The organism is Luteibacter flocculans, from assembly GCF_023612255.1.
In the GTDB taxonomy this organism is placed as follows: Bacteria; Pseudomonadota; Gammaproteobacteria; order Xanthomonadales; family Rhodanobacteraceae; genus Luteibacter; species Luteibacter flocculans.
On sequence record NZ_CP063231.1, the window covers coordinates 1826448 to 1883036 of the forward strand.

Below are 56589 nucleotides of genomic sequence, written 5' to 3' on the forward strand. Positions count from 1 at the left end.
GCAATCCGCTGGCCCGCGCACGCGGCCTGGGTTCGGCGAAGGAAGGCGTCAGCCACTGGATGCTTCAGCGCATCACGGCGCTCGCCCTCGTGTTCCTTACCGTCTGGTTTGTCGCCACGATCCTGCGGCTGACCCACGCGGACTACGCCACGGCGCGCGCCACGCTCGCGCAGCCCTGGAACGCCGTGCTGCTCATCGCGCTCATCGTCACGATGTTCCGCCATGCCGTGCTCGGCATGCAGGTGGTGATCGAAGACTACGTCCACACCCGCTGGCTCGAAGTGGCCTCGCTGGTGCTCATCAAGTTCATCGCCGTACTCGCCGCGCTTGCGGGCGTACTGGCCGTGCTGCGCATCGCGCTCGGAAGCTGATCGATGGAAGCCTACAAGGTTCAACAACACAAGTACGACGTGATCGTGGTCGGTGCGGGCGGTGCGGGTCTCCGCGCCACCTTCGGCCTTGCCGAGAAGGGCCTCAAGGCCGCGTGCATCACCAAGGTCTTCCCGACCCGCTCGCACACGGTGGCGGCGCAGGGCGGCATTTCCGCCGCGCTCGGCAACATGGGCGAAGACGATTGGCGTTTCCACTTCTACGACACGATCAAGGGCTCCGACTGGCTCGGTGACCAAGACGCGATCGAGTACATGTGCCGCGAGGCCATTCCCGCGATCATCGAGCTGGAACACTACGGCGTGCCGTTCTCGCGTACCGAGGAAGGCAAGATCTATCAGCGTCCGTTCGGTGGCATGACCACGCACTACGGTCAGGGCACCGCGCAGCGTACCTGCGCTGCGGCCGACCGTACGGGCCATGCGATCCTGCACACGCTCTACCAGCAGGCGCTTGCGCACGACGCCACCTTCTTCATCGAATACTTCGCCATCGACCTCGTGTTCGAGGACGGCGTCTGCGTGGGTGTGCTCGCGCTGGACATGAACGAAGGCACGTTGCATCTGTTCCGCGGCCACGCCGTGGTGATGGCGACCGGCGGCTACGGCCGCGCCTACTTCAGCGCCACTTCCGCGCACACCTGCACGGGCGACGGCGGCGGCATGGTCCTGCGCGCCGGCCTGCCGTTGCAGGATATGGAATTCGTGCAGTTCCATCCGACCGGCATCTACGGCGCCGGCTGCCTCATCACCGAGGGCGTCCGCGGCGAGGGTGGTTACCTCACCAACTCCGATGGCGAGCGCTTCATGGAGCGCTACGCGCCGAATGCGAAGGATCTCGCGTCGCGTGACGTGGTCAGCCGCGCCATGACCATCGAGATCCGCGAAGGCCGCGGCGTGGGCCCCAACAAGGACCACATCCACCTGAACCTGATGCACCTCGGTCCCGAGGTCATCCACGAGCGCCTGCCGGGTATCGCCGAGTCCGCGCGCATCTTCGCGGGTGTCGACGTCACCAAGGAGCCGATCCCGGTCCTGCCGACGGTCCACTACAACATGGGCGGCATCCCGACCAACTACCACGGCGAAGTCGTCACCAAGCGCGACGACAACCCGGACTCGGTCGTCCCGGGCCTGTTCGCCATCGGTGAGGCAGCGTGCGTGTCGGTCCACGGCGCGAACCGCCTCGGCTCCAACTCGTTGCTCGACCTGGTGGTGTTCGGTCGTGCCGTCGCGCACCGCTGTGCCGAGCTGATCAAGCCGGGCACGCCGCACCGCGATCTGCCTGCCAATGCGCTGGACAAGGCCCTCGGCCGTTTCGACGCGCTGCGTTACGCCGATGGCGGCACGCCGACCGCGCAGATCCGCGCCGACATGCAGAAGACCATGCAGTCGGACGCCGCCGTGTTCCGCACGGGCGAGACGCTGAAGGAAGGCTCGCAGAAGATCTCCGAGGTCTTCACCAAGTTCCAGGACGTGAAGGTGAGCGATCGCTCGCTGGTCTGGAACTCCGACCTCATCGAGACCCTTGAACTCTCGAACCTGCTCGCGCAGGCCGTGGCGACCATGCATTCTGCCGAGCAGCGCCCGGAGAGCCGCGGTGCCCACGCTCGCGAGGACTTCCCGGACCGCGACGACCACGACTGGCAGAAGCACACGCTGGTCTGGGTCGACGAGGCAGGAAAATCCCGTTTCGACTTCCGCCCGGTGCACATGTACACCTTGACGAACGACGTCGAAGTGGTGCCGCCGAAGAAGCGCGTTTACTGATACCGGACCGGAGAGGCAATCGTGGCAGAGTTCACGCTACCCAAGAATTCCAAGATCCAGGCCGGCAAGCATTTCCCGGCGAAGGGCGCGAAGAATGTGCGCACCTTCAAGGTCTACCGCTGGACGCCGGATGACGGCCAGAACCCGCGTACCGACACCTACGAGGTCGACCTCGATACGTGCGGGCCGATGGTTCTCGACGCCCTGCTGAAGATCAAGAACGAAATCGACTCGACGCTTTCGCTGCGTCGTTCCTGTCGCGAAGGCATCTGCGGTTCGTGCGCGATGAACATCGACGGCACGAACACGCTGGCATGTACGAAGGCCATCGAGGACTGCGGCAGTGGCACGGTCAACATCTATCCGTTGCCGCACATGCCGGTGGTCAAGGATCTCGTGCCCGACCTCACGCACTTCTACGCGCAGTTCGCGTCGATCAAGCCGTGGATGCGCACGCAGAGCCCGGCGCCGGCCGACAAGGAGCGCCTGCAGTCGCCGGAAGACCGCAAGAAGCTCGACGGTCTCTACGAGTGCATCCTCTGCGCCTGCTGTTCTACGTCCTGCCCGAGCTACTGGTGGAACGGCGACCGCTACCTCGGTCCGGCCATCCTCCTGCAGGCCTATCGCTGGATCGTGGACAGCCGCGACGAGGACACGGGCAATCGCCTCGACGACCTCGAAGACCCGTTCAAGCTGTATCGCTGCCACACGATCATGAACTGCGCGCGCACCTGCCCGAAGGGTCTCAACCCGGCGAAGGCGATCGCGGAGATCAAGAAGCTGATCGTGCAGCGCCGCTCGGCCTGACGGTCCACAGCATCGCGTTGTAGGAGCCGCCATGGCGGCGAGAGCATTCATGCGACGGTTTCGCACGAATCCCTCGCCGCCATGGCGGCTCCTACAATGACCATTGAGCCTTCCTACGATGGATGAAGCCCGCCTCAAGCGCCTGCGCTGGCGTACCCGCCGGGGAACGCGTGAGCTCGATCGCCTGTTCGGTGGCTGGCTGGATGAGCGCTTCGCCGACGCCGATGAAGCGACACGACTGGCTTTCGATGAACTGCTCGACGTGCAGGATCCCGATCTTTGGGATTGGGTAATGGGCCATGCCCGCGCCCCGCGCGACGACTGGCAGGCCATCATCGATGACATCCGCGCACGCCATCAGCTTTGACGTTCGTCCCTCGCCAACACTGATCCTGCTGGCGGTGGTCGTGGTGGTCCTCGCGACCGCCGCACCGCTGTTCGCCGGCTTGCCCTGGTCCTCTCGTCTTGGCCTTGCGCTCGTCATAGCGGGCGTCGGTGCGTGGCGTCTCCGGGCGTTTCATCGTCCGGCCGTGGTGGCCTTGAGCTGGTCCGCCGCCGACGTATGGCATGTGACGCTCGCCGATGGCTCCGGTACGACGGCGGAGTTGCGCGATTCGCGGATCGTTGCGGGTGCCGTGTTCCTTCACCTGCGTTGGCTAGGCGGTGCAGTTCACGTGGCGCTATTGGCGGACAACGCGCCCGCAGACGAGCTTAGGCGCCTCCGGGCGCGCCTGCATACGGCCCGCAGCGTAGGCACGCCAGCCACGAAAGCGGCCGACTCGCGGGCGAGGCGCGAAGGCGCGTAGTCTGTCCGGTGGCTGAGCCTCGTAACTCGCAGCGGCCCGGTCGGCTTGCCCCCGCTGTCCGCATCGGGCACTCTGCCGCGCGGCGCATGCCTTTCGTGGCGGGCCCCCTCATCAAAGGCTGTTGTCGACAGGTATGTTCAGACCCCTAGAGCTCTTCATCGGACTGCGCTACACGCGCGCGAAGCGCCGCAATCAGTTCATTTCCTTCATTTCAACCGTCTCGATCATCTGCATCGGGATCAGCGTCACCGCACTCATCACGGTGATGTCGGTGATGAACGGCTTCGACAGCGAGCTGCGCAATCGCATTCTCGGGGCGGTGTCGCACGTCACGGTGTCCGGCATCGACGAAACCGTGCAGAACTGGCAGGCGGCCGTGAAGACGGCGGAGGCGACCAAGCACGTGCGTGGCGCCGCGCCGTACGTGGAGATCCAGGCGTTTCTGCAGGCCCGGCGACCCAGCGGTGCGCTGATCCGCGGCATCGTGCCTTCGATGGAGCCGAACGTGTCGGACATCGATCAGCACATGGTCGAGGGCAAGATGAGCGATCTGACCGACCGTAGCTGGAAGATCGTGCTCGGTCGCGAGCTTGCCGTGACGCTGGGCGTGCAGGTCGGCGACAAGGTGACCGTGGTCGTGCCGCAGTTCACCGCCACGCCGATGGGCGCCGTGCCCAAGCTGCGCAGCTTCACCGTCAGCGGCATCTTCGAGCTTGGCATGCAGGAATACGACGCCAACCTCGCGCTCATTTCCATGCAGGACGCCGAGCGCCTGAATGGTTTCGACGGTCCTACCGGCATTCGCTTGAAGCTGGACGACATGCGTGAAGCGTGGCCGGTGGCGCAGGATCTGGCGAACAAGCTCGGTCAGACCTATCGCATCGAAACCTGGATGGATACCCACGCCAACTTCTTCCGTGCGATCGACATGGAGAAGAAGGTGATGTTCATCATCCTTTCGCTGATCATCCTCGTGGCAGTCATCAACCTTATTTCCATGCTGATGATGCTGGTGACCGACAAGCAGGCCGACATCGCGATCTTGCGCACCCTGGGTTCCACGCCGCGCAGCATCATGGGCATGTTCATGGTGCAGGGCGTGCTCGTGGGTATCGTCGGTATCGGTTTCGGCGTGCTTCTCGGCGCGCTGCTGTCGCTCAACCTGCCGGCGATCGTGAAGTGGATCGAGCACGTCACCGGCCAGACGTTCCTGTCGCCGGACGTCTACTACATCAGCGAATTGCCGAGCCAGTTGCTCTGGTCCGACGTGGGCTGGGTGGTGCTGGTGACCTTTGCCTTCTCCCTGCTGGCCACGCTTTATCCGGCCTGGCGCGCCTCGCGCACGCAGCCTGCTCAGGCGCTCCGCTATGAATAAGCCCAATGACGACATCGTCCTGCGCGCCACTGGCGTCGCCAAGGTCTACGAAGAGGGCGACCTGCGTACCGGGGTTCTCTCCAACGTGAACTTTGCGCTGCGTCGTGGCGAGACACTCGCCATCGTCGGCGCCTCCGGCTCCGGCAAGTCCACGCTGCTGCACATCATCGGCGGCCTCGACACGCTCAGCGGTGGCAAGGTCGAAGTGAACGGCCGCGTGCTGTCCGAGCTTTCGGATGCCGAGCGTGGCCGCGAGCGCAACCGGTCGCTCGGTTTCATCTACCAGTTCCACCATCTGCTTCCCGAGTTCACCGCGCTGGAGAACGTCTGCATGCCGCTGCTCATTCGCGGCGTGTCCATCGCGCAGGCGCAGAAGGACGCGACGGCGTTGCTCGAACGCGTCGGCCTTGGCGCTCGCCTGCGGCATCGGCCTGCGGAGATGTCCGGCGGCGAACGCCAGCGTTGTGCCGTGGCACGCGCACTGGTCACGCGCCCCGCGTGCGTGCTCGGCGACGAGCCCACGGGCAATCTCGACGAAGCCAACGCGGCGCATGTCTACGAGTTGATGCTCGAGTTGAATCGCGAGATCGGCACCAGCTTCGTGCTCGTGACGCATGACTCGCGACTCGCGGCACGCATGGATCGCACGCTGGAACTGCACGCAGGCGAGCTGCGCGAGCGCTGAGCCGCCGCAGCCGCCTGGCTGTTGCCTTTGTCTAAGGACCTCTCTGCCGAGCCTGCTAAGCAGGCCTGGCTGCGGCGGCACAGTGCGTGTCAGATCGCCTTGCCGACCACGCGCTCGGCCGCACTGCGGCCCGCGCGATCGGCCATCGCCACCACGGCGTAATTGTGGCCGCCCGACGACCAATAATTGGCCAGCAGCCCACCTTCCTCCCGTTCGCCGGGCGAGAGCATGTGGCGCGCCGGGCCGGGCGGTCGCACGTAGAAACTCACCGTGTGGCCGTTGCCGTCGTCGTAGAGCACCATGGCCGCCGGACCCTGGTCCGTGGCGAACAGTCGGCCGCCCATGGGACGGAAGCCGGCGTCGGCGAGGTCGGGGAGACGAACATCGGAACCCACGCGCCCGGTGAGCCAGGCGCGCAGGTCGCTCTCGTTGCCGGTGGTGATGTCCAGCCCGACGCCATGATCCAGTGCGAGCAGGCGATAGGCCTGCATGGCGTCGGCCATGGGCGCGCGCCCGCTGCCCATGCCGCGCGCGGCCCAACCGCCGATGCCGCCCAGGGTCAGGCACAGAAACAGGCTCGCCGCCATGGCCCAGCGCGTCCTGCGGCGCTGGCGCGCCCTGGCGCGCACCAGGGCCGGGTCGAGCGCCGGGGCAGGGGCAAGGTCGCCCGCGAGCAGGGCACGCAACTGCTGCGCATCCTGGCGCCAGCCCTGGACTTCGTCGGCTTGCTCGGGATGCCGTGCGAGGTATCGCTCCACCTCGCTGCGGTGCGGCCCGTCGAGGTGGCCGTCGACGTAGGCGTGAATGTCGTGTTCGCTCGGGGGCGTGGTGGTCATTTCAGCAATCGCAGGGAAGGAGCGCGCGTTTCGCCTTCGCCCAACTGGCGCAGGGCGCGGCGTGCGCGGGACAGGCGGGACATGACCGTCCCGATGGGTACCTGGAGGATGTCCGCCACCTCCTGGTAACTGAGCCCCTCGACGGAGACCCAGAGCAGCAGGCTGCGTTGTTCCACCGGCAGCGCGGCGAACGCGGATAAGGTGGCATTCGCCTCGGTCACGCGCTCGGCGGAAGGCCAGGTCGCCTCCTCGTCGTGAAGCGAACCGAGCAAGGCGGCATAACGCGTCGCGCGTCGTTTGCCGTCGAGGAACAAGCGGTACAAGATCGCGAAGAGCCAACTGCGCAAGCTTTCCTCGTCGCGGCGGGTATGCCACCGCGACAGGGCGCGCTCGACGGCGGACTGGACCAGGTCGTCGGCCGCGTGGACATCACGGGCGAGCCAAAGCGCGAAGCGCCGCAGGCGGGGCAGCATCGTGCGCAGGGCTTCGTCGATTCGCGGGTCGGGCATGCCGGGCCTCGTGCCAGGGCGTTCTTCGGACATATGACGCCCGGATCGACGAATTATTCCCCTCGAGGGAATAAAAGTCCCTGACGCACGTCCCACCCTGGAACGCCACCCGAACGAGGACGTAGACACCGATGACCGGACCTTCCGCACATCCCCCCACCCGCACCGTCTGGCGCTGGGCCTTGATAGGCCTGATCGTCGCCGCGGTTGCCGCTGCCTTTGCCTACGTGGGAGGCTGGCTCGCCCCGAAGCGGGTGACCCCGGCGCGGGTCATCGACGCCATGCAGGCCAACGCCGGGGTTTACCCCGGATTCCGGCGCAACCACGCCAAGGGCATCTGTGTCACGGGCCGCTTCGAATCGAGCGGGGCCCTCGCCGACGCGACCACCGCCGACCTGTTCGCGACCGGTCGCAGCACGCCGGTGGTCGGCCGGCTGGCGATTCCCGGTGGCAATCCCTACGCTCCCGACAACTCCATTCCGATTCGCAGCTTCGCTCTGCGTTTCGATCTCGCCGACGGCGAGCAATGGCGTACCGGCATGAACGCGATGCCGGTCTTTCCCGTGTCGACGCCGCTGGCCTTCTTCGAGCAGCAGCTCGCGACGCATCCCGATCCCGCCACCGGCAAGCCCGATCCTGCCAAGGTCAAGACGTTCTTCGCCGGTCACCCGGAAACGGCGGCGTTTCTTGCCTGGTTCAAGTCGGCGAAGCCGTCGGCCAGCTACGTTACCGAGACGTATCGAAGCATCAATGCGTTCTACCTGCGCGACGCGGCGGGTCAGCGGCATGCGGTGCGCTGGCAGGTCGTGCCGGAGCAGCCGCCGGCCGGTGACGGCGGCACGGCGGCCGGCGATCCCGACCTGCTCGCCGCCGATCTCGCAAAGCGTCTCGGCGAAGGTCCGTTGCGCTGGCACCTGCAGATGATCTTCGCCGCGCCTGACGATCCCGTGGACGACGCCACGAAGGCATGGCCGTCGGATCGCCGGACCGTCGACGCCGGCACGATCGTGATCGATCGCATGGAGGCGCAAGCCGAAGGCCCCTGCCGTGACGTGAACTACGACCCCACCATCCTGCCGCGCGGCATGGAAGTCTCGAACGATCCGCTGCTGGCCGCGCGTTCCGCGGCCTATGCCATCTCCTACCTGCGCCGCACCAGCGAGGAAGGTCACTTGCCAGGCACCCAGCGTGCGAAGGAGCCGCAGCGATGAGCCGCGAAGACACGTTCCACCCGTTCGCCCGCGTGCTGCACTGGCTGATGGCGATCGCCATTCTCGCTATGCTCTTCATCGGCGCGGGCATGGTCAGCACGCTGTCGACGAAACACACGTGGTTGCTGGCGATCCACAAGCCGCTTGGGATTACCATCTTCGTGCTCGCGCTGATTCGCCTCGGTTTCCGCCTGACCCATCCGGCGCCGCCGCTGCCTGCCGATCTTCCCGTATGGCAGAAACTGGCCGCGCATGGGTCGCACGTGATGTTGTACGCGCTGATGATCGCCATGCCGTTGATCGGCTGGGGCATGTTGTCCGCAGGCGATTACCCGGTGACGCTGGGCGCAGGCATTCGCCTGCCGCAGATTCTGCCGGCGAATCCCGCGTTGTTCGCGTGGCTTCGCGAAGCGCATCGCTACCTGGCGTGGCTGTTCTTTCTCACCTTCCTCGCGCACATGGGCGCCGCGCTGATGCACGGCCTGATCCGCAGGGATGGCGTGCTGCGTTCGATGACCGGAGGCAGGCAGCTCGATTGACACGGGCCGCTTGCGACACAATCGGCGAATGCGCCTCGCCTTCGCCGTCTGTCTCGTACTCATCGCCGGTTGCCGCTCGATCGGCTACTACGCCCATGTCACCCATGGTCAGGTCGCTTTGCTTAGAGCGCGGCGACCCATCGACACGGTGCTGACCGATCCGGCCACACCGGAGCGGACCCGTCAACGGCTCGAACAGGCCCGCGAAGCGCGTCGTTTCGCTTCGCGGGCGCTCGATCTGCCGGACAACCGCAGCTACACCTATTACGTAGCCCTGGATCGGTCCTGGGTGGCGTGGAACGTGTTCGCCACGCCCGAGTTGTCGGTATCGCCGATCACCCACTGTTTTCCCATCGCGGGCTGCGTCGCCTATCGCGGGTATTTCCGCAAGGATCTCGCCGACCGGGAGGCGGCACGTGAGGCAATACTCGGTCGTGACGTCTCCATCGGCGAGGTGCCGGCGTATTCGACGCTGGGCTGGTTTGCCGATCCCATCCTGAGCAGCATGCTGCGCTGGGACGACGACGATCTCGCTGGCACGATCTTCCACGAACTGGCGCACCAGAAGATCTACGTGAAGGACGATACGTCGTTCAACGAATCGTTCGCGAGCTTCGTGGAACGCGAGGGCCTGCGCGAGTGGCGGCAATCGCGCCATCAGCCGCCGCCCGACGAGCGGAGCGACGCACTGGAGCGCTCCTTCACGCAGCAGGTGCTAGCCCTGCGCGAACAGCTGACGGCGATCTATGCGACCAGCCAACCGGATGACGCCAAGCGCGTCGCCAAGGCAGAAGCATTCGAGGATTTCCGTGGACGTTATCTGGCCTGGCGCGACAGCGATGCCGCTGGCGACCATCGCTACGACCGCTGGATGGCGCGGCCGCTGAACAACGCGACCCTGCTGCCATTCGGGCTGTACGACACGTGGGTGCCGTCGTTCGCAGCGATCTTTGACGAGTCGGGTCGCTCATGGCCTGCGTTTTTCGCGCGGGTGAAGACCCTTTCCCGGCTTTCGCCAGCGGAGCGGACGCGCGAGCTGACGCGTCTCGGACCACCCGCCACGTCGGCTAACACGACGCCATAGCGATGCTCGCCATGCCTTGGCGTGTGACGGCGCATGTCTGCGCCGCGAGTACATTCAGGGCTTGGGTGGGGTTGCAGGAGCCGGTGCCGCCTTCCGTCCCGCCATGTGCGTCAGGTACGCGATAAGGTCGTCGAGATCCGCATCCGACAGCGTAGCGCGGTCGAAGCCGGGCATTTTCGCCAGCGGCCAATGGCGCAGATCCTGGGGATTGCGGATGAGCGTGCGGAGCATGTCCGTGCGCAGATATTCGGTCGGGCTGTGCGGGATGTTGAGATCCGGCCCCAGCTTCGCGTCACCCTGACCATTGAGGGTGTGGCAGGTGATGCAGTTGCGCTGGAATACCGCGAAGCCGCGCCGTGCCGGCGCATTGGCCGGCAGGTCGGGCGCAGGCCGCATGGCAGGAAAGCGCGCGGCGGGGTCGGCGCGCACCTGGATGGACGCCACCTGGTACGGCCATTGTTCCGGGCCGACATGGCCGTCGGCAGGACGCTGCCACACGACATAGAACGGCCCGGCAGTCGGTTTGCCTTTGGCCAGCGGCGGCCAGGGCTTGCCTGGCGGCTCGATTGCCAGCCAGGCTTCCGCGCCGTGGCCCTCGAAGACCAGCGAGGCCGGTATCTCCGCCGAGAAACCATCCAGAGCGACGAACTGCAGGTGCGCGTCCGGCGCTACGCCCGTCAACAGTGCCTTCAACGGGACGGCGCGATAGCGCATGGCCCGATGGTAGGCCACGTCGTCCGGTATGAGGATGTCCTGCGCGTCGGCGCGGCCGAGCAGTGCCTCCGTGGTCAGGGTGCGCGGCCCGCCGCCCGTGTCGAGGGTGAGCGTGGCAGCCGGAGCGATGCGGGCAAGGGCGAAGAGAACGATGCCGAGGAGAGGGGGAAGGGAGCGCACAGGATGTCCTTGGGCTTCGAGGCTTGGCGCGGTGGCGGAATGTCGCGCTACCCTCGAATTATGGCGGCAACGCCCCCACCTCGTGCCTTCGACCCGATCACGGATTCGCTCCCATGGCCGATACCAGCGTGCCCGAGTTCTTCCAGCGCTTCCCGATGCAACGCATCGTGGACCAGGCGCTCGATGCCGATCTTGCGATGGACGACAACCGCATCGTCATCCTGTTCCTGTGGGGGCGCGATTGCCCGAATTGTGACATCGCGAAACGGCAGATGCTGCTCACGCCGGAACGCTTCGCCTGGCCGGAAGTGCGCTGGCTGCACGACAACGTCTACGACGATCCCACCATGGCGACGCGCTTCGGCCTGCATGGCATTCCTGCGTTTTTTCTGTTCCACCGCGGCAGGAAGCTTGGTCGCATCACCTCATGGCCGGGTACCGAACCCTTCGTCGACGCTGTGGCTCGCCAGATCGCCGCCACCGGCGCCAGCGCATGATCATCCGCTCGCTGCTCGATACCGACCTGTACAAGTTCACGATGATGCAGGTCGTGCTGCATCAGTATCCCGCCGCACAGGTGGAATACCGCTTCCGCTGCCGCACGCCTGGCATCGATCTCGTGCCGCTCATCGATTCGATCCGCGACGAGCTGGCCGCGTTGTGTAGCCTCCGTTTCACCGAGGAGGAACTGGCGTATCTGGGTAGCCTGCGTTTCATCCACAGCGATTTCGTGGATTTTCTCGGCCTGTTCCAGCTCAACGCGAAGTACGTGAGCATCGAGCCCTCAGCGACGGCGCCCGGCGAGATCGAGATCGTGATCTCCGGGCCGTGGCTGCACACGATCATGTTCGAGGTGCCACTGCTCGCGATCGTCAACGAGCTGTATTTCCGCGCCAACCATCCCGGCGCGTCGCTCGACGAGGGCAGGGCGCGGCTGCGCGCGAAGATCGCGATGCTTCGCGACACGCCCGGGTACGAACAGGTACGCATCGCCGACTACGGCACGCGTCGCCGCTTCTCCCAGGCATGGCATGGCGAAGTGCTGTCGGTATTGAAAGACGAGCTAGGGCCCCAACTGGCGGGCACCAGCAACGTGTGGTTTGCCATGCGCAACGGTCTCGTGCCTATCGGCAGCATGGCGCATGAATACCTGCAGGCCTTCCAGTCGCTGGGGCCGCGCCTGCGCGATTCGCAGACCGCCGCTTTGGAAGCGTGGGCGCGCGAATACCGTGGCGATCTCGGCATCGCCTTGTCGGATGTCTACGGCCTGGATGCGTTCCTGCGCGATTTCGACATGTATTTCTGCAAGCTGTTCGACGGTGCGCGCCACGACTCCGGCGATCCGATCCGCTGGGGCGACCGTGTGCTCGCGCACTACGAGAACAACCGCGTCGATCCGCGCACGAAGACGCTGGTGTTCAGCGACAGTCTCGACATCCCGCGCGTAATGGAGCTCTACCGACACTTCGCCGGACGCTGCCTGCTTTCGTTCGGCGTGGGAACCAACCTCACCAACGACGTGGGGCCGCAAGCGTTGAACATCGTCATCAAGATGACCCGCTGCAACGGCCAGCCCGTGGCGAAGCTGTCCGACTCGCCAGGCAAGAGCATGGGCGTCGAAGACCCCGACTACATGGCCTACCTGCGGCGGGTGTTCGAACTGCCGCCGCCGTGATGCGCTCGCGAGAGGATCAGAACGCGGGCAGTACCGCGCCGCCGTAGGTCTTCTCGATGAACGCCTTCACCTCCGGCGAGGTCAGCGCGGCCGCGAGTTTCTGCACGCGCGGGTCGTCCTTGTTGTCGGGGCGCGCGACGAGGAAGTTCACGTACGGTGAATCCTTGTCTTCTATCAGCAGGGCATCCTTCACCGGATTGAGCTTGGCGGCCAGCGCGTAGTTGGTGTTGATGAGGGCGAGATCGACCTCACCGAGCACGCGCGGCAACATGGCGGCTTCGAGTTCGCGGAACTTGAGCTTCTTCGGATTCGCCACGACGTCCTTCAACGTGGCGAGGCGATCGTCGGGATGCTTGAGCGTGATGAGGCCGTGCCGGGCCAGAAGCAGCAGGGCGCGACTGTTGTTGCTCGGATCGTTCGGGATCACCACGTCGGCGCCATCGGGAAGCTGATCGATGGACGTGTACTTGCGCGAGTAGGCACCGAACGGTTCGATGTGCACGCCGACGACCTTCACCAGATTGGTGCCGCGCTCGCGGTTGAAGGCGTCGAGGTAGGGCTCGGTCTGGAAGAAGTTGACGTCCAGTTGTTTCTGCGCGACCTGCATGTTCGGCTGCACATAGTCCGTGAACACGCGGATCTCAAGATCGACGCCTTGCTTCGCCAGCAATGGCTTGATCTCCTTGAGGATTTCCGCATGAGGCACCGGCGTAGCGGCGACGGTCAGCTTGGCGCTGGCAGCACCGCCGTCCTTGTCGCCACCACCGTTCGAACAGCCCGCCACGAGCATGGCGAGGGCGGCGGCGAAGGGAAGCAGGTACTTCTTCATGGTGGCGTCCATCGCTGTGTTGCGGTGCGACAGCATAGACGTCCATACCGCCCGATGCAAAGACGGGCGCGCGGAATCAGCGACGGCTGTAGCGCGTCACCAGACGGTCGCCAATGGACTGCAACACCTGCACCAGTACTACCAGCAGGGCGACGGTCACCAGCATGTAATCGGGTTTGTATCCGTTGTAACCATATTGATAGGCGAGGGCGCCGAGACCGCCTGCGCCCACGATGCCGCCCATGGCCGTGTAGCCGACTAGGGCGACTGCCGTGACGGTGGTGCTCGCGATAAGGCCGGCGCGCGCCTCGGGGAGCAGCACGCGCGTGACGATCTGCGCTGTGGTGGCACCCATGGCCTGGCTTGCTTCGATGACACCGCGATCGACCTCGCGCAACGCCGTCTCGACGAGACGGGCAAAGAACGGTGCGGCGCCGATCACCAGCGGCACGATGGCGCCACGGATGCCGATGCTGACGCCTGTGATCGCCTGCGTCAGCGGAATCAGCAGAATCATGAGGATGATAAACGGAATGGAGCGGAGCACGTTAACCACCAGTGACAACGCTGCGTAGAGCTTCGGTCGCGCATGCAGTTGACCGCGCGCGGTAAGGAACAGCCACACGCCGAGCGGAAGGCCGAGCACGAGGGTAAAGAGCAGCGAACCGCCGAGCATCAGCAGCGTGTCGACGCATGCCTGCGCGATTTCCGCCCAGTCGATGTTGGGAAACAAATTCTGCATGGGACTCATCGGTTCACTTCCTCGATGTCGACGCCGGCTGCGCGGATCTGCGCCAATGCGTCGTCCAGGCGTTCGCCGTGCATGGCGAGGGTCAGCTGTCCGTAGGGCTCGTCCTTGATGCGATCCACGCGGCCCGACAGCAGGTTGTATTCGACGCCCGTGTCGCGGACCACGCGCGACAGCAGCGGCGAATACGTGGCGTCACCGCGGAACGACAGGCGGAACAACCGCCCTGAGACGCCGGGGAATTCCGGGCCGCGGCCTTCGCGATGGTCGGCTTCGGCCACGAAGCGACGCGTCGTCGGATGGTGCGGATGCAGGAAGACGTCGGCGACCGAGCCCATCTCCACGACATGTCCGGCATCGAGCACGGCCACGCGATCGCAGACACGGCGGATCACGTCCATCTCGTGCGTGATGAGCACGATGGTGAGGCCGAGGCGACGGTTGATGTCGGCCAGCAGTTCCAGCACCGAAGCCGTGGTCTGCGGATCGAGCGCGCTGGTGGCTTCGTCGCAGAGCAGGATGGACGGCCGCGTGGCGAGCGCACGCGCGATACCGACGCGCTGCTTCTGGCCGCCCGAAAGCTGCGCGGGATATTTATCCGCATGCGCCGACAAGCCGACCAGGCCCAGCAACTCGGCGACGCGTTCGGCCACGGCAGACTCGGCCATACCGCCTTGCAGACGCAGCGGGAAAGCCACGTTGTCGGCGACGCTGCGCGACGACAGCAGGTTGAAGTGCTGGAAGATCATGCCGATGCCGGCGCGCAGACGGCGCAGCTCGGCGCCTTGCGCATCGGTCACGTCACGTCCGTCGACGAACACGCGGCCCGCGGTCGGGCGTTCGAGGAGATTGATGAGCCGCAGCAGCGTGGATTTGCCTGCACCGGAATGACCGATGATGCCGAACACCTCGCCCGCCTCGATCGTGAGATCGACCGGATGCAGCGCGGGAACGGTAGACCCGTTCACGCGATAGGACTTGGAGGCGGCGGAGAAACGAATCACGGGCAGAGGCTCTTGGCCGGAAAGACGGCCATGGTAGCCGAACCCGGCGGTGCCCGGCGCCTCGTTTCCCGGCGTCGCGGCGTAGACTGTGCGACACCCTTCAGCAGGAATCCGCTCATGTCCAGCATCTACGATTTTTCAGCGCGCGATATCGACGGCAAGGAGCGCTCGCTCGCCGAGTTTCGTGGCAAGGCGTTGCTGGTGGTGAATGTGGCCTCCAAGTGCGGATTCACGCCGCAGTACAAGGGGCTGGAAGAGCTCTACCGCACGTGGCACGACCGCGGCTTCGAGGTGCTGGGCTTTCCCTGCGACCAGTTCGGTCACCAGGAGCCTGGCGACGAGGACGAGATTCGCCGGTTCTGCTCGTTGACCTACGAGGTGAGCTTCCCGATGTTCGCCAAGGTCGACGTCAACGGCGAGCATGCGCATCCGCTGTATCGCTGGCTCAAGGCAGAGAAGAAAGGCTTGCTCGGCACCGAGGCGATCAAGTGGAACTTCACCAAGTTCCTCGTCGATCGCGAAGGTCAGGTCGTGGATCGCTACGCGCCCACCGACACGCCGGAAAAGATCGGCAAGGATCTCCCGGCGGTCCTGGGCTGACGCAGATTCAAGGCAACCAGGATGGTCGCGACTTCGCCAGGAAGGCGGAGAGGCCGTCCTGGCCCTCCGGCGAGACGCGCAGGCGGGCGATGAGCGCGGCGTTGGTCGCATCCGTGTGCTCCATGGTCTCCGGCGCCATGCCGCCCGTGGAGAGTGCGAGGCGCTTCGCTTCGCGCTGAGCCACCGGGCCGCCCTTGGCGAGCAGATCCAGTACGCGGTCCACGGCGTCGTCGAGGGCATCGGTCGCCACGGTCTCGTGCACGAGGCCCATGCCAAGCGCGGCGGCGGCGTCGAAGACCTCGCCAGTGAGGAACAGGCGGCGCGCCTGACGCAGGCCCACCGCCGCCACGACGTAGGGCGAGATCACCGCCGGCACCAGGCCCAGTTTCACTTCCGACAGCGCAAACTTCGCTCCTTCGGCCGCGATGGCGATGTCGCAGCAGGCTACCAGGCCCACGCCACCGCCGAACGCTGCGCCGTTGACGCGGGCGATGGTGGGCTTCGACAGAAACTGCAGGGTGCGCATCAGCGCCGCGAGGCGCAGCGAGTCCTCGATGTTCTCGGCTTCGCTGGCGTGCGCCATGCCGCGCATCCAGCGCATGTCGGCGCCCGCGGAAAAGCTCGCGCCCGCGCCGGTAAGCACTACGGCCCGTACGCTTTCATCGGCATCCACCGCCACGAGTGCCGCGGTGAGGTCGGCGATCAAGCCGTCGTCGAAGGCGTTGTGAACCTCCGGACGGTTCATGACCAGATGGACGACGGCATCCCGGCGGATCGTTTCGACAGCGGACATGGCGGCACTCCTGTTTTCAGCCCGCCATCATAAGGGGGCGGTACCGGCGGTGGGAGCCGGCTTTGGGACGGTACCTGCGGTGGACCCAGCCTTAGGGACGGTACCCGCGGTGGACCCAGCCTTGGGGACGGTGCCCGCGGTGGACCCAGCCTTGGGGACGGTACCCGCGGTGGGAGCCAGCCTGCTGGCGATGGGTGCTTGCGGCGAGCACCCATCGCCAGCAGGCCAGCTCCCACCAGAGCACAACTGGCTCCCACCAGAGCACAACCGGTGTTGGGGGCGTTGTGGGAGACGCTACAGCGGCGAGGGAGTTGCGTCACGGCTTCATCGCTCTGTTGGCTTCTCGCCGCCATGGCGGCTCCCACAGTTGCTTCGTCCGGTCGCCCCACGGGATTGGATGCAGCCCTCCCTGTAAAGGCATATAATGCGAACAGTTCTTATTTGAGTATCCGCTGTGCGCCTCTCAGACGCGCCGAAAGGTGCCAACGCCGTGGTCCAGTCCGTTACCGATGCCCATCCTTCCGATCCGATCGCCCAGCGACTGCGCGATCTGGGTTTCGTTGCGGGTGAGCCGGTGCGCCTGGTGGCTCGCGGCCCGCTCGGGGGCGATCCGCTGCTGATCCAGATCGGTTCCACACGTTTCGCACTGCGCAAGGCGGAGGCGGCGCGCGTCGACGTATCCGTAGGAGACGCCGCATGAGCGCCACAGCGATGCGCATCGCCCTGGTGGGCAACCCGAACTGCGGCAAGACGGCGCTATTCAACCAGCTCACCGGCGGGCGGCAGAAGGTCGCCAATTACGCGGGTGTCACGGTCGAGCGCAAGGAAGGCCGCTTCGTGGCCCCCTCCGGACGCACGCTGCATGTGCTCGATCTGCCGGGCGCGTACAGCTTCGAAGCGACGAGTCCCGACGAAGCGATCACCCGCGACGTCTGCTATGGCCGTTACCCGGGCGAAGCCGCACCGGACCTCATCGTCTGCGTGGCGGATGCGACGAATCTCCGTCTGCACCTGCGTTTCGTGCTCGAAGTGCGCCGCCTGGGTCGCCCGGTGGTGCTTGCGCTCAACATGATGGATGCCGCGCGCCGTCGTGGCATCGTCATCGACGTCGACGCTTTGTCGCGCCGTCTCGGCGTGCCGGTGGTCGAGACAATCGCGGTCAAGCGCGGCGGCGCGCAGGCGCTGATCGAACGCATCGACGCCAGTGTGCCCAAGGTCACGCCCGCGCCAATCGACGAGGCCACCGTCGAACAACTGCATGCCGAGGTGCGTTCGATCCTGGCCGACACGGTGACGCTGCCGCGCGACACGGTTGCGCTCGACGACGCCATCGATCGCTGGGTGCTGCATCCCGTCTTCGGCCTGGCGATTCTCGCTACGCTGATGTTCCTCGTCTTCCAGGCGGTGTTCTCCTGGGCCCAGCCCGTGATGGACGCCATCCAGGCAGGCATTGCCGCACTGGGCACCACGGTCACCGGGTTCCTTCCGGAAGGCAGCGCCTTGCACAGTCTGCTCAACGACGGCCTGTTCGCGGGCCTGGGCGCGGTGCTCGTGTTCCTGCCGCAGATTCTCATCCTGTTCCTCTTCATCCTCGTGCTCGAGGAGTCGGGTTATCTGCCGCGCGCCGCCTTCCTGCTCGATCGCATGATGTTCCGCGTGGGCCTGACGGGCAGGGCGTTCATTCCGCTGCTGTCGAGCTTCGCCTGCGCCATTCCCGGCATCATGGCCACGCGCAGCATCCAGGACCCGCGCGACCGTCTCACCACGATCCTGGTCGCGCCGCTGATGACCTGTTCGGCGCGCCTGCCGGTCTATACCTTGCTGATCGCCGCATTCATTCCCAGTCGCACCGTGGCTGGCGTGTTCAACCTGCAGGGCATCGTGCTGTTCACGCTGTACTTCGCGGGCATTTTCAGTGCGCTGGGCGTGGCGTTCGTCATCAAACGGCTGCGCAAGGACAAGAGCGAGCACGCGCTCATCATGGAGCTGCCGTCGTATCGTCTGCCCAACGTGCGCGACATCGCGCTCGGGCTGTGGGAACGCGCCGTGATCTTCCTGAAGCGCGTGGGCGGCATCATCCTCGCGCTCACCGTGCTGCTGTGGTTCCTTTCCAGTTTTCCTGGGCCGCCGGAAGGCGCGACGCAGCCCGCCATCGACTACAGCATCGCCGGACGCCTCGGTCGGCTGCTGGAGTACGTGTTCGCGCCGATCGGCTTCAACTGGCAGATCTGCATCGCGCTCGTGCCGGGTCTGGCCGCGCGCGAAGTCGCCGTCGCGGCGCTCGGAACGGTGTATGCCATGTCCGGCAGCGACGATGCGCTGGCATCGCAGCTGGGTCCGGTGATCTCGCATCAGTGGTCGCTGGCTACGGCGCTGTCGTTGCTCGCCTGGTACGTGTTCGCGCCGCAGTGCATGTCCACGCTGGCGGTGATCCGCCGCGAAACGAACTCCTGGCGTAACGTGGCCGTCGCGGCCGGGTATCTCTTCGGCCTGGCGTACCTCGCCTCGCTGGCCACTTATCAGATCGCGAGGGCGCTGACATGACCACGTTCGAGTGGGTCCAGGGCGTGGTCATCGGCGTGGTCGTTGCGGCGAGCGCCTGGATGGCCTTCCGCAAGCTGCTGCCGAAGACCTCGACGCGTGTGCTGGCGCATGTGTCCGCCAGTCTCAATCGCGACGGACGCGCGCCGTCGCTGCGTTCCCTCGGTCGACGTCTGCAACCGGCTGCGGCGACGGGAAGCTGCGGCGATGGCTGCGGTTCGTGCAACAGCTGCGGCCCTGCCGTCGCGCCGACGGAAGCTCAGCCGCTGCAGTTCAAGCCACGCCGGCCGTCCTAGCGCGGCGCATCCTGCGTCGTTGGCGCCTCGGCAGCACGCTGCCGACGCCGTCGGCGGAGGGTCCACCAACTCACCGACAGGTTCACGGCGAACCAGGCGCCGATCAACGCCAGCGGCCAGGCAATCGCTGCCGGCCAGAGCACGCCGATCACGGTGAGCACCACCGCCGTTACCGCGCCAGCGAGCAACGGCCCCGTCTCGGTATCGCCAAGCACACGGTGCTGCGTGATCGCGGCACCCACGGTGTTGGCGATGCGCAACGAGGCGGCGGCTGCGCGGCTGGAACTGCCGCCCGCGCGGTGTGGCCGGGGCGGTCTCGGCGAGCGGTAGCGCATGCGCTCATTGCGCGAGCGCCGACGCCGGCCACCGAGAAGAATTTCCGTCGCGTTTTCCAGATCCTTTTCGTACTGAGCGGCCAACTGCCCGGCGAAACCGGCATCCTCGATCGCCACGTCGATCTCGCGGTTGCCGAGCCAACTGGCGATGTTGAGGTTGGACGAACCCACGCGTGCCCAGCGGCCGTCCGCCACGGCGGTCTTCGCATGAAGCATCGATCCGTTCCACTCGAACACACGAATGCCCGCCTGCAGCAGCGGCCGGTAACCGGAGCGCGACATGCTCGCCACCATCGGGATGTCGCTACTGCCGGGTACCAGCAGGCGCACGTCCACGCCATCCCGCGCGGCCGCGGACAAGGCCTGCACGTACGGCGCCACACCGACGAAATAGGCATCGGTCAGCCACAGCGTCTGCCGGGCCATCGCGGCCACCATCTGGTCGAGCCGGTACATGCCTGCGGTACTCGGCTGCGTCGCGATCACGCGCAGCGAGACGTCGCCGGGCATCGGCATGTCCGGAAGTGCCGCCAGCCGTTCGTCGTTCGGCAGCGGCTCGCCCGCCTGCGCCCAGCTATCCGCGAAGGCGTGTTCGATCTCTGCCACGGCCGGCCCACGCAGCGCCACGCCCGTATCACGCCAGGGCGGCACGTCGCGGTCGGGATCGCCCAACCATTTCTCGCTGATGCATACACCCGAGAGAAACCCCACCGTGCCGTCCACCACCAACACCTTGCGGTGGTCGCGGCTCACCCAGCCGAACGAGCTGCCCAGCCGCGGCGGGTTGTAGATGCGGACCTGCCCACCCGCCTCGCGCAGCGGGTTCCAGAACGAGGCACGCGACTGCCCGAGACAGCCGCCCCAGTCCGCGATGACCGCCACGAACACGCCCGCATGCGCCCGTTCGACCAGCGCGTCACGGAACGCGCGACCCACCGCGTCGTCGCGAATGATGTAGTTCTCGAGAAACACGTGGCGACGCGCCCCAGAGATGGCGGCGAGCCAGGCGTCGAAGTGCGCGCGCGCGTCGATCAGCAACTCCACGGCATTGCCGCCGATCAGCGGCGCGCCGGCGCTGCGGCTCAGCGCCTGTTCGGCGAACAGGCGGCTGGTGAACCCGGTACTTTGCTGGAAGACGTTCATGCCGGAAGTGTATCGGGATACGGGGTCGCCGCCTTGTGCAGGCGGGCGGTCCGGGCGGCCGTCACGCGCGTGCGGCGGTCCGTCATGCCGATGCGCTAAAATCGCGGCCTATGACCGAAGACCTCTCCAGCCGCCCGCGTCCCGCGGAAGCCGGCGCACGCCGCCCCAGCGTGGGTGTCACGATCGACCGCGTTCAGGTCGGTGGTGGTGCGCCCATCGTCGTCCAGTCGATGACCAACACCGATACGGAAGACCCCGTCTCCACCGCGAAGCAGGTGGCCGAATTGGCCCGTGCCGGTTCGGAAATGGTCCGGATTACCGTGAATACGCCGGCCGCCGCCGCCGCGGTGCCGCGCATTCGCGATCGCCTGGAGATGATGGGCGTTTCGGTGCCGCTGATCGGCGATTTCCACTACAACGGCCATCAGCTGCTGGAAGGCGAGCCGGCCTGCGCCGAAGCGCTGGCCAAGTACCGGATCAACCCCGGCAACGTGGGCTTCGGCAAGAAGAAGGACGCCCAGTTCGCGTCGATCATCGAGATGGCGATCCGCTACGACAAGCCGGTTCGCATCGGCGCCAATTGGGGCTCGCTCGACCAGTCCATGGTCGCCCTGCTGATGGATGAGAACGCCGGTCGTGCGGTGCCGTGGGATGCCGGCCACGTGGCCCGTGAGGCGCTGATCCGTTCCGCGCTCGACTCCGCGGCACGGGCGGAGGATCTCGGCCTGCCACGTGAGCGGATCATCCTGTCCTGCAAGGTCTCGGGCGTTCAGGAACTCATCGCGGTCTACCGCGATCTGGCGCGTCGTGGTGACTACGCTTTGCACCTCGGTCTGACCGAAGCGGGCATGGGCTCCAAGGGCATCACCGCATCGGCGGCTGCGCTGGCCGTGCTGCTGCAGGAAGGCATCGGCGACACCATCCGCATCTCGCTCACGCCGGAACCTGGCCAGTCGCGAACCGCGGAGGTCATCGTCGCGCAGGAACTCCTGCAGACCATGGGCCTGCGTGCCTTCACGCCATTGGTCACGGCATGCCCCGGGTGCGGACGCACCACCAGCGAGTTTTTCCAGGAGCTCGCGAAGACCGTCCAGGGCCATGTGCGCGAACAGATGCCCGTGTGGCGCGTGAAGTACGACGGCGTAGAGAATCTCACGCTCGCCGTCATGGGTTGCGTCGTGAATGGCCCGGGTGAGTCGCGCCACGCCAACATCGGCATTTCGCTGCCCGGCAATGGCGAAGCCCCGTCCGCACCCGTGTTCATCGACGGCGAGAAGGCGATGACCCTGCGCGGCGACCGCATTGCCGAGGAGTTCGTGGCGATCCTCGACGAGTACGTAGAAACCCACTACGCGGCGCGCGGCGACTGAACCATCACGCCATGCATGCGGGACTATCGGTCATCATGATGGGTGGTCCTAGCAATGGAGATCATGCATGACAGGCAACGTTCCGCTTCTCACGCTCAATGATGGCAACAAGGCGCCGCAGCTCGGCTTCGGCGTCTTCCAGATTCCCGATGGCGAGACCGCCGATGCGGTCGCAGCCGCGCTGGCCGCGGGCTATCGCTCCATCGACACGGCATCGATCTACGGCAACGAGCGCGGCGTGCGCGACGGTATGCAGCGCTCCGGCGTGGCGCGTGGCGACATCTTCCTTACGACCAAGCTGTGGAACGCACACCAAGGCTTCGACGAGACGCTGCGCGCGTTCGATGAAAGCATGCAGCGGCTCGGCACCGACTATCTCGACATGTACCTCATCCATTGGCCGACGCCCAAGCGCGATCGCTACATGGATACGTGGAAGGCCTTTGTCCGGTTGCAGAAGGAAGGCCGTATCCGCTCGATCGGCGTGTCGAATTTCCAGCCGGATCACCTCCAACGCCTGATCGACGAAAGCGGCGTGGTGCCGGTGGTGAATCAGATCGAGCTGCATCCGTATTTCGCCCAGCGCGAACTCGTGAAAGCACATGCCCGCTGGGGTATCGTCACCGAGGCATGGAGTCCGCTCGGTCAGGGCGGTGACCTGCTGAAGGACGCCGTGCTGGAGCGCATCGCCAAGCGTCTCGGCAAGAGCACGGCGCAGGTGGTGTTGCGCTGGCATGTGCAGTGGGGGCACATGGTCATCCCCAAATCGGCGACCCCGGCACGTATCGCCGCCAACATCGACGTGTTCGATTTCGAACTCACGGCCGACGACATGAAGGCGATCGACGAGTTGGATGCGGGCAAGCGCATGGGCCCCGACCCCGACCAGTTCAACTGAGCGCAGACGCACCGGCTTCACGAAGGCGACGCTCGTCACCCTTCCACGATTTCGAGTTCCTCGGGTGACGACGCCGCGAGCTGCGCCCAGTCCAGTTCGCTTTCGATCACGTGGAAGACGTCGTCTTCCACTTCGCCCGCACGCCGCATCTTGTGAAGCTTTTCGCGTCGTGCATCGATGCCGCGCCGCTTCAAGGTCACGATGCGCTTTGCGCCTGGCAGCGGTTCGCCGACTTCGGCGGCGCGTCGGGCGTCGTCATAGACATGCCGCATGTGCTCCGCCGCGTCGTCGTTCTCGTCTTTCAGCGTCGCTTCGGCGGCATCGAGCAGGGTGAGGCGCACGCGGCTCACTTCTTCGTCCAGGGAGCGATCGGGCGGGAAACGCAGCCAGCGCACAAGGAACGCAAGGGTGGTGCCCTGGAACACGAGGGTCCCGAGCACTACCGCGAAGGCCGTGAGCACGATGAGGTCGCGCGAGGGGAAGTCCGCCGGCAATGCAAGCGCCGTCGCCAGTGTGACCAGCCCACGCATGCCGCACCATGACGCGACCACGCCCTGCTTGAGCGTGGGATTGGCCTCCCGGCGCGGCCATAGCCAGTGGAGCGAGCGGTTGTAGAGCATCACCCAGACCACGCGCACCGCGATCGTCACCGCCAGTGCGGTACCCGCGAAGGCGAGCGCGTCGGTCAAGGCCGCGCCGTGCATGCCGCTCAGGATGGTGCGGGCCTGCAGACCCACCAGCAGAAATGCGATGACGTTGGAGAAGAAGACCATCGCGGCCCACACCGAGTACGAGTGGACGCGGTCGCGTGGCGGTTGCCGGGCGGGCAAGAAATGCGCGATGACCATGGCATAGGACACCACGCAGAGGATCGGCGATAGATCCAGTTCCTCGGCGAGCACCCACACGCCAAAGGTCGCCACGAATTCGAGCAGCGTGGCGCCGAGCGTTCCGTGCAGGCGTGGCGCCACGACGACGTACAGCCGTCCGATCACGATGCCGAGCACGACACCGCCAGGTGCCGCCAGCGCCAGTGACGGCAACGTACGTGCGAAGCCGTCGCCCGAGGTGACCGTGGCGACGGCCGCGCCGAAGATCAGCAGCGCCACGGCGTCGTTGAGCAGGCTTTCCGCGGTGAGCACCTGCACGGTCCGACGTGGCAGGGTGAGGCGCGACAGCATGGCGGCAGCGGCGGCCGCGTCGGGCGGCGCGACGATCGCCCCCAGGGCCAGCGCCACCGCCCAGGGCATGCCCGCCCAGGCGACACCGAGCCAGGCGACGGCCAGCGCGGTGAGGATCACCGCCACGGCGGCCAATGCCACGGTCGGTACCCAGAAACGCCGCAAGGTGCGCGGCGGCATGTCGTAGGCCGCATCCAGCAGAGCCGGCGCGATGAACAGCGCCAGGGCGAGCTGGGGATCCATCTCGATCTTCGGTGCCCATGGCAGCGCCGCGACCGCCAGGCCTGCCGCCGCCAGTACCGTCGGGTAGGGTAGCGACAGCTTGCGCGACAGCGGCAGCAGCACGATCGCGAGCAGGGACAGCAGAAGCATGCTCTCGAACAACGCCACGACGGTCTCCCCGGTCCAAAAACGATGTCATACCGCAGGCGGCGTCAGTTTGCCGGCAAGGTCGCGCGCTTTTGCGACGGTGCGCTACCATCCTGCGAATGTCGTACCGCTGGGGATGAGGATGAAGCGAGCGATCGTGGTGGTTGCCCTCGCGGCCGGGGTTGCCGGGTGTCAGGGCATGGGGGCCAAGATCGCCCGGCTCGACGTCGGTACGGGGCGCGACGAGGTCATCGACCGCCTGGGCCGGCCCGATTCCGATCGCAGCATCGTCGGCTACGAGGTGCTCAACTGGTTCGATCGCCGCCCGGGCCGTTTCTCCTTCTCCCATAAGGACTACACCGTCGTGCTGAAGGACGGCAAAGTGGTCCAGTTCGGCCCGGGTCTGATCCGCCGGGACGGCAAGACCTCGCTGCAGATCGAGTCCGACGATCCCTAGGCTCCCACACGCCCTTCGTTGGCTTCTCTCGCCGCCATGGCGGCTCCCATACGCGCTTTTTTTTTAGCTTTTCGCCGCGCCGTCAGAGCCAGCCCCGCTGTCCGTACGTCCAGAGCGCCACGTACTCGCGCAGGCAGCGTGCTGTGAGGGTCAGTGCGCCGCGGGTCGGTACCCAGCGCGGCGCACCGAACAGGCTCACGTCCATCTCCGTGACGGGCACCGGCGATACCCGAAGACCTTCATGGCGAAAAGCCCCCGCGGCGCGGCGCATATGGATGGATGAGGTCACCAGCAGTACGTTCGTATCCCCGGTCTCGCGAAGCAGGGCCGCCGAATAGATCGCGTTTTCATGCGTGTTCGTGCTGGCGGCTTCCACGCGCAAGGCGCGTTCGGGAACGCCGGACGACGTATACCCCTCCGCCAGCTGTCGCGCCTGATCGCTGCCTGACACGAGCAGGCGCGGCGCGAATCCGGCGCGCCACAGGGCCAGCCCCGTCCCCGCGCGCGTCGTCGACGCCGACCAGTCGATCACGGGAAGCTTGCCGCCGCCGAGCACCACGATCGCATCGGCGCCCGTTCGTATCGCGGACGCAGGCGTCGCCAGCGGGCGCCTTAGCGAAAGCGCGAAGGCAGGCGTAGACGCCAGCCACAGCCAGCCGACCGCCACGAAAGCCGATGCGAGCGCGGCGAGCGGCCTGCGTCTCAACACGAACGCCATCGACACCCCGCCGAGCAGCAGGGCCTGCACGGCGGGATGCAAAAGGCGGGAGACGATGTCCACGAAGATGGCCACGCGCGGAGCATGGGCCAAAGCGCGTGTTCGTACCGTCGGTCGAATGGCATAGGCGGGCTGTCGAATGGACGCCGCGGTGCATAGAAATGACGATACCGCTCGACGAAGTCACAGGGGTGGATGGTCATTATGAACCGTTGGAATCGTATCGCCACGTTGGCCGCCGCCGTGCTCCTGGGCGCTTGCGCCACGGGTGGAAGCACGCTGCCCCCGCCCAAGCCGGATGCTGGCAGTCAGGCCGTGGACGCCTACCTCATCGGCGTCGACGACCAGTTGCAGGTCACCGTCTGGCACAACCCGGACCTGAGCGTCAGCGTGCCCGTGCGGCCCGACGGCAAGGTCACCGTGCCGCTGGTCGGTGATGTGCCCGCGGGTGGTCGCACCACCGAGCAGGTAGCGGCGGAGATCCAGCAAAAGCTGGCGCAGTACATCCGCGACCCGCAGGTCGCCGTGATCCTCACTGCGTTGCGCAGTCACGAATACCTGTCGCGAGTTCGAGTGACCGGTGCCGTGCGCAGTCCCATTTCCATTCCCTACCGACAGGGCATGACGGTGCTCGACGCGGTGCTCGCCGCAGGCGGCACCACCGAATTCGCAGCGGCCGATCGCACCGAGTTGTACCGCCGCAATGGCGGCGGCTCGACGCAGTCCTATGCGGTGCGTCTGGAAAAGATCCTTCAGCAGGGCGACCTCGCGAACAACTACCCGGTGCAGCCGGGCGACGTGATCACGGTGCCGCAACGCGCTTTCTGACCGATCCCGCGTATCGCGGGGGCAAGGGGTATTTCGATGAGCGGGGAACTCGTTCCTTTCGCGGGCATGCTGCCCGCACTGATCGGCGAGGCGCGCAGGCGCCGCGTCGTGATGGGTGTGATGTTTGCGGGAATTGCCCTGGTGGCGCTCGCGGTGGGCAGCGTGTGGCCGAAGAAGTACGAGGCATCGACGACGATCCTCGCCCAGGAAGCCAGCATCATCACGCCGTTGATGGAAGGTGCCGCGGCAGCCACAGGCAACAAGAACCGCGCCGGCATCGCGCGTGACGTGATCTTCAGCCGCAAAGTGCTCGACGAGATCCTGCAGACCGGCGGGTGGCTGGCCGGCAACCCGTCGCCGGTAGAACGGGACAAGATCGTCGACGGCATCAAGTCGCGGACGCGCATCGTCAACAACCGCGACAACCTCATCACCATCAGCTATTTCGATTCCGATCCCAAGCGTGCCTTCGAGGTTACCCGCGCGTTCGGCCAACTCTTCATCAGCGAGAGCCTGGCCTCGAAGCAGCGCGAAAGCCGCGAAGCCTATGAATTCATCAACAGCCAGGTCGAGGCGTACCGCACCAAGCTCACCGACGCGGAAGACAAGCTGAAAGCCTATCGTGACGCCAACCCCGACGCGCGGCCCGGCAGCGAGATCGACACCAATGCGCGGATCAGCCAGTTGCGCACGCAGATCGAAAGCAACCGCATGGACTACATGCAGAAGCAGTCGCAGGCGGCAGCGCTGTCGTCGCAGTTGAGTGGCGAATCCGAGGTCAATGCGGTGCAGACCGTAGGCGGGATCTACCAGACCCAGCAGGCCGACCTGCAGGCCCAGCTCGATACCTTGCGCCTCAACTACACCGAGGATTATCCGGACGTGGTGCGGCTGCGTCACCAGATCGAAGATCTGCGCAAGCAGGCCAGCTCGGCGGCTGCGCAGCGCCCGGTCGGCGGTGCCTTGCCGCTCGACCATGCGGTGACGATGAATCCGGTCTACCAGCAGATGCGCCTGCAACTGGCCGCCGTGCGCAGCGATGCCGCGGCGAGTGCCGCCCGCGTCGGTGCCAGTGAGGCCATGCTGCAAGCCGAACTGGAACGCAGCAAGCGCATTGCGAATTCCGAGAACGTGACGGCGGAGCTGACCCGCGATTACACGGTCAATCGCGACGTTTATCAGGACCTGCTGAAGCGCCGCGAGAATGCGCGCGTGTCGATGAACCTCGATGCGGAGCAGCGTGGTCTGACCTTCCTCGTGCAGAACCCTGCGGTCATGCCGCTGGTGCCGTCGGGCCTGCGTTTCATGCACTTCGGGCTGGCCGGTCTTGCCCTCTCGCTCGCGATTCCGTTCGGCCTGCTGTTCGCCCTGGCGCGCTTCGATCCGCGCGTGCGCTCGGTGACCCAACTGGAACGCGCCACCGGCTTCCCCGTGCTCGCCACCGTGCCGTTCTATCCCACGCCGCGCGACCGTCGCCGCGAACAACTGCACAACACGATGCTCGTGCTGATCGTGGCCGGCGTCGGCGCGGTGTACCTGCTGGTCTTCTGGCTGCGAATGAAGGGCTGACGATGAACAAGATGGCTGCCGACAACATCGAAATCGGCGACGTGGTCGCCCCGCATCACGCCGACCCGCACACCGCGAACCATTCGATTGCGCGGATGCGCGAGGAGGGCGGCGCGCTGGCGCCGATCGACTGCGAGCGAAAGCGGCTCATTCACCGCGAGGAATCGGTACGCCAGCAATCCGACGCGTTTCGCGGCATCCGTACCCGCTTGCTGGAAATGGCGGGGGAAAACAACTTCGTGACGCTGGTGGTGGCGGTCAGCCCGCGGTCCGGCGGTAGCTTCGTCGCGCGCAATCTCGCCACCGCGTTCGCCTTCGACGAATCGAAGACGAGCCTGCTGGTGGATTGCAACCTGCGCTATCCGAACCAGCACAAGGCGTTCGGTGTCGAACCGCGCACCGGCGGCTTGATCGACTTTCTCGAGCATCCGTCGCGCGGCATCGCCTCGATCATGTACCACACGGGTGTGCCGCGCCTGCGGCTGATTCCGGCCGGCAAGTCGCGCGAGAACAGCGGCGAGTACTTCTCCTCGTTCCGCATGCGCGCCGTACTCGATTCGCTGCGCTGCCGTTATTCGGACCGCTATCTGTTTCTCGACGGGCCGCCGGTCAAGGGCTCGCCGGATGCCCGCATTCTTTCGGACCTAGCCGACTTCGTGGTCCTGGTTGCGGGCTACGGCCGGGATACGCCCGCCACGATCAACCAGGCCGTTGCCAATTTCGACCCCGCGAAGCTCGCCGGGGTGGTGTTCAACCAGTCGCCGTGAGCGCGGCACTTCGCCTCGCGGCAGGCAGGTCGCGATGGGGGAGGGACAGGGGAAGTATCATGCCCGCATCGTCCAGGCTCACCCGCGCCATCGTGCTCGGGCTCGCATCGGCACCCGCCGCGGCGTTCGGAGGGACACTCGATTACACGCTCTACGCCGGCCTCGAGCACAGCAACAATATCGCGCTGTCGTCGGATCAGCCCCTCAGCGAGAACGTGCTGACGCCGGGTGCGACCTTTCAGTACCTGCAGACCGGCTCGACGTTCCAGGCCAACGTGCTGGGCACCTTCGAATACCGCAAGTATCTCAACAATCACTTCTCGTCCCAGGCGCAGACCGAACTGGCCGGGCAGGGTAACTGGACCATCGCTCCCGACCGGCTCGATCTGTCGATCGAGGACTATGCCGGCGTGCAGCCGGTGGACCAGCTTGCCAGCAACTCGCCCGGCAACCAGCAGCAGACCAACGTGCTGGTGGTGGGGCCGACGCTGCGCATGCGCTTCGGTGAGGCGGCCCGCGGTCAGGTCGAACTGCGCTACATCAACAGCTATGCGTCGAAGACCGACGACTTCGACTCGTCGCGAGGGCTGGCGGCGTTCCGGGTCTACCGTGACCTGTCGCCGTTGGAACAGGTCTCGGCCAACGTCGAGTTCCAGCGCATCGATTTCAGCAATCAGCCGAGCGATGCCAACTACGATCGCAAGGAAGCCTTCGTGCGCTACACCAGCACGCTGGCGCGATTCGACGCGGACGTGCTGGTCGGCGGTACGCGGCTGTCGTTCGACAGCGGCCGCGATCTCTCGGCCCCGTTGGCGCGCTTGCGCATTGGCTGGCAGCCCACACCACGCAATGCCTTCACGCTCAGCGGCGTGTATCAATACGCCGATGCGGCGCAGGATGTCATTACGGCACCGGGTGTCTACGGTGTCGGTACCACGTCGGACGGTGTGCAGCCGATCGATCCGTTCGCCGGTACCGGGGGCCTCGGGCGTGGCAACGGCACAGGCATCGGCGTCGGCAGCGCGGTCATCGGATCGCAGGTCTACAAAGAGCGTCGCCTCGACGCCACCTGGAACTGGCGCTCGGAGCGCCTGACGCTGACCGTCGCCCCGGGCTTCAGCAAGCTTCGCTACATCGGCGACCGTACGTTCGACCAGACCGATCACGGCCTCAGCGTGGGCCTCGGTTATCGCTTGCAGCCGACGCTCACCCTGACCGGCTTCGCCACACTGGACCGGCTGACGTACGACCGCATCGACCGCAAGGACACGACCGTGCGACTCGGCCTCGATCTCGGCCAGCAATGGAACCGGCACTGGAGCTGGCACGCCACGGTGGCCCGCGAGCGGCGCAACAGCGACGCGGTGGGACAGGATTATCGCGAGACGCGGTTCTTCATCGGCGTGGTCTACCGGAGATGAGCATGCATCCTGACGCGGAATTGCCGTTCTTCTTCGGTGCCGACGGTGGTCTGTTCGGCATGTATCACGCGCCGACGCTGCCCGCACGACGTGCCGTGCTGATGTGCCCGCCACTGGGCCAGGACCTGATCCGTTGCCATCGCGTCTACCGGCAGTTGGCGCAGGCGTTGATGGCACAGGGGCTCGCGGTGCTGCGCTTCGACTATCACGGTACAGGCGACTCCGCGGGCGACAGCGTACACGTCGATTGGGACCGTTGTGTCGCCGACACGGTCATCGCGGCCGATGAGCTGCGTCGACGCGCCGGTGTGGAACGCGTGGTGGCCTTCGGCGCCCGACTGGGCGGCAGCATCGCTCTTTGTGCCGCATCGCGCGCGCGCTTTGCCGAAGTGATCGCATGGGATCCCGTGCTGGACGGCGACGCATATGTTGCGGCGCTCGATGCCATGCAGGCGGCGTTGCGCGAGGACGCCGATCGCTTCACCCGGCCGCGCAGCCATGCCGACGTGGCCGAGCAGTGGCTCGGCTTCGATGTCGGTGCCGCGCTTCGCGAGCAGTTGTCTACGTTGCGCGTGGCCTCGGCAGACGTCCCGACGATGGTGCTCGATTCCTTGCCTGTCTCGGCAGAACCGCGCTGGGAAGCGCTGGTGTCCTCGCGCGGTCGCGTGGCCGCGCTGTCGCCGCCCACGCCGTGGGACGACCTGCGTCGACTGGAGACCGCCATTCTCTCCCAACCCCTGATCCAGGCCGTCAGCGGCCGCTTGAAGGAGACGGCGTAATGCGCGAGGAAGCCCATCGCTTCGGTCGAGGCCGTCACCTGGTTGGTGTCGCTGGTTTGCCCGATACCGAACCGGGCGAGACGGGCGTCATCGTGCTCAATGCGGGGCTGGTCCATCGCATCGGACCGTTCCGGCTGCATGTGGAACTGACCCGTCGACTCAACGCTTCCGGCTATCCGACGCTTCGCTTCGATCTCTCGACGCTCGGCGACAGCAGCGCGACGGGCGGTGGACAGACCCGCACGCAGCAGGTGTGTGCGGACGTGGATGACGCGATGAAGCTGCTCGCCGAGCGCGCCGGCTGCACTCGCTTCGTGTTGTTCGGCCTGTGCTCCGGCGCGCAGAACGCGCACATCGTCGCCGCGACCGACCCGCGCATCTCAGGGGCGGTGTTTCTCGACGGATATGCGTATCGCACGCTCGGTCATCGCTTGCGCCATTACCTGCCGCGTCTTACCGACCCGGAACGTTGGGCGCGCATGCTGCGACCCGGCGCGGCCAACGGTGAGCGCGAGGCCAAACCGGCCAGCGAACCCGTCTTTGCGGTGGCGCCGGCGCCACGCGAGGAAGTCATCGCGGATTTTGCCGGCATGGTCTCGCGGGGCATGAAGCTCTATCTGGTCTATTCCGGCGGCATCAGCGCCTACTTCAATCACGCCCGGCAATTCCGCGAATGCTTTGGACGGGTGATGAAGCATCCCGCCGTGACGACGCGCTACATCGCTGAGGCCGATCACACCTACATCCTCACCGGCGACCGGGCACGTCTCCTCGATGGCGTCGGCGGCTGGCTCACGCGCCATTTCCCACCGGCACTCGCCCGGAGTCATGCATGAACTCGGTCCTCGTCACAGGCGGCGCCGGTTACATCGGCAGCCATACGGTGCAGCAACTGGTCGAGCGCGGTGATCGCGTCGTGGTGCTCGACAACCTCTCCACCGGGTTCCGCGAGGCCGTCCACGGCGCGGTCCTGATCGAAGGGGACGTGGGCGACATGGATCTCGTGTCCCGCGTGCTGGAAGCGCACCGCGTGGACGCCGTGTTGCACTTTGCGGCACACACCGTGGTGCCGGAGTCGGTCAGCGATCCGCTGAAGTACTACGGCAACAACACCTGCAATACGCGTAACCTCCTGGCGTGCTGTGCACGCGCGGGCGTGGACAAGTTCATCTTTTCGTCCACGGCTGCCGTCTACGGAACGACCGAGGCCGGTGTCGCCGACGAGAACACCGTGACACGGCCCATCAATCCTTACGGCACATCGAAGCTCATGTCCGAGACGATGCTGCGCGATTGGTGCGCCACGGGCGCGATGCGTCATGTGATCCTCCGCTACTTCAACGTGGCCGGTTGCGACCCGTCGGGCCGGATCGGTCATTCCACGCCGCAGGCGACGCTGCTGGTCAAGGTGGCTTGCGAGCACGCCGTGGGCAAGCGGCCCTGCATCTCCATCTACGGCACGGACTACGACACGCCGGATGGCACGGGGGTGCGCGATTTCATCCACGTGGAAGATCTCGCCGCGGCACACCTGCGCGCGCTGGATTATCTGCGCGGCGGTGGCGATTCGCTCACGCTGAATTGTGGCTACGGGCATGGCTACAGCGTCCGCGAAGTGCTGGACGCGGTGGCGCGCGTAGCCGGCCATCGCCTCAATGTGGTGGAGCTACCGCGCCGTCCTGGTGATATTCCCAGCCTCATCGCGCGCAGCGATCGCCTGCGCGAGGTGCTCGGATGGACACCGCGCTACGACGATCTCGACGTGATCGTGGGAACCGCGCTCGCGTGGGAACACCACCTGGCTGGCAGCGACGTCCGCGCTGCGTCGGTGGCATGAACGCGAGCGTGACCTTGCGCGCCCGACGTCGGCGTTACCACGTCCTGGCGGCGGCCGACGTCGCGCCATCGACCGCGTCGCGTCATGTGCTTGTCGTGCTGGCTTGCCTGCTTGCCCTGGCCTTTGCGGCATGCCCTCTCGTTGGCGACGCATCGCCCGCGAAGACGGCCGCGAATACGACCTTCGAGGTTCACCGATTGGCGGGGAAGGGCGACGATCTTCCTGTGACGGTGGGCATCCCGTTTCCGCCCGGCCTTCTTCACGACGCCGCGCAGGTGCGCATCCTCGACGCCAAGGGGCATGAGGTGGCGGCGTCTGTGACCGCCAGTCTCACCTGGCACGTGGGCCCCGGCGGTATTCGCGCGGTGCGCGTGCAGTTTCATGGACCGCCCGGCGTCTATCGGTTCGCGTTCGATGCACCGCGCACGATGCAGGCGCATGCGTGGCCCTATGGCGAAGGGTTGATCGACGGTCGCCCGGCGGCCCTCGCCACGCTCACGCCCGCATGGCTGACGGCATCGCTGATCGCCGGTCCGCAGTCGGTCGCGTCGCGCGACGAAGCCTATGCGCGCTATGTGGATGCCCAGTTCCACTGGGCCCGAGCCTTGCCCAAGGATGACCCCACGGCATGGCTGTTCGATCGTCCGTCGACCCTGTTCAAGGCGTACGTACGCACCGGCCGTGCCGACTATCTCGAAGCGGCCGAGATGAGCTATCGCTGGTACATGGCCGGCATCAAGCGTGATGGTCTCCCTGTGAGCCCTTCCTGTGGCGGTGGCTGGCTTCCCGACGGCAAACCGTGCGACGTGAAGTACGTCTACATCGAGCCGATCCTGCTCGCCGTGGCACTGACCGGCGACGCCTCGATGCACGATGCCGCCACGGTGGGGAAGATGGCGGACCTTTGGCAAAGCGGCGGCTGGAACGGGCCGCCCGGGCCGTATCGCCACCCCAAAGACTATTTCACCGAGCGGCTGGCGGGTCTGGGGCTGCTCGAGACCGTGGCTGCTTTCGAACTCACCGGCGATCCGCGCTACCGCGAACGCATCGACGCACGCGTGGGTTGGTTGTACGAGCATCAGCGAGCGAATCCCGACGGCCTGGGCAACGACGGCTCCTGGCGCAACAGTTGGAACGTTCACGAGAACGATCCGAACGGCAGCGGTGACGTGCGCGGCAGTTCGCCCTGGATGAGCGAGAACATCATCGATGGTCTCTGGCACGCGTGGCTGGTGACAGCCGATCCGCGCATTCCTACGATGATGACGGGCTTCGGTCGCTATCTTGAAACGTACGGCTGGATCGACCCGAAGCTACTGGTACCGCCGCACGACTGGCGCAACGGATGCTCCGGACCTCATGGATTGATCGCCTGGTACTGGTCGTCGGCACACGCGAGCACCGAAAGCCTGAGCGCCATCCAGGAAAGCGAGGGCTGGTACAGCGACGGCCATGACGTGGAACTCGGGCTGCCGATCGCCGCCGCGTGGTATTTCGAGAAAGATCCCACGCAGGCGGCGGCGCTCAAGCGACGCTTCACCGGGTTGGCGTCCTCGTACAGCACGGAGTGCGCCGCCATCTCCGACACCGCGCGACGCTTCAACTGGAACAACCGCGGGGCAGGGGTGGCGCAGTGGATGATGGCGCAGCCGGCGGGTATCGGCGCGCATCCGGTCGCGGGGGTGTCGCGATGAACCGTCGTCTCGCCGTATTACGCAGTGTCGGTATCGTCACGGTGTCCACGTACATCGAGTACGCGCTCGGGCTGTTGATGAGCGTGTGGATCGCGCGCTCCCTCGGTCCCGCGGACTTCGGCCGTTATGCGTTCACGATATGGCTGTGCGGCTGGTTGATCGTCTGTTCCAACCATGCACTCACGACCTCGTCGACGAAGTTCATCGCCGAAGCCGATGGCATGGGCGATCCCCATCTGGGCTCGCATCTTGCCGCGCGCTTCTCGCGCATCCAGACGGTCAGTTCCGCCATTGTCATCGCCTTGTTCGTCGCCGTGGCCTGCGTTGTCCGCCCATCGGAATGGGAAGGCTCGCTGTTGCCGGTCATGGCACTGGTGGTCGTCGCGGTGGTGGCGAAGGCGAACTACGCCATGCTCGTCGCCATCGGCAAAGGCCAGGAACGCTTCGAACCCGAGGCCATCGCGACCGTCATCGGCGGTGTCGTGGGCATGCTGTTGGTGCTTGCGGCCATGTTGATTCATGCAGGTCTGGTCTCCTTCGTGGCCCTGTTCACGCTGGCCTGCCTTCTGCTTAACGTCATCAACCGCCTCGCCTACCGCCACTACTGTCGCCCCTATGCGGCGGGTGCCATCCCGCCGACCGTGGCGAAGCGGGTGAACCGCCATTTGCGCCTGACCGCGGGTCTCGTGCTCATGGGCTCGTTTCGTGCGGGAACGATCGAGGTCTTTCTGCTCACGACATTCACCGGTTCGGTGGCGGTGGGCTATTTCGCGATTGCCGGCACGCTGACTCGCGGCGCGGTGCAACTGTTCTCGGTAGGGCTCACCTCGACGTTGCTTCCCTACATGGCGAAGACCTTCGGTGAGAGCGGCACCGCGCGCGCCGCGCGCTTTCTTTCCGAGGCCACACGTTTCTACTGGGCAGTCGGCGTCGCCATCGCGGGGCTGGGCATCGTCACCACGCCGGAGATCGTGCGCCTGATGTATGGCACGCGGTACGTCGATGCCATTCCCGCCATCGAGGCCACCCTCGTGCTCGGTGGTCTGCTGCTGATCGGCAACGGCATCGCCGCGTTCCAGACCGTGGTCGATCGCCAGGATGACCGCATCCGCATCGCGGTGGTCGCGCTGGTCGCGAACCTCGTGCTCGGTGTCGCACTCGTACCCCCGCTGGGGCTGGCCGGCGCCGTGCTCACCTACGCGGGTACGCGCATCGTGGAAATGGCGCTCGCCATCCATTACCTGCGCAAGGCGACTAGCGGCGCTTTGCCGATCGCGGCGATGTCGCGCCTGTTCGCCGTGGGTCTCGTCGCCACGCTGGCCGCCTGGGCGGCGACCGCTGCCACGCCGTCGCGGCTCGGTTTCCTCGTCGGCGCGGCCACGTTCGTTGCCCTGTACGTGCCGGGAAGCCTGCTTGTTCGCTACTGGACGACGGACGACGTCCAGTTGATGACCGGACTCGGTCGCCGTCTGGGGCCACCCGGCCGCGTGCTCGTGCGCGTGCTGCACGCCATCCATCCACCGGTCGCGAAGGCCAGCCCATGAGTTACGTCTGTTCGATCGTCGAGAACCTGGACGCGCTGCACGCGTGGCGCGACGAGCTCGCTCGCGTGGCCGAACGACCGGGCGCCGCGAGCGGCATCGTGCAGCATCCCGACTGGATCGCCTTCGAGGTGACCAGCCGGCACGACGGCACCGTGCCCCATGTGGTGGTGGTGCATGACGGCCATGGGCATGTTGCAGGGTATCTTCCGTTGCTCGCCATCGACCACACGGCGCGGTTGGACATCGCCGGTCGTCGGGTTCGCCTTTACCGTGGGGCGGCACTGCGGCTGCTCGGTACCGGTGTGGTGGCGACCGAGGAGGATCGCGCCACGGTCGAGCGAACGGTGGCGCGGCAACTGGCGGCCAACCGCGAGATCCGCGTCGTGCGCGTGCAGGAGGCGGACCTGCCAAACCGCTTCGCGATGGCGTTATCGGCGCAGGCTGGCTTCCGTATCGTTGCGGCGCATCTGCTCGATCAGGTGCACTGGTCGATCGACCCGCAGGCCTCTTCGGAAGCCTGGCTTGCGGGCATGGACAAGAAGAAGCGCGCCGATCAGTTGCAGCGGGTCGGTCGTGCCTATCGCAAGCTCGGTGGCGATGCTGCGCTGCATGTCTTCGACCGCGGCGAGGACATGGCACGTTATTGCCGTCTGATGAACGAGGTGTATGCACGCACCTGGCACCATGACGATCTGCCGATCGACTGGGAGCTGCCGGAGCGCGTGGCGCTGTTCCGACGCCTGGCGGACGCGGGCCACCTGATCGGTCACGTGGTGGTGCGCGACGGGCGGCCGCTGGCCTACGTGCATGGCTACCGCATCGGCGGCACCTATCTCGTGGACGACCTCGGCTATGACGAGGACGTGGCGAAGGTGGGCATCGGTTCGGTGGCGGTGTTCCAGGCCGTGCGCCAGTTGATCGACCGCTTTCCGGGCGAACGCATCAGCTTCGGCTACGGCGACAACCAGTACAAGCGCCTGCTCTCGACACGCGCCGAACCCTGCGGTTCGCTGTATGTGATTCGCTCCACGCCCGTCACGGCGGGGTTCCACGCGTACGCGCCGATGCGCTGGCTCTATCGCACGCTGCACCGCGCGCGTCGTGAGTTGCGCGACCGGCGGCCCGTGACCTCGTAGCGGTCGCCCTCGGCCGAACGGTCTAGGCTCCGGTCTTATAGGCGCGGCGGCAACGGGGGAGCAAGCTGGTTCGTATGTCGTCCGCGGAAGGCTTTGCCATGAACACCCAGGTCGTGACCCCTGTGTACCAGGATGCGAAGGCCGGCTTGCCGTTGGTTCGTTCATGGCTCGAAGCGCGCTACAAGCGCCGGTTCTTTGCGCACCGCGCGTTGACCCATCATCTGTATCGCGGTGTGTTCCGCAGCTTCGACGAGGCGCAGGCGAGCATTCCCGAGGCGAATACCGTTGGCTACGACAACAGCGAGTCCGCCGAACTTTATCGCGAGCGCACACGCCGGGTCTTCATCAACGACTACCCCATGATGTACTGGCTCGGCCGCTGGCTCGCGGAGGGTGCGCGCCGCGTGTTCGACATTGGCGGACACATTGGCATTGCCTACTACGCGTACCAGAAATACGTGGCGTATCCGCAGGGTCTGCGCTGGACGGTCATGGATGTGCCCGCGGTGAACGCAGCCGGCGAGCAGTGGGCGCGCGAGCACGATCCGCAGCGCCGCCTGGACTTTGCCGCGGACATCGCCCAGGCCTCCGGCGCCGACGTGCTGTTTGCCGCCGGGTCGCTGCAATACCTGCGCTATGCGCTGGCGGAGGCGCTGGCGGGTATGCCGCACCGGCCCCGGTTTCTTCTGCTGAATTCCGTGCCGATCCATATGCGGGAGTCGTATTTCACGGTGCAGAACATCGGCACCGCCTGCTGTCCCTACCGGGTTACGGCCGAGCGGGAATTCCTGGGCGGGCTCGCGGCACTGGGCTACGAGCTGCAGGACCGCTGGGAGAACCAGCAACGCAGTTGCACCGTGCCGTTCCACCCCGATCTCTCGCTCGACCGGTATTTCGGTTTCGCCTTTCGCGCGGCCGGCGCGCCGCACCCTTAGGCGTTCACGGCGCGACGAGGTCGCCGGTCTCCGCCTTCGCCTTGTCCTTGCGATGCAGCAAGGGATGGGCGAACACGGCGCCAAGAATGATGGCAACGCCCACGTAGAAACTCCAACCGAGTTCGCGTTGCTCGCCGAGCAGCGGAATGGCGAGCACGATCGCGTACACCGGCTCCAGATTGGTGACCATCTGCGTCGCGAACGCCGAAAGGTGGCGCAACGCGGTGAGGGCGAGTACGAAAGGCAGCAGCGTGCAGCCGAAGGCGAGCACGAGAAGCAGCACGCCGTCGTGCAGGTCGGGCACGACAAACGCAGGCGTCACGAAGAACGGCGCCAGCGCCGTGAGGAACAGCGCGCCCGTACCCAATTCCACGAAGGTGACGGTCAGTGCATCGGCATGCTCGATGAGCCGCTTGTTCCAGGCGCTGAAGAACGCCACGAACACGGCGGACAACACGCCTACCGCAAGCCCCAGCCGCATGTCGCCGGGAAGGCCTCCCGCGACCAGTGCCACGCCGGGGACCACGGCAGCGCCGACCAGCAACTCCCGGGGATCGAAGCGGCGCCCGGTCACCCAGGGTTCGACCAGCGCGAGAAACACGGGGCACAGCGCGATGCAGGTCGCAGCGACCGAGGCGTTCGCCAGCTTGATCGCGCCATAGAAGGTGAGCCAGTGCAGGGCGACGATCACGCCGATGCCGGCATAGGAGAACAGCAGCCGGGACGGCATCGCGCGCAGTCCGCGCCACACCCGCGGCACCAGCAGCAGCGTGCCGGAGACCAAGAGCATGCGCCACCAGACCAGCGGCAGCGCAGGCAGGACGATCAACTTGCCGAGGATGGCGGTGAAGCCCCAGAGCAGGACGCAGAAGTGGATTTGCAGGTGAGCTTTGCGGGACGGCGACATGCCGCGAAGCTTGCCCGAACGGCGCGGGCTTGGACAGCACCGCGCCGTAGCGATCGGGCAGGGCGTGCGTTATTTTGCGTTCGCCTTGGGCGGCGCCTTGCGCAGGTCGTCCAGCAAGGGCTTGCACTGCGTCGCGTCCGCCTGGCCGCTTTCGGGTACGGCCAGGGCGGCCAGTGCCGCCACGGGAGCCGCGAACACGGCCAGGGCCACGGCGCCGCCGCCACGCAGGATCAGCGGCCCGGCATGCACGCCGGGGGCCGGGTTCTTGAACGTGCCATGCACGTACAGCGGCGAGCGCAGCGAGAAGATCCGGAAGCCCTTGGTATGCGGCACGACATCGAGGTCGAGCTTCTCGTCGCGGAAGTTGATGTTGCCCGTGACGTTGATCAGTGCCTTCTCGGTGTCGAACGCGAACAGCCGCGAATCCATGATGCCGTTGGTCGAGACGAGATCGGCGGCCATGCAGTTGATCTTCACCACCTCGTCGCCGAACAGCTTGTTCACTGCGTAGCTGCCGACATTGAGGCCCGCCAGCTCCAGCAGCGAACTGCTGATCGCGCCGTCGTCGATCAGCAGCTTGACCTCGCCATTGAGGGTACCCAGCAAAGCGGCGGGCGAATTGCCCGTCGCCGTGAGGGAGGCGTCGCCGTTCAACTCGCCAAAGCTCGTCTGCATCGGCGCGAACGTGGGGAATAACTGTTTCAGCTTGAGATGGCGTGCGCCCAGGTTGAAACCGCCCTTCATCGGCGTCCGCGATCCGTCGAGCTTGATATTGCTGCCGACGGTACCGCCCGCCACGCCGAATTTGAGCGGGTCCAGCGTCAGCACGGCATCCTGCATGATCAGATGGGTGGACAGGTTGTCGATCGGCAGCCGTTCGCCGTGGACGATCTTGACGCCGGTAAAGGTCACGTCCGCGTCCATGGCGTTCCAGCGGTCGGTCTTGAACGGCTCGACCGGCAGCACCTTGTCGGCGGGCTGGGCTACCGCGTCGCCGCGTTCCGCCTTTTCCTTGTCGGAGCCGCCGCCGATGAGTGGCGCGAGGTCGCTGAACAGCAACTGGTTGGACTTGAGGCTGCCGCTGAGCTTGGGCCGCGCCCCACGCGTGTCGTAAACGAGGCTCCCGCCGAGATCGCTGCCACCGACGCGGCCGCTGAAGTTTTCATAGGTGTAGACGCTGGCGCCCTTCTTGAGGTTTGCCCGCAGATGGCCCTCGGTGGCGAACGGCGGCGTGTCCGGCAGGGTGACGCCGGTGAGGTCGTACAGGTGCGACATGCTCGTGCCTGAGAACCACAGGCGCACGTCGAGGGCGCCCATGTTCAGTGGATCGGTAAGCGTGCCGACGAAGGCGATATGCGTGTCGCCGAAACGCGCGTCGGCCTGTACCGGGAACGGCTTGTCGGCATCGCGCAACGCAAGCACGCCGCCCGTGCGCGCCTTGGCCGAGAGCGTGGCTTGCTTGTAGGTGCCCTTGGCATCCCAGGCGAAATAGTAGACCTGCTGCTTCTTTGTGGTGTCCTGCCGGTCCTTCTCGTCAGCGTCGGTCTTTGCCATGGCTTTCGCGCTGGCGCCGGTCGTGCGCTTGGCCTGCGCTCGCGCATCGGTTTCCTGCTGCGCCATGATCTCGTCGAAGGGAATGCCCTTGCCGAGCGGCGTCACGTCGATGCCCATCGTGATCCGGTTCATGGCATCGGTGAGGTCGATATGGCCCTTGTCGAAGGCGATGGCGTTCAGTTCGAGCTGCCATTCCGACGGACCGGTGCTCTCCGGCAGCTTGAATGTCCAGGTGTTGTCGCCATTCTTCGTGCGCTCCAGCGCCACATTCGGCTGGCCGAGGCGGACTTCCGGAATCACGATCCGATGCGCGATCAACGGGAAGGGCGAGAGCCGGAATTCCACCGTGTCCAGCGTCGCGAATTGCGGGTTCTTGGCCCAACTGGGGTTGGACACGCTGATGTCGCGCGCCGTGAAGTGCGGCCAGGGGATCCATCCGACCAGGCCGCTTTCGCCGGGTTCGCGCGACCAGTGTGCCGAGAGGTCGCCGCGGATGGCGAAAGGCCGCCCGATCGCCTCGGAGACCTTTTCGTTGATCGTGGGCTTGAGCCGGTTCCAGTCGAAAAAGGCGATGAACAACACCACTGCCACAATGAGCAGAACGAGTATCCCGACCAACCAAGCCACGATTTTCCTGCCGCGCCGCATCAAGCTACTCCCATAGCACCATCGCCCATAGGGGTAACCCGAGCGCCGCCAAGGTTATGTGTTCATGCCTGCCAGTAGCCGGTTGCCTTGACGAAGTCCTTGTCGATTCCGCGCCTTTCCACCAGCAGGGAACGCAGGGCACGGGCCCGTCCGGATTCCGTGGCGACCCACCAGAAGGTGTCGCCCGGAGGCAAGGGCAGCGACGCCAGTGCTTCGTCGAGGCCGGGCGATTCGCCTGCGACGAACCAGCGGACATCGCGCTGCAGCACCTGGCGTTCCTCGTTCGACGGCACTTCGACGAGCACGGTCATGGGGATCGTTTCGGGCCATTCCTCCAGCCAGCGACCGATGGCGGGCAGGGCGGTGGCATCGCCGACGATCACGTAGTGGTCGAAGTCGCGCGGCACGATCATCGAACCGCGCGGCCCGCCCACGCCCAGACGGTCGCCCACGGTGGCGTGCTCCGCCCAGGTGGATGCGGGGCCCTCGCCGTGCAGGACGAAGTCGATCTCCAGTTCCTGGCGTGCTGCGTCGTACCGGCGCGGGGTGTAGTCGCGTGATGGCGACGGTTCGACGCCTTCGGGGTAGACCGGGCCTTCCGGGCCCAGCGTCGGCAGGTTCAGCGCGCCGTCCGCTACGGGAAAGAACAGCTTCACGTGATCGTCCGGCGAGGCGGATACGAAGCCATGCAGGTCGTCGCCCGCGAGGGTCACACGCACCATGTGCGGCGTGAGCCGAACCACGCGAACGACCTGCAACCGGCGCATCTTCAGCGGGTGACGAACCCGTACGATGGCATGCCGGTCGCTCATCCCTGGCGCTCCCCCACCGCCTTCGCGGTTGCCTCGATCAGCTTCGCCACCCGACGAGCCTCGTCGTCGTCCCAACTCTTGTGGTGATTCATGAGCTGGTGCTTCAGCGCGTGCATCGCTTCGCGCACAGGGTTCGGCACGCTCATCCGGCGCATGTGCCGGGACATGACCTGCAACCGTTCGGTCAATGCTTCCAGGGTGTCGCGGTTCTCGGCAAGGAACGCGCGACCCTCGTCGGTGATCGCATAGAGCTTCTTGCCGCCGGTCTCGGCTTCGACGCGTGCATAGCCGAGTTCTTCGAGCATGGTCAGCGTGGGGTAGATGGCGCCGGGGCTCGGGCTGTATTGGCCCTCGAACATTTCTTCGATCGTCCGGATCAGTTCATAGCCGTGGCGCGGTTGCTCTTCGATAAGGGCGAGCAACAGCAGGCGCAGGTCGCCCGTACCGAACATGCGGCCGCCGAAACGACCGCCGCCGCGCCCACCCCGCATGCCGTCGCGGTCGTCGAAGCCGAACGGGCCGCCCCCGCCGAAGCGCCCGCCCCGGCCGATGGCCTGCATGGAGTCCATGAAGTGGTGCCTGGCGTGATGGAAAAAGTGCATGGTGGTTCTCCGATATATCGTACGTAGTGGTCGTACGATATATCTTAAGAAACACTCTTTGCAACTCCTTTTTTGTTTTGTGGGAGCCGCCATGGCGGCGAGGGAACCGCCTCACGGCTACACCGCTTCGTCGGCTTCTCGCCGCCGTGGCGGCTCCCACAACGGCAACTTGAAAGGCCAACAAAGCGGTGTAGCCGCGAGGCAAGCTCCCATCGCCAGCAGGCTGGCTCCCACCGGCAAGATTCCCTCGTCGCCATGGCGGCTCCCACAACACTGCCACCGATGCCTCGAATCAGCCGAAGGTGAACGTGAAGGCGTGGAAGTTCGCCTTGGGGATGCGAATGGTCAGGACGTGGTCCTTGTAGTCTTCGCCGTTGTAGAGCGTGTAGAGCATCGATTTCTGCACCACGACCGGGGCTTGGGGCTTGCCGTCGACGAGCACCTCGACGGTCACCGGGTCGTTGGCGCTGGCGACGATGTGGACCTTCTTCGCCTTGAAGTGCAGGCGGATCTCGCCGGTCGCGCTGACCAGGCTGGCGTTCTGCCGCCCGATCTCCCAGCGGCCGACGAGGGCGAACTGGTTGAGATCCAGGCGCGACGGTGCAGTGAAATCCCGCGTGCCGGTGCGCGCGCCCTCGGGACTCGCGTTGTTCTGGCTGCGGTCGCTGCCGAAGTACATCTCCGGCGAGCCGATCCGGGCGAAATCGGGCGCGTCGGTATCGGTGGCAGGTGCCTTGTCGTCGGTAAGTGGCGGCAGGCCGAGCAACGTGCGGATGGCGTTTTCCATCTCGAGGTAATTGCCCTCACCGAAGTGATGGGCGATCACGTTGCCGCGCTGGTCGACCAGGTATTCCGCCGGCCAGTACTGGTTGTCCCATGCGTCCCAGGTGGCGAGGTCGTTGTCCTGCGCCACGGGATAGTGGATGCCGTAGCGCGCGATCGCGTCGCGGACGTTGGCTTCCTGCTTTTCGAAGGGAAACTCGGGCGAGTGCACGCCGACGACCACCAATCCCTTGTCCTTGTACTGGTCGTACCAGCGGGTGACGTGGGGCAGGGTGCGCAGGCAGTTGATGCACGAGTAGGCCCAGAAATCGATCAGCACCACCTTGCCGCGCAACTGGCGCATGGTCAGGGGCTTGGAATTCTGCCAGGCGGCGATGCCGGCAAACTCGGGGGCCGTCTGCGCGGCGGCGGCCGGGCGGGTCAGGCCCAACGCCGTGGCGGCGAGGACGCAGGCGAGAAGGGCGTTGCGGAACGGGTGGCGCATGGAATCTCCAGGGATGACGTTGTGCCGATAGAGAGACCGGCCCGACGCCCGGCACCTTACACCGGGCGGGTGCGCTAAAATGTGCGTTTGCCAGCCTCGCGAGCCAGCCGCAGCGCCATGACCTCGATCAAGCAGCAAGACCTCATCACCAGCGTCGCCGACGCGCTCCAGTACATCTCGTACTACCACCCGGTCGATTACATCCAGAACCTGTCCGCGGCGTACGAGCGCGAGGCATCCCCGGCGGCCAAGGACGCCATCGCCCAGATTCTCATCAACTCGCGCATGTGCGCGGAAGGCCACCGGCCGATCTGCCAGGACACCGGCATCGTCACCGTCTTTCTGAAAATCGGCATGAACGTGCGCTGGGACGACGCCACCATGGGCGTCGAGGACATGGTCAACGAGGGCGTGCGTCGCGCCTACAACCATCCCGACAACAAACTGCGTGCTTCGGTGCTGGCAGACCCTGCGGGCAAGCGCATGAACACGCGCGACAACACCCCGGCCGTGGTCAACGTGTCCGTGGTGCCCGGCGACAAGGTCGACGTGATCGTTGCCGCCAAGGGCGGTGGCTCGGAAGCGAAGTCGAAGTTCGCGATGCTCAATCCGTCCGACTCGATCGTCGACTGGGTGCTCAAGACCGTGCCCACGATGGGTGCGGGCTGGTGCCCGCCGGGCATGCTCGGCATCGGCATTGGCGGCACCGCCGAGAAGGCGATGCTGCTGGCGAAGGAAGCGCTGATGGAGCCGATCGACATCGTGGACCTCATCGCGCGCGGCCCGTCCAATCGCGCCGAGGAACTGCGCCTGGAGCTGTACGAGAAGGTCAATGCGCTCGGCATCGGCGCGCAGGGCCTGGGCGGGCTCACGACCGTGCTCGACATCAAGGTCAAGGACTATCCGACCCATGCTGCGAACCTGCCCGTGGCGATGATTCCGAACTGCGCGGCGACTCGCCATGCGCACTTCGTACTCGATGGCTCGGGGCCGGTCGCGCTCGATCCGCCGTCGCTGGACGACTGGCCGAAGCTCACCTACGACGCCTCCAAGGGGCGCCGCGTGGATCTCGACACGATCACCCGCGAAGACGTGCAGAGCTGGAAGCCGGGCGAGACGATCCTGCTCAACGGCAAGCTGCTTACCGGCCGCGACGCCGCGCACAAGCGCATGATCGACATGCTCAACCGTGGCGAAACCCTGCCGGTGGATTTCACCAACCGCTTCATCTACTACGTGGGCCCGGTCGATCCGGTGCGCGACGAGGTGGTGGGTCCGGCCGGTCCGACCACGGCGACGCGCATGGACAAGTTCACCCGTCAGATGCTGGAGACCACCGGCCTGCTCGGCATGGTCGGCAAGTCCGAGCGCGGCCCGACGGCCATTGATGCGATTCGCGACAACAAGGCCGTGTACCTCATGGCCGTGGGCGGTGCTGCCTACCTGGTTTCCAAGGCGATCAAGGCATCGCGTGTGTTGGCCTTCGAAGACCTCGGCATGGAGGCGATCTACGAGTTCGAGGTCAAGGACATGCCGGTCACGGTCGCGGTCGACAGCGCCGGTACCTCCGTGCACGAGACCGGTCCGAAGGAATGGCGCTCGAAGATCGGCAAGATTCCGGTCGTCGTGGTGTAACGGGCCGCGCTCTGCGCGGATCGCCAGCAGGCTGGCTCCCACCGTTGGAAGGGTGAGCCAGCCTGCTGGTTGCATCCCCGGGAGGGCGAGCACGCCTTGATCGGGTGGGAGCCAGCCTGCTGGCGATCCTACGAAGCGAGGTGCGGAGCCCTGTTAGCAATCCAGGCCTGCTGGGAACCGCACTGTCGGCACTCGGCTCGGTGGGGGCCAACCTGCTGGCGATCCTACGAAGCGAGGTGCGGAGCCCTGTTGGCAATCCAGGCCTGCTGGGAACCGCACTGTTGGGACTCGGCTCGGTGGAGCCAGCCTGCTGGCGATCCTACGAAGCGAGGTGCGGAGCTCTGTTGGCAATCCAGACCTGCTGGGAACCGCACTGTCGGTACTCGGCTTGGTGGGAGCCAGCCTGCTGGCGATCCTACGAAGCGAGGTGCGGAGCCCTGTTGGCAATCCAGGCCTGCTGGGAACCGCACTGTCGGCACTCGGCTCGGTGGGAGCCAGCCTGCTGGCGATCCTACGAAGCGAGGTGCCAGGTGTGTCTCACGATCTGTTCGTCTTCTTCGGTCTGCATAACGCGCACCTCGAAGGCCCCCATCCAGCCGAGCCCTTCGACGATCGCCTCGCGCGTCACGGCGTCGTTCTCGCCGATGCCGCCGGTGAACACCAGAAGATCGATGCCACCGAGCGACGCCACCATGGCCGCCACGTGCTTGCGTGCCACATGCACAAACACGTCGCGTGCGAGCACCGCTGCAGGGTCATTCGATGCATGCAGCTGGCGCATGTCGCTGGTGCCTCCAGAGAGGCCCTTCAGCCCGGACTCGCGATCGACCAGCAGTTCGAGCCGTCGCGCGTCGTAGCCGCGTTCGCGCATGAGATAGAGCAGCACGCCCGGGTCGAGATCGCCCGGTCGCGTGCCCATGACGATGCCACCGGTCGGCGTCAGTCCCATGGTGGTGTCCACGGATTTTCCGTCGCGTACCGCGCACAGACTGGCACCGTTGCCCAGATGGGCGACGACAACGCGGGACGGTATCGCTGCGCCGAGCTGGCGCACGATCGACTCGTACGACAACCCATGAAAACCGTAGCGTTCGATGCCGCCCTCGCGAAGATCGGCCGGCAAAGGCAGGGTACGCGCCACCGCAGGCATCGTGGCGTGGAAAGCCGTGTCGAAGCAGGCGACCTGCGGCGCGTCGGGAAACGCAGCGCGCGCACGCTTGACCATGTCGACCGCCGCCGGCACGTGCAATGGCGCAAAGGCCCGGGCGTCTTCGAGATGCGCCATCAGCGCATCGTCGATACGCGCATGCGCGCGAATCCGAGGCCCGCCATGCACCAGCCGGTGGCCCACCGCATCCGGTGCCGGCAGCCCGCGGGAGGTCAAAGCGTCCACGATCGCGTCAATGGGATCGGCGCCGGCACCCGGCGCCTCCGTCTGATCCGACAGCAGGGGCTTGCACGTGTCGCCCTCGACCCGATAAAGACCGTATTTGAGGGACGACGAGCCCATGTTGAGGGCCAGCACGTGCCCCATGCCGCTCACGCCGTGGTCTCCGGCGTCCACTGCCAATCGCGTACGTCCGGAAGATCCTGGCCGTGCTCGCTCACGTACAGCTTGTGCCGCTCGATGTCCGCCCAGTAGCGCTGCTCGGCCTTTGCGCGCTCGTCCGCGAGACTCGGCACGCGGTTGATGACGTCGAGGGCGAGCTGGAAGCGATCCATGTTGTTCAACACCATCATGTCGAGCGCCGTGGTGGTGGTGCCTTCTTCCTTGTAGCCGCGCACGTGGATGTTGCCGTGGTTATGGCGGCGATAGGTGAGCTTGTGGATCAGGCCGGGGTAGCCATGGAAGGCGAAGATCACCGGCTTGTCCTTCGTGAACAGCGCATCGAACTGATCGTCGTCCATGCCGTGCGGGTGCTCGTCGGGTGTCTCCAGCGACATGAGGTCCACCACGTTGACCACGCGGATGCGGAGGTCCGGCACGTACTCGCGCAGCAGCATCACCGCCGCGAGCGTCTCTACCGTCGGGGCATCGCCCGCGCAGGCCATCACGACATCGGGATCGTCGCCGCCGCGGCCGGCCCACTCCCAGATTCCGGCGCCGGCCGTGCAATGACGCACCGCGGTCTCCATGTCGAGCCACTGCCAATCGGGTTGCTTGCCGGCCACGATGACGTTGACGTAATGCCGGCTGCGCAGGCAGTGGTCGCTCACCGATAGCAGACAGTTCGCATCCGGTGGCAGGTAGATGCGCACGATCTCGGACTTCTTGTTCGCCACGTGATCGATGAAGCCGGGGTCCTGGTGCGAGAACCCGTTGTGGTCCTGGTGCCACACGTGCGAACTCAGCAGGTAGTTCAGCGAAGCGATCGGCGGACGCCACGACATCTTGCGCGTCACCTTCAACCACTTCGCATGCTGGTTGAACATCGAGTCGATGATGTGGATGAACGCCTCGTAGCACGAGAAGAAGCCGTGTCGGCCGGTGAGCAGATAACCTTCGAGCCAGCCCTGGCACTGGTGTTCGCTGAGCATTTCCATCACCCGGCCTGCGGGCGAGAGGTTTTCGTCCACTGCTTCGGTGCTGGCCATCCACGTCTTGCCGCTGGCCTCGTATATCGCTTCGAGGCGGTTCGATGCGTTCTCGTCCGGGCCGAACACGCGGAAGATCTGCATGTTCTGGCGCATCACCTCGCGCAGGAAGCGTCCCAGTACACGGGTTGCCTCAGCCTTGTGATCGCCGGGCGTCTTCACCTTTTCCGCGAACTCGCGGAAGTCGGGCATGTGCAGCGGCTTCAGCAACAGGCCACCGTTGGCATGCGGATTCATGCCCATGCGGCGGCGCCCGGTCGGCGCCAGCGAGGCGAACTCTTCACGGAAGCGACCGCGTTCGTCGAAAAGTTCCTCGGGCGCGTAGCTTTTCATCCAGCGCTCAAGGATGGCGACGTGTTCGTCGTTCTCGAACTTCGCGATCGGCACCTGATGCGCGCGCCACGTACCTTCCACGGGCTTGCCGTCCACTTCCTTGGGACCCGTCCAGCCCTTGGGGCTGCGCAGGACGATCATCGGCCAGCGTGGTCGCGTCGCCTCGTCGGCGCTGCCGCTGCGCGCCTCCGTCTGGATGCGCCCGATCTCGTCGAGGCACTGGTCGAGCGCCGCCGCGAAGGCCTGATGCATCGGCTCGAACTCGTGGCCTTCCACGAAGTGCGGCTCGTAGCCGTATCCGCGCATGAGATCGCACAGCTCTTCGGGTTCGATGCGTGCCAGCACCGTGGGATTGGCGATCTTGAAGCCGTTCAAGTGCAGAATCGGCAACACGGCGCCGTCGCGCGCGGGATTGAGGAACTTGTTCGAGTGCCAGCTCGTGGCGAGCGCACCGGCTTCCGCTTCGCCGTCGCCGACGACGCAGGCCACGATCAGCTCGGGATTGTCGAAAGCGGCGCCGAAGGCATGCGAGAGGGAATACCCGAGTTCGCCGCCTTCATGGATGGATCCGGGCGTTTCCGGCGCGACGTGGCTCGGAATGCCATACGGCCAGGAGAACTGGCGGAACAGCTCGCGCATGCCTGCCGCGCTGCGGTCGATGTGCGGGTAGACCTCGGTGTACGAGCCTTCCAGATAGGTATGCGCGACGAGGCCGGGGCCGCCATGGCCGGGGCCGATGACGTAGATCATGTCCAGGTCGCGTTCGACGATGGCCCGGTTCAAATGGGTGTAGATGAAGTTGAGGCCGGTGGTCGTGCCCCAGTGACCGAGCAGGCGATGCTTGATGTGTTCCTTGCGCAGCGGCTCGCCGAGCAGGGGATTGTCGCGCAGGTAGATCTGCCCGACGGAAAGATAATTGGCGGCGCGCCAGTAGGCGTGCATGCGGCGCAGAAGGTCGGGCGAGAGCGTCTCGGTCATGGGGACTTCCAGGCGACAGGGGCGCCTGACAGTCTAGGCGCTTCGTGATTCCAGTCGCGTGAAAGAATGCCGCACCCGCTTGGCCTTACTTGGCCTCGCCGACCTCGCGCGTGTTGCGCTCCATGACCTTCATCGCGTCTTCCGACTGCTTGTGTGCGTCCTGGGCGGCGGCTCGGGCCGCTTCGCGCAGGCGCGCTCGCTCGGCCAGTTCACGGGCGACGCGGTCGCTGGACTGCGCTGCGGTCGACGTCGCGGTGGGCGGTGGCAGCGTCGCTGCGGGCGGCGCAGTTACGTTGACGGGTACAGTGGCAGGTGCGGACGCTGCCGGGGCGGCATCGGAGGACGGCGGCGGTACCACGGGCGCGCGACGGTCGTTCATCGCGCGCCAGACGAAGATGCCCAGCAATGCCAGGATGACGACGACCAGCATGATCGGGACGAGGCGCGACATGTCGCCGTCGGACGCACGGCGCACGCGCCTGCTCTTGGCCACCGCACTTGCAGGCAACGCCACGCCCTGAACGGACGTGTCGAGGTGATCGGGCAACCGGAGCATCACGCGCAACACGTCTGCATCGACCAATTGCATGCGCGGTTGGCGTCGCGCCACGGCGCGGGCCTCTGTGCTGAAACGCCCGCGCGTCACGAGCACACCGCGCGTGGCGGCCTCGTTGAGCATGGTACTGAGCAATTCGTTGACGTCGACCAACTGCACTTCGGCGGCATCCCAGTGCTTGCACTGGACGATGACGACCTCGCTGCCGCGATGCAGACGCAGATCGAACCCGCCGCCGAGCTGCTTCAGCGACGTGGGGGGCGTGTGGTACTCCACGCGCCAGCCCTGCTCACGATAGTGTTCGGCGAGCAGGTGCTCGAAGTCGTGCCAGCTCAGCCGGGCCAGTGCATCCGTGCCCGCTGATGGCGTCTGTCGCGCCGAAAACATCAGTCGTAGGTACCTGCCAAGGTAAAAACGCATGATAACCGCTCCGCGCCGTCGAGCCGAGCCGGCACGCTGCCCCGTTCACCTTCATGACGATTGCCGCGTGGCCGGCCTGCCGCTACATTGGGCGATTGCTTCGGGGGAACAGGGTCGTGCAGGTGATCAAGAAGGTAGGTGCCGCGCTGGCGGTAGCGATGCTGTCAGGGTGCGGTGGCAAGACGATGATGGTGAGCGACATGAGCGGCATGGTAGCGGCCAGTCCGGCTTCGCCATGGCTTACGGTGCAGGGCGCGGGGCAGACCGTCGTCACGCTGACCGGGCTCGACACGAAGACGAAGGTGCAGGTGGCGCCCGACCTGGATGCCGTGGTTCAGGCGCAGGTGCGCAGCGCGTTGCAGCCGAAGTATTTCACCGACCTGATCATCAACTGCCGTAGCCTGGAAGTGGGTGTTGCCGCGAAGACCGACGACGACGCGGCGATCACCAACGCCAACCTCGATCTCTCGGTGAGCTGCCGCATCGTCGCGCGCGGGCTCGTCGTTTCGAAGGGCTATCGCGTGCGCCAGTCGTCGCCCATCGATCCGGCGGCACCGCACTTCGATACTTTGCTGCCTGCCTTGATCCGTGGCGCTTCGAACCAGCTAGCCGACCAGTTGTGGACCGACGTGGTCGCGACGGGCGTCAAGCGCTGAACCACACGGCCCGTCGCTGACGCGGCGGGCTCAAGCGTCGGCCGTGGCGCGGGCGCGCAGGTCGTCGCGGCAAGCGAGCAGCCGCTCCTGACTGAACCCCTGGGGCGGCGTGGCAAGCAGCACGGCGTCCGCATCGACCGTGCCGCGCTCCACCATCACGTCCAGCATCGCCAGGCGGCTCGAGGCCAGCAGGGCGCGGCCGAGCGGTGTGCGTGCCCCGGCATCGGCCGGGTCGGCACGTTCCGCGAGCGCCTGGACGACGCGCGACGGGAAGCTCCAATGGCGGGCCGCGTGCAAGGACAGGCGTTCCACCTGCTGCCCCAGTGCCGCGACGAACGGTGCGCTGTAGTCGGGGGTGTCGGGCAAGCCGGTACGCAGCACCTCGCGCAGGATCGCCTGGGCGCCGGTCTGGCTGGCGAGTCCCGCAAGAAACGCCTCGAACGAGTCGCACACGCCCTGACTGAGGAAGATGCAGGCATGGGCGCAGCGCTCGGCATGCTCCCAGAGCCGCTCGCCAGCATGGCGCGTGATTTCGTTCTCGTCGGCGCGCAGGATCGGGCGCATCACCATCTGCATGACCACGCGACGCAGGCCATCGTGGCCAAGCAGGGTGATCGCCTGCGGCAGACCGGAGACGGGGCGGGCGGCGCTGAGATAGGCGCTGTTGGCGGCACGGATGACTTCGCCGACCAGCACGGTGTCGCGGGCGATCTGTTCGGCGAGCGTACGGCTGTCGACGTCGTCGCTGCGCAGGGAGCGCATGAGCTGCGGCACCACAGCGGGCAAGCGGGGCAGGGAACCGACGTCGAAACGTTCGCCACCGAAGGCGTCGCGCACGCGGCGCAGCGTGGCCTGCTCGGCCGGCGACAGACCGCCCTCGCGTGACGGACCGAAGCCGAAGACGAGCCGGTAGAAGCGGTCCTCGACCTCGTCCGGATCGAGTGCGCCGGCCGGAGGCGCGGCGGTCGGCTCGATGGATGCCGCAGGCATGGAAAGCGGCGGGCGCTCGCGCTCGTTGCGCGTGTTCGAGCCGGTGGCACCGAACCACTTCCTGAAGAACCGGCCAATCACGAGAGACGCTCCCGTCGGGGATGGAGACGATGGGCAAAGTATATGCCGCGGCGGGACGGCGGACATCAGCCGTCCGGCCATCTTCTACAATGCGCGCATGGACCTGCAGCCACTCTCGAGCCGTGTCGTGCTGCCGCCTGGCGGCTGGGCCAGCGTGCTCGATTTCCTCTGCGAGCGGTTTCCCGCCGTCGGCCGCGATGCATGGCTCGATCGCATGGCCCGCGGTGTCGTCAGCGTGGACGGTGCGCCCGCGTCGCGCCTTGCGCCTTATCGGCCGGGTGCCGTGGTGACCTATCGCCGCGAAGTGGCGGACGAGCCGCGGATACCTTTCGAGGAGCGCATCGTTCACCTAGACGACGACCTCGTGGTGGCGGACAAACCGCACTTTCTTCCGGTGATGCCGGCGGGGCGTCACGTGGAGGAAACGCTGCTGATGCGGCTGGTGCGTCGGCTCGGCAACCCCGATCTGGTGGCGCTGCATCGCTTGGATCGTGGCACGGCGGGGCTGGTGATGTTCTCGGCGCGACCGTCCAGCCGCGACGCCTATACGCGCCTGTTCCGCGAGCGAGAGATCGCCAAGACCTACGAGGCCCTGGCACCGCCGCTGCCAGGTGTCGCGTTTCCACTGCTGCGCGAGAGCCGCATCGTCAAGGGTGAGCCGTTCTTCCGCATGAGCGAAGGCGCGGGGCCGGCGAACGCGATCACGCGGATCGACGTGCTCGAACGTGGCGAGCGTTACTGGCGCTATCGGCTGGAACCCGTCACCGGCCGCAAGCACCAGTTACGCGTGCACATGGCGGCGCTCGGTGCGCCTATTCTCGGCGATACCGTCTATCCCGCACAGCGTGCGGACCCTGGCGGGTTTGCCGATCCCCTGCGCCTGCTTGCCCGTGCGCTGCGCTTTGTCGATCCGCTGACCGGGCAGGATCGCCACTTTTGCAGCGAGCGTGAGTTGGGGTGAGCGGCCCGAACTCGACCTTTACAGACGCGGAGCGCAAACTATGCGCCTCGCCGCCGCCCATCCCCGGATGACTCCCGCCCCTGGTTTCCGCACCGTTGCCCTGATCATCGCGAGCGCGATGTTCATGGAACAACTGGATGGCACCATCCTCGCCACCGCGTTGCCGGCGATGGCCGAATCGTTCGGGGTGTCGCCGCTGCACATGAGCGTGGCGCTCACGTCCTACATGCTGAGCCTGGCGGTCTTCATTCCCGCCAGCGGGGCGATCGCGGATCGCTACGGGTCGCGCAACGTCTTCCGCGCCGCCATCGCCTTGTTCACGTTGGGCTCGATCCTCTGCGGCGTCTCCGGCAACCTGCCGCTGCTGGTGCTTTCGCGCCTCCTGCAAGGCATCGGCGGCGCCATGATGGTGCCGGTGGGTCGGCTCGTACTGCTGCGTTCCGTGCCCAAGTCGGAACTCGTGTCCGCGATGTCCTGGCTGCTGGTGCCAGCGTTGATCGGCCCGGTGGTCGGGCCACCGCTGGGAGGCTTCATCGTCACCTGGGTGTCCTGGCGCTGGATCTTCTACATCAACGTACCGATCGGCGTGGCCGGCATCTGGCTGGCCTCGAAATACATTCCCGACGTGCGCTTGCCCGACAAGGTGCGCTTCGACACGCTGGGCTTCGTGCTTTCCGGCGTGTCGCTGTCCTGCCTCGTGTTCGGCCTGGAAATGGTCAGCCATGGCGCGAGCTCGGTCGCCGGTTCCACGGTGCTGATCGTCGTCGGCCTGGTCGTTGGCGCGCTCTACGTCGCGCACGCACGTCGCGTGGAGCATCCGATTCTCGATCTCTCCCTGATGCGCTTCACCACGTTCCGGCTATCGGTGATTGCGGGTTCGCTCACCCGCATCACGGCGGGGGCCATGCCGTTTCTGCTGCCGCTGATGATGCAGCTGGGTTTCGGCCTGTCGGCAGCGCACAGCGGCGTGGTCACGTTTGTGTCCGCACTCGGCGCCATGCTGATGAAGGCCACGGCGGCACCGGTGCTGCGCCTGTGGGGCTTTCGCGCCACGCTGGTGTGGAACGGCGTGCTGTCGATGCTGTGCGTAGCCTTGTGTGCCGCGTTCCGCCCCGACTGGCCGTTGTGGACCATCTACACCGTGCTGTTGCTGAGCGGCTTTTTCCAGTCGCTCCAATTCAGTGCGTACAACACCGTGGCCTATGCCGACGTACCCAGCGAGCGGTTTTCGAGCGCCACGAGCTTCTACACCACCTTCCAGCAATTGATGCTCTCGCTGGGCATCTGCGTCGCTGCCGCCGCACTGCATGCCTCGGTGTCCTGGCACGGCCGCGAACATGCGCAGTTGCCTGATTTCAGCGCGGCCTTCCTCGTCGTGACCCTGATCTCGCTGATCGCGGCGCCCGTATGTGCCCGCCTGCCGCGCAACGCCGGCGCGGAAATGAGCGGGCATCGGGCGCGCTGAGAGTCGGTGGGCTAGAATCCGCGGTTCCCTGTCGCCTGTTCGAGGTCCACCGCATTGTCCGCCGGTACCGCTTCCGACGCCGCGCTCGATGCGCTGTTCGTGCCGTTCTCCACGGGCGAACTGACTCTCCCGGCCGACGAGAACCTGCTGTTCCTGCGCGCGCGCGACGGCTTCCCGTTGCGCGAGCGCAAGCGTGCAGGCTGGCTGATGCAGCAATCATTCAAGCCGGCGGCAGATGCACTCGCCGCGTCGGGCTTTCAGGTCACAGCGGATCTCCCCGAGCGTCGCTTCCGCGTGGTGCTGGTGCTGCCGACGCGGCAACGCGAGGAATCGCGAGCCTTGTTCGCACAAGCCATGGCGCACGTGGGCGAGGGCGGCATCGTGGTCGCCAGCGTGGCGAATACCGAAGGTGCGAAGACCGCGGAAGCGGATCTCGCGCGGCTTGCCGGGCACGTCACCACACTCTCCAAGCACAAGTGCCGCGTGTTCTGGACCCGGCCGGGCGCCGTCGCCGATGCCTCGCTGCAGGCGGCGTGGCTCACCCTCGACGAACCCTTGTCGGTGGCCGAAGGACGCTTCGTCAGCCGCCGCGGCTTGTTTGCCTGGGATCGGATCGATACGGCGTCCGCGTTGCTGGTCGACGTGTTGCCGAACGACCTCCGCGGTCGCGTCGCGGACCTTGGCGCCGGCTTCGGCTACCTTGCCTGCACGGCCATCGAGCGCTGCGCAGGCATCACCTCCGTGGACCTCTACGAAGCCGAAGCGCGCGCTCTGGAACCGGCACGACGCAATCTCGCGGATGCCGTCACGCGCGCCGGCCGCGCCGTCGCCACGCACGTGCGCTGGCACGACGTGACGCATGGCATCGACGAAGGCTATGACGCCATCGTCAGCAACCCGCCGTTCCACCAGGGCCGGGCGGACGATCCTACGCTGGGTCGTGCCTTCATCGCCGCGGCCGCGCGCGGGCTTGCCGCGCAGGGCTCGTTCTGGATGGTCGCCAATCGCCACCTTGCCTACGAGGCCACGTTGGACGCCTGCTTCGCGAGCGTCCGCACGGTGGTCGAGCAGGGCGGCTTCAAGGTCTTCGAAGCAAGGAATCCCCGCCGATGAAACTCGTGCGCCTGTTGGCGAATCTTGGCTACGGCAGCCGCAAGCAGGTCGCGGCCATGTTCCGCGAGGGCCTCGTGACGGATGCCTCCGGTGAGGTGCTCTACGCCGACGACAAGGTCGATCATGCCGAGATACGTTTCGAGGGCGAGCCGCTCGATCCGCCGCAGGGCATGCTGCTGATGTTGCATAAGCCGGTTGGCTATACCTGCTCGCGCAAGGACGTCGGTCGCCTTGTCTACGACCTGCTGCCGCCGCGGTTCGCGTTGCGCAATCCGGTGCTTTCCACGGTCGGCCGGCTGGATCGCGACACCTCGGGGCTGCTCCTGTTCACCGACGACGGGCAGTTGCTGCATCGGATCATCTCGCCCAAGGCAGCGTTGGCGAAGGTCTACGAGGCCACGCTGGCCGAGGATCTGCGCGGAGACGAGGGCGACCAGTTCGCCTCGGGCACGTTGATGCTCGAAGGCGAGTCCGACCCGCTCGAACCGGCAACGTTGGAGGTGCTGGCACCGCGCCGTGCGCGCCTGACGTTGACCGAAGGTCGCTACCACCAGGCGCGCCGTATGTTCGCCGCCGTGGGCAATCACGTGGTGACGCTGGAGCGCGTCGCGCTTGGCGGACTCACGCTCGAAGGCCTGCCGTCG

Annotated in this window: 55 protein-coding genes (2 of these 55 running past the window's edge); 36 read left to right on the plus strand and 19 right to left on the minus strand. The window is 66.1% G+C overall.

What is annotated here, in order from left to right; translation table 11 throughout:
• The 7 genes from sdhD to lolD form a co-directional block, all read left to right on the plus strand.
• Positions 1 to 371, plus strand: the 3' portion of a protein-coding gene (gene sdhD, locus IM816_RS07735) for a succinate dehydrogenase, hydrophobic membrane anchor protein (protein WP_250340431.1). It extends 16 nt beyond the left edge of the window; the window shows 371 of its 387 coding nt (coding positions 17–387); the start codon falls outside the window, past its left edge; it ends in the stop codon at positions 369 to 371.
• 3 nt (positions 372 to 374) lie between these two features.
• Positions 375 to 2159 carry a succinate dehydrogenase flavoprotein subunit gene (gene sdhA / locus IM816_RS07740; protein WP_250340432.1) on the plus strand — a complete coding sequence of 595 codons (1785 nt, stop codon included), beginning with the start codon at positions 375 to 377 and terminating at the stop codon, positions 2157 to 2159.
• Between the two features lie 21 nt (positions 2160 to 2180).
• Positions 2181 to 2966: a succinate dehydrogenase iron-sulfur subunit gene (locus tag IM816_RS07745; RefSeq protein ID WP_072320748.1), complete on the plus strand. Its 786-nt coding sequence runs from the start codon at positions 2181 to 2183 to the stop codon at positions 2964 to 2966.
• Between the two features lie 118 nt (positions 2967 to 3084).
• A complete protein-coding gene (locus IM816_RS07750; RefSeq protein WP_072320749.1) occupies positions 3085 to 3333 on the plus strand; it encodes an FAD assembly factor SdhE in 249 nt (82 codons plus the stop codon).
• Positions 3305 to 3772, plus strand: a complete 468-nt coding sequence (locus tag IM816_RS07755) for a hypothetical protein (protein ID WP_250340433.1) — start codon at positions 3305 to 3307, stop codon at positions 3770 to 3772. Before IM816_RS07750 ends, IM816_RS07755 begins: the two co-directional genes overlap by 29 nt.
• 133 nt (positions 3773 to 3905) lie before the next feature.
• A complete protein-coding gene (locus tag IM816_RS07760) occupies positions 3906 to 5147 on the plus strand; it encodes a lipoprotein-releasing ABC transporter permease subunit (RefSeq protein ID WP_072320751.1) in 1242 nt (413 codons plus the stop codon).
• Positions 5140 to 5832, plus strand: a complete 693-nt coding sequence (gene lolD / locus IM816_RS07765; protein WP_250340434.1) for a lipoprotein-releasing ABC transporter ATP-binding protein LolD — start codon at positions 5140 to 5142, stop codon at positions 5830 to 5832. The genes IM816_RS07760 and lolD overlap by 8 nt, the downstream gene beginning before the upstream one ends.
• 89 nt (positions 5833 to 5921) lie before the next feature.
• On the opposite strand, the gene IM816_RS07770 is transcribed toward lolD, so the two are convergent.
• Together IM816_RS07770 and IM816_RS07775 are read right to left on the minus strand one after the other, a co-directional pair.
• Positions 5922 to 6668, minus strand: a complete 747-nt coding sequence (locus tag IM816_RS07770; RefSeq protein WP_250340435.1) for an anti-sigma factor family protein — start codon at positions 6666 to 6668, stop codon at positions 5922 to 5924.
• Positions 6665 to 7177 carry a sigma-70 family RNA polymerase sigma factor gene (locus IM816_RS07775; RefSeq protein ID WP_250340436.1) on the minus strand — a complete coding sequence of 171 codons (513 nt, stop codon included), beginning with the start codon at positions 7175 to 7177 and terminating at the stop codon, positions 6665 to 6667. Before IM816_RS07775 ends, IM816_RS07770 begins: the two co-directional genes overlap by 4 nt.
• 131 nt (positions 7178 to 7308) lie before the next feature.
• On the opposite strand from IM816_RS07775, the gene IM816_RS07780 reads away from it, so the two are divergent.
• Genes IM816_RS07780 through IM816_RS07790 form a run of 3 tightly spaced genes read left to right on the plus strand, consistent with a single transcriptional unit; the run spans position 7309 to position 10011 of the window.
• Positions 7309 to 8388 (plus strand): catalase family peroxidase, encoded by a 1080-nt coding sequence (locus IM816_RS07780; protein WP_250340437.1) that lies wholly within the window; start codon positions 7309 to 7311, stop codon positions 8386 to 8388.
• Positions 8385 to 8927, plus strand: coding sequence for a cytochrome b (locus IM816_RS07785; protein ID WP_250340438.1), 543 nt, complete (start codon positions 8385 to 8387; stop codon positions 8925 to 8927). Before IM816_RS07780 ends, IM816_RS07785 begins: the two co-directional genes overlap by 4 nt.
• Before the next feature lie 28 nt (positions 8928 to 8955).
• On the plus strand, positions 8956 to 10011 hold the full coding sequence (locus IM816_RS07790) for an aminopeptidase (RefSeq protein ID WP_250340439.1): 1056 nt from the start codon (positions 8956 to 8958) through the stop codon (positions 10009 to 10011).
• 54 nt (positions 10012 to 10065) lie between these two features.
• On the opposite strand, the gene IM816_RS07795 is transcribed toward IM816_RS07790, so the two are convergent.
• Positions 10066 to 10905 carry a c-type cytochrome gene (locus tag IM816_RS07795; RefSeq protein ID WP_250340440.1) on the minus strand — a complete coding sequence of 280 codons (840 nt, stop codon included), beginning with the start codon at positions 10903 to 10905 and terminating at the stop codon, positions 10066 to 10068.
• A gap of 113 nt (positions 10906 to 11018) precedes the next feature.
• On the opposite strand from IM816_RS07795, the gene IM816_RS07800 reads away from it, so the two are divergent.
• Together IM816_RS07800 and pncB are read left to right on the plus strand one after the other, a co-directional pair.
• Positions 11019 to 11402, plus strand: a complete 384-nt coding sequence (locus tag IM816_RS07800; protein ID WP_250340441.1) for a thioredoxin family protein — start codon at positions 11019 to 11021, stop codon at positions 11400 to 11402.
• Positions 11399 to 12580: a nicotinate phosphoribosyltransferase gene (pncB, locus tag IM816_RS07805; RefSeq protein WP_250340442.1), complete on the plus strand. Its 1182-nt coding sequence runs from the start codon at positions 11399 to 11401 to the stop codon at positions 12578 to 12580. The genes IM816_RS07800 and pncB overlap by 4 nt, the downstream gene beginning before the upstream one ends.
• A 16-nt stretch (positions 12581 to 12596) precedes the next feature.
• On the opposite strand, the gene IM816_RS07810 is transcribed toward pncB, so the two are convergent.
• The 3 genes from IM816_RS07810 to IM816_RS07820 form a co-directional block, all read right to left on the minus strand.
• Complete coding sequence (locus tag IM816_RS07810; protein WP_072322179.1) at positions 12597 to 13409, minus strand: MetQ/NlpA family ABC transporter substrate-binding protein; 813 nt, start codon at positions 13407 to 13409, stop codon at positions 12597 to 12599.
• Between the two features lie 76 nt (positions 13410 to 13485).
• Positions 13486 to 14160 (minus strand): methionine ABC transporter permease, encoded by a 675-nt coding sequence (locus IM816_RS07815; RefSeq protein WP_072320760.1) that lies wholly within the window; start codon positions 14158 to 14160, stop codon positions 13486 to 13488.
• On the minus strand, positions 14157 to 15161 hold the full coding sequence (locus IM816_RS07820; RefSeq protein ID WP_250340443.1) for a methionine ABC transporter ATP-binding protein: 1005 nt from the start codon (positions 15159 to 15161) through the stop codon (positions 14157 to 14159). Before IM816_RS07820 ends, IM816_RS07815 begins: the two co-directional genes overlap by 4 nt.
• A 117-nt stretch (positions 15162 to 15278) precedes the next feature.
• Here IM816_RS07820 and IM816_RS07825 point away from each other — a divergent pair, with 117 nt between their 5' ends.
• Positions 15279 to 15761 carry a glutathione peroxidase gene (locus IM816_RS07825; protein WP_250340444.1) on the plus strand — a complete coding sequence of 161 codons (483 nt, stop codon included), beginning with the start codon at positions 15279 to 15281 and terminating at the stop codon, positions 15759 to 15761.
• A 7-nt stretch (positions 15762 to 15768) separates the two neighbouring features.
• Here the strand turns inward: IM816_RS07825 and IM816_RS07830 are convergent, their stop codons facing one another.
• On the minus strand, positions 15769 to 16554 hold the full coding sequence (locus tag IM816_RS07830; protein WP_250340445.1) for an enoyl-CoA hydratase-related protein: 786 nt from the start codon (positions 16552 to 16554) through the stop codon (positions 15769 to 15771).
• 454 nt (positions 16555 to 17008) lie between these two features.
• Between IM816_RS07830 and IM816_RS07835 the strand changes: the two genes are divergently transcribed.
• From IM816_RS07835 to IM816_RS07845, 3 genes are read left to right on the plus strand one after another with little or no spacing between them, the layout of a single operon-like run.
• Positions 17009 to 17254 carry a FeoA family protein gene (locus IM816_RS07835; RefSeq protein ID WP_072320764.1) on the plus strand — a complete coding sequence of 82 codons (246 nt, stop codon included), beginning with the start codon at positions 17009 to 17011 and terminating at the stop codon, positions 17252 to 17254.
• Positions 17251 to 19098, plus strand: coding sequence for a ferrous iron transport protein B (gene feoB / locus IM816_RS07840; protein ID WP_250340446.1), 1848 nt, complete (start codon positions 17251 to 17253; stop codon positions 19096 to 19098). The genes IM816_RS07835 and feoB overlap by 4 nt, the downstream gene beginning before the upstream one ends.
• Positions 19095 to 19391, plus strand: coding sequence for a DUF6587 family protein (locus tag IM816_RS07845; protein ID WP_250340447.1), 297 nt, complete (start codon positions 19095 to 19097; stop codon positions 19389 to 19391). The genes feoB and IM816_RS07845 overlap by 4 nt, the downstream gene beginning before the upstream one ends.
• Here IM816_RS07845 and IM816_RS07850 read toward each other — a convergent pair.
• Positions 19388 to 20869 (minus strand): phospholipase D-like domain-containing protein, encoded by a 1482-nt coding sequence (locus IM816_RS07850; RefSeq protein ID WP_250340448.1) that lies wholly within the window; start codon positions 20867 to 20869, stop codon positions 19388 to 19390. The genes IM816_RS07845 and IM816_RS07850 overlap by 4 nt on opposite strands.
• Before the next feature lie 110 nt (positions 20870 to 20979).
• Here IM816_RS07850 and ispG point away from each other — a divergent pair, with 110 nt between their 5' ends.
• Both ispG and IM816_RS07860 read left to right on the plus strand, forming a co-directional pair.
• Entirely contained in the window at positions 20980 to 22239 is a 1260-nt protein-coding gene (gene ispG / locus IM816_RS07855) for a flavodoxin-dependent (E)-4-hydroxy-3-methylbut-2-enyl-diphosphate synthase (protein WP_250340449.1), read from the plus strand.
• Positions 22240 to 22306: 67 nt separating this feature from the next.
• Entirely contained in the window at positions 22307 to 23137 is an 831-nt protein-coding gene (locus tag IM816_RS07860; RefSeq protein ID WP_250340450.1) for an aldo/keto reductase, read from the plus strand.
• 35 nt (positions 23138 to 23172) lie between these two features.
• On the opposite strand, the gene IM816_RS07865 is transcribed toward IM816_RS07860, so the two are convergent.
• Complete coding sequence (locus IM816_RS07865; protein WP_250340451.1) at positions 23173 to 24708, minus strand: cation:proton antiporter; 1536 nt, start codon at positions 24706 to 24708, stop codon at positions 23173 to 23175.
• A 121-nt stretch (positions 24709 to 24829) separates the two neighbouring features.
• On the opposite strand from IM816_RS07865, the gene IM816_RS07870 reads away from it, so the two are divergent.
• A complete protein-coding gene (locus IM816_RS07870; RefSeq protein WP_072320772.1) occupies positions 24830 to 25144 on the plus strand; it encodes a hypothetical protein in 315 nt (104 codons plus the stop codon).
• Positions 25145 to 25226: 82 nt separating this feature from the next.
• On the opposite strand, the gene IM816_RS07875 is transcribed toward IM816_RS07870, so the two are convergent.
• On the minus strand, positions 25227 to 25937 hold the full coding sequence (locus tag IM816_RS07875; RefSeq protein WP_250340452.1) for a YdcF family protein: 711 nt from the start codon (positions 25935 to 25937) through the stop codon (positions 25227 to 25229).
• Positions 25938 to 26066: 129 nt separating this feature from the next.
• Here IM816_RS07875 and IM816_RS07880 point away from each other — a divergent pair, with 129 nt between their 5' ends.
• From IM816_RS07880 to IM816_RS07930, 11 genes are all read left to right on the plus strand, one after another.
• Positions 26067 to 26690 carry an XrtA/PEP-CTERM system exopolysaccharide export protein gene (locus IM816_RS07880; protein WP_250340453.1) on the plus strand — a complete coding sequence of 208 codons (624 nt, stop codon included), beginning with the start codon at positions 26067 to 26069 and terminating at the stop codon, positions 26688 to 26690.
• Between the two features lie 36 nt (positions 26691 to 26726).
• Complete coding sequence (locus tag IM816_RS07885) at positions 26727 to 28259, plus strand: XrtA system polysaccharide chain length determinant (RefSeq protein WP_250340454.1); 1533 nt, start codon at positions 26727 to 26729, stop codon at positions 28257 to 28259.
• A 2-nt stretch (positions 28260 to 28261) separates the two neighbouring features.
• The gene (locus IM816_RS07890; protein ID WP_250340455.1) at positions 28262 to 29026 is read left to right on the plus strand and encodes a P-loop NTPase family protein; all 765 of its coding nucleotides are present in this window, start codon (positions 28262 to 28264) and stop codon (positions 29024 to 29026) included.
• 59 nt (positions 29027 to 29085) lie between these two features.
• Positions 29086 to 30447 (plus strand): outer membrane beta-barrel protein, encoded by a 1362-nt coding sequence (locus IM816_RS07895; RefSeq protein ID WP_250340456.1) that lies wholly within the window; start codon positions 29086 to 29088, stop codon positions 30445 to 30447.
• A 2-nt stretch (positions 30448 to 30449) separates the two neighbouring features.
• Positions 30450 to 31226 (plus strand): serine aminopeptidase domain-containing protein, encoded by a 777-nt coding sequence (locus tag IM816_RS07900; protein ID WP_250340457.1) that lies wholly within the window; start codon positions 30450 to 30452, stop codon positions 31224 to 31226.
• Positions 31226 to 32062: an alpha/beta hydrolase family protein gene (locus IM816_RS07905; RefSeq protein WP_250340458.1), complete on the plus strand. Its 837-nt coding sequence runs from the start codon at positions 31226 to 31228 to the stop codon at positions 32060 to 32062. Before IM816_RS07900 ends, IM816_RS07905 begins: the two co-directional genes overlap by 1 nt.
• On the plus strand, positions 32059 to 33063 hold the full coding sequence (gene galE / locus IM816_RS07910) for a UDP-glucose 4-epimerase GalE (RefSeq protein ID WP_250340459.1): 1005 nt from the start codon (positions 32059 to 32061) through the stop codon (positions 33061 to 33063). Before IM816_RS07905 ends, galE begins: the two co-directional genes overlap by 4 nt.
• 8 nt (positions 33064 to 33071) lie before the next feature.
• Complete coding sequence (locus tag IM816_RS07915) at positions 33072 to 34757, plus strand: hypothetical protein (protein ID WP_250340460.1); 1686 nt, start codon at positions 33072 to 33074, stop codon at positions 34755 to 34757.
• Positions 34754 to 36301, plus strand: a complete 1548-nt coding sequence (locus tag IM816_RS07920) for an oligosaccharide flippase family protein (protein ID WP_250340461.1) — start codon at positions 34754 to 34756, stop codon at positions 36299 to 36301. Before IM816_RS07915 ends, IM816_RS07920 begins: the two co-directional genes overlap by 4 nt.
• Positions 36298 to 37437 carry a GNAT family N-acetyltransferase gene (locus tag IM816_RS07925; protein ID WP_250340462.1) on the plus strand — a complete coding sequence of 380 codons (1140 nt, stop codon included), beginning with the start codon at positions 36298 to 36300 and terminating at the stop codon, positions 37435 to 37437. Before IM816_RS07920 ends, IM816_RS07925 begins: the two co-directional genes overlap by 4 nt.
• 98 nt (positions 37438 to 37535) lie before the next feature.
• On the plus strand, positions 37536 to 38372 hold the full coding sequence (locus IM816_RS07930) for a TIGR04325 family methyltransferase (RefSeq protein WP_250340463.1): 837 nt from the start codon (positions 37536 to 37538) through the stop codon (positions 38370 to 38372).
• A gap of 4 nt (positions 38373 to 38376) precedes the next feature.
• Here the strand turns inward: IM816_RS07930 and IM816_RS07935 are convergent, their stop codons facing one another.
• The 5 genes from IM816_RS07935 to IM816_RS07955 all read right to left on the minus strand — a co-directional run bounded on the left by IM816_RS07935 (position 38377) and on the right by IM816_RS07955 (position 44162).
• The gene (locus tag IM816_RS07935; protein ID WP_250340464.1) at positions 38377 to 39279 is read right to left on the minus strand and encodes a DMT family transporter; all 903 of its coding nucleotides are present in this window, start codon (positions 39277 to 39279) and stop codon (positions 38377 to 38379) included.
• 69 nt (positions 39280 to 39348) lie between these two features.
• The gene (locus IM816_RS07940) at positions 39349 to 41481 is read right to left on the minus strand and encodes an AsmA family protein (RefSeq protein WP_256470268.1); all 2133 of its coding nucleotides are present in this window, start codon (positions 41479 to 41481) and stop codon (positions 39349 to 39351) included.
• A 62-nt stretch (positions 41482 to 41543) separates the two neighbouring features.
• Entirely contained in the window at positions 41544 to 42293 is a 750-nt protein-coding gene (locus tag IM816_RS07945; RefSeq protein WP_250340466.1) for a siderophore-interacting protein, read from the minus strand.
• Positions 42290 to 42895: a PadR family transcriptional regulator gene (locus IM816_RS07950; protein WP_177257343.1), complete on the minus strand. Its 606-nt coding sequence runs from the start codon at positions 42893 to 42895 to the stop codon at positions 42290 to 42292. The genes IM816_RS07945 and IM816_RS07950 overlap by 4 nt, the downstream gene beginning before the upstream one ends.
• A gap of 292 nt (positions 42896 to 43187) precedes the next feature.
• Entirely contained in the window at positions 43188 to 44162 is a 975-nt protein-coding gene (locus tag IM816_RS07955; protein WP_250340467.1) for a thioredoxin family protein, read from the minus strand.
• 117 nt (positions 44163 to 44279) lie between these two features.
• Between IM816_RS07955 and IM816_RS07960 the strand changes: the two genes are divergently transcribed.
• A complete protein-coding gene (locus tag IM816_RS07960; protein WP_250340468.1) occupies positions 44280 to 45797 on the plus strand; it encodes a fumarate hydratase in 1518 nt (505 codons plus the stop codon).
• A 511-nt stretch (positions 45798 to 46308) separates the two neighbouring features.
• Here IM816_RS07960 and IM816_RS07965 read toward each other — a convergent pair.
• From IM816_RS07965 to IM816_RS07975, 3 genes are all read right to left on the minus strand, one after another.
• A complete protein-coding gene (locus IM816_RS07965; protein WP_250340717.1) occupies positions 46309 to 47331 on the minus strand; it encodes an acetate/propionate family kinase in 1023 nt (340 codons plus the stop codon).
• A 5-nt stretch (positions 47332 to 47336) separates the two neighbouring features.
• The gene (locus IM816_RS07970) at positions 47337 to 49703 is read right to left on the minus strand and encodes a phosphoketolase family protein (protein WP_250340469.1); all 2367 of its coding nucleotides are present in this window, start codon (positions 49701 to 49703) and stop codon (positions 47337 to 47339) included.
• An 85-nt stretch (positions 49704 to 49788) separates the two neighbouring features.
• Positions 49789 to 50679, minus strand: a complete 891-nt coding sequence (locus IM816_RS07975; RefSeq protein ID WP_250340470.1) for a restriction endonuclease — start codon at positions 50677 to 50679, stop codon at positions 49789 to 49791.
• A gap of 116 nt (positions 50680 to 50795) precedes the next feature.
• Between IM816_RS07975 and IM816_RS07980 the strand changes: the two genes are divergently transcribed.
• Positions 50796 to 51335 (plus strand): hypothetical protein, encoded by a 540-nt coding sequence (locus tag IM816_RS07980; RefSeq protein WP_250340471.1) that lies wholly within the window; start codon positions 50796 to 50798, stop codon positions 51333 to 51335.
• A gap of 30 nt (positions 51336 to 51365) precedes the next feature.
• On the opposite strand, the gene IM816_RS07985 is transcribed toward IM816_RS07980, so the two are convergent.
• Positions 51366 to 52406, minus strand: coding sequence for an HDOD domain-containing protein (locus tag IM816_RS07985; RefSeq protein WP_250340472.1), 1041 nt, complete (start codon positions 52404 to 52406; stop codon positions 51366 to 51368).
• A gap of 97 nt (positions 52407 to 52503) precedes the next feature.
• Here IM816_RS07985 and IM816_RS07990 point away from each other — a divergent pair, with 97 nt between their 5' ends.
• The 4 genes in view from IM816_RS07990 to IM816_RS08005 are tightly spaced (at most 54 nt apart) and all read left to right on the plus strand, a layout consistent with a single transcriptional unit that may run on beyond the window.
• A complete protein-coding gene (locus tag IM816_RS07990; protein WP_250340473.1) occupies positions 52504 to 53367 on the plus strand; it encodes a pseudouridine synthase in 864 nt (287 codons plus the stop codon).
• A gap of 40 nt (positions 53368 to 53407) precedes the next feature.
• Entirely contained in the window at positions 53408 to 54832 is a 1425-nt protein-coding gene (locus tag IM816_RS07995) for a DHA2 family efflux MFS transporter permease subunit (RefSeq protein ID WP_072320793.1), read from the plus strand.
• A 54-nt stretch (positions 54833 to 54886) separates the two neighbouring features.
• Positions 54887 to 55945, plus strand: coding sequence for a class I SAM-dependent methyltransferase (locus tag IM816_RS08000; RefSeq protein WP_250340474.1), 1059 nt, complete (start codon positions 54887 to 54889; stop codon positions 55943 to 55945).
• Positions 55942 to 56589: the 5' portion of a pseudouridine synthase gene (locus IM816_RS08005; RefSeq protein WP_250340475.1), read on the plus strand. It continues 69 nt past the right edge of the window; only the first 648 of its 717 coding nucleotides appear in the window; it begins with the start codon at positions 55942 to 55944; its stop codon lies off the right edge, out of view. The genes IM816_RS08000 and IM816_RS08005 overlap by 4 nt, the downstream gene beginning before the upstream one ends.

Coding starts and splice junctions, on each gene's coding strand:
- IM816_RS07845 (WP_250340447.1), top strand. CDS start 19,095: ATGACCACGTTCGAGTGGGTCCAGGGCGTGGTCATCGGCGTGGTCGTT.
- IM816_RS07895 (WP_250340456.1), top strand. CDS start 29,086: ATGCCCGCATCGTCCAGGCTCACCCGCGCCATCGTGCTCGGGCTCGCA.
- IM816_RS07995 (WP_072320793.1), top strand. CDS start 53,408: ATGCGCCTCGCCGCCGCCCATCCCCGGATGACTCCCGCCCCTGGTTTC.
- IM816_RS07815 (WP_072320760.1), bottom strand. CDS start 14,160: ATGAGTCCCATGCAGAATTTGTTTCCCAACATCGACTGGGCGGAAATC.
- IM816_RS07870 (WP_072320772.1), top strand. CDS start 24,830: ATGAAGCGAGCGATCGTGGTGGTTGCCCTCGCGGCCGGGGTTGCCGGG.
- IM816_RS07900 (WP_250340457.1), top strand. CDS start 30,450: ATGCATCCTGACGCGGAATTGCCGTTCTTCTTCGGTGCCGACGGTGGT.
- pncB (WP_250340442.1), top strand. CDS start 11,399: ATGATCATCCGCTCGCTGCTCGATACCGACCTGTACAAGTTCACGATG.
- IM816_RS07890 (WP_250340455.1), top strand. CDS start 28,262: ATGAACAAGATGGCTGCCGACAACATCGAAATCGGCGACGTGGTCGCC.
- galE (WP_250340459.1), top strand. CDS start 32,059: ATGAACTCGGTCCTCGTCACAGGCGGCGCCGGTTACATCGGCAGCCAT.
- IM816_RS07750 (WP_072320749.1), top strand. CDS start 3,085: ATGGATGAAGCCCGCCTCAAGCGCCTGCGCTGGCGTACCCGCCGGGGA.
- lolD (WP_250340434.1), top strand. CDS start 5,140: ATGAATAAGCCCAATGACGACATCGTCCTGCGCGCCACTGGCGTCGCC.
- IM816_RS07940 (WP_256470268.1), bottom strand. CDS start 41,481: ATGCGGCGCGGCAGGAAAATCGTGGCTTGGTTGGTCGGGATACTCGTT.
- IM816_RS07920 (WP_250340461.1), top strand. CDS start 34,754: ATGAACCGTCGTCTCGCCGTATTACGCAGTGTCGGTATCGTCACGGTG.
- IM816_RS07960 (WP_250340468.1), top strand. CDS start 44,280: ATGACCTCGATCAAGCAGCAAGACCTCATCACCAGCGTCGCCGACGCG.
- IM816_RS07775 (WP_250340436.1), bottom strand. CDS start 7,177: ATGCCCGACCCGCGAATCGACGAAGCCCTGCGCACGATGCTGCCCCGC.
- IM816_RS07825 (WP_250340444.1), top strand. CDS start 15,279: ATGTCCAGCATCTACGATTTTTCAGCGCGCGATATCGACGGCAAGGAG.
- sdhA (WP_250340432.1), top strand. CDS start 375: ATGGAAGCCTACAAGGTTCAACAACACAAGTACGACGTGATCGTGGTC.
- ispG (WP_250340449.1), top strand. CDS start 20,980: ATGACCGAAGACCTCTCCAGCCGCCCGCGTCCCGCGGAAGCCGGCGCA.
- IM816_RS07785 (WP_250340438.1), top strand. CDS start 8,385: ATGAGCCGCGAAGACACGTTCCACCCGTTCGCCCGCGTGCTGCACTGG.
- IM816_RS07950 (WP_177257343.1), bottom strand. CDS start 42,895: ATGCACTTTTTCCATCACGCCAGGCACCACTTCATGGACTCCATGCAG.
- IM816_RS07990 (WP_250340473.1), top strand. CDS start 52,504: ATGGACCTGCAGCCACTCTCGAGCCGTGTCGTGCTGCCGCCTGGCGGC.
- IM816_RS07780 (WP_250340437.1), top strand. CDS start 7,309: ATGACCGGACCTTCCGCACATCCCCCCACCCGCACCGTCTGGCGCTGG.
- IM816_RS07945 (WP_250340466.1), bottom strand. CDS start 42,293: ATGAGCGACCGGCATGCCATCGTACGGGTTCGTCACCCGCTGAAGATG.
- IM816_RS07965 (WP_250340717.1), bottom strand. CDS start 47,331: ATGGGGCACGTGCTGGCCCTCAACATGGGCTCGTCGTCCCTCAAATAC.
- IM816_RS07800 (WP_250340441.1), top strand. CDS start 11,019: ATGGCCGATACCAGCGTGCCCGAGTTCTTCCAGCGCTTCCCGATGCAA.
- IM816_RS07830 (WP_250340445.1), bottom strand. CDS start 16,554: ATGTCCGCTGTCGAAACGATCCGCCGGGATGCCGTCGTCCATCTGGTC.
- IM816_RS07850 (WP_250340448.1), bottom strand. CDS start 20,869: ATGAACGTCTTCCAGCAAAGTACCGGGTTCACCAGCCGCCTGTTCGCC.
- IM816_RS07860 (WP_250340450.1), top strand. CDS start 22,307: ATGACAGGCAACGTTCCGCTTCTCACGCTCAATGATGGCAACAAGGCG.
- IM816_RS07955 (WP_250340467.1), bottom strand. CDS start 44,162: ATGCGCCACCCGTTCCGCAACGCCCTTCTCGCCTGCGTCCTCGCCGCC.
- IM816_RS07935 (WP_250340464.1), bottom strand. CDS start 39,279: ATGTCGCCGTCCCGCAAAGCTCACCTGCAAATCCACTTCTGCGTCCTG.
- IM816_RS07880 (WP_250340453.1), top strand. CDS start 26,067: ATGAACCGTTGGAATCGTATCGCCACGTTGGCCGCCGCCGTGCTCCTG.
- IM816_RS07975 (WP_250340470.1), bottom strand. CDS start 50,679: ATGCGTTTTTACCTTGGCAGGTACCTACGACTGATGTTTTCGGCGCGA.
- IM816_RS07885 (WP_250340454.1), top strand. CDS start 26,727: ATGAGCGGGGAACTCGTTCCTTTCGCGGGCATGCTGCCCGCACTGATC.
- IM816_RS07930 (WP_250340463.1), top strand. CDS start 37,536: ATGAACACCCAGGTCGTGACCCCTGTGTACCAGGATGCGAAGGCCGGC.
- IM816_RS07755 (WP_250340433.1), top strand. CDS start 3,305: ATGACATCCGCGCACGCCATCAGCTTTGACGTTCGTCCCTCGCCAACA.
- IM816_RS07770 (WP_250340435.1), bottom strand. CDS start 6,668: ATGACCACCACGCCCCCGAGCGAACACGACATTCACGCCTACGTCGAC.
- IM816_RS07925 (WP_250340462.1), top strand. CDS start 36,298: ATGAGTTACGTCTGTTCGATCGTCGAGAACCTGGACGCGCTGCACGCG.
- feoB (WP_250340446.1), top strand. CDS start 17,251: ATGAGCGCCACAGCGATGCGCATCGCCCTGGTGGGCAACCCGAACTGC.
- IM816_RS07760 (WP_072320751.1), top strand. CDS start 3,906: ATGTTCAGACCCCTAGAGCTCTTCATCGGACTGCGCTACACGCGCGCG.
- IM816_RS07970 (WP_250340469.1), bottom strand. CDS start 49,703: ATGACCGAGACGCTCTCGCCCGACCTTCTGCGCCGCATGCACGCCTAC.
- IM816_RS07790 (WP_250340439.1), top strand. CDS start 8,956: ATGCGCCTCGCCTTCGCCGTCTGTCTCGTACTCATCGCCGGTTGCCGC.
- IM816_RS07905 (WP_250340458.1), top strand. CDS start 31,226: ATGCGCGAGGAAGCCCATCGCTTCGGTCGAGGCCGTCACCTGGTTGGT.
- IM816_RS07810 (WP_072322179.1), bottom strand. CDS start 13,409: ATGAAGAAGTACCTGCTTCCCTTCGCCGCCGCCCTCGCCATGCTCGTG.